General features: G+C 55.9%; 51 protein-coding genes and 1 pseudogene (1 of these 52 running past the window's edge). 23 read left to right on the top strand and 29 right to left on the bottom strand.

All coding sequences use genetic code 11. The features are described 5' to 3' along the window. Both PHC90_04925 and PHC90_04920 read right to left on the bottom strand, forming a co-directional pair. A protein-coding gene (locus PHC90_04925) for a M15 family metallopeptidase (GenBank protein ID MDD3845686.1) crosses the window boundary here: on the bottom strand, nt 1–310 show its start. 470 nt of this gene lie to the left of the window's left edge; 310 of the gene's 780 nt are visible here — the first part of the coding sequence; it begins with the start codon at nt 308–310; its stop codon lies beyond the left edge, outside the window. 237 nt (nt 311–547) lie between these two features. Then, the gene (locus tag PHC90_04920; GenBank protein ID MDD3845685.1) at nt 548–1666 is read right to left on the bottom strand and encodes a nitronate monooxygenase; all 1119 of its coding nucleotides are present in this window, start codon (nt 1664–1666) and stop codon (nt 548–550) included. Nucleotides 1667–1849: 183 nt separating this feature from the next. Between PHC90_04920 and PHC90_04915 the strand changes: the two genes are divergently transcribed. The 3 genes from PHC90_04915 (at nt 1850) to gdhA (ending at nt 5882) form a co-directional block, all read left to right on the top strand. After that, nucleotides 1850–3406 carry an ATP-binding protein gene (locus tag PHC90_04915; protein ID MDD3845684.1) on the top strand — a complete coding sequence of 519 codons (1557 nt, stop codon included), beginning with the start codon at nt 1850–1852 and terminating at the stop codon, nt 3404–3406. A 41-nt stretch (nt 3407–3447) separates the two neighbouring features. Then, nucleotides 3448–4101 (top strand): response regulator transcription factor, encoded by a 654-nt coding sequence (locus PHC90_04910; GenBank protein MDD3845683.1) that lies wholly within the window; start codon nt 3448–3450, stop codon nt 4099–4101. Nucleotides 4102–4523: 422 nt separating this feature from the next. Beyond that, nucleotides 4524–5882: an NADP-specific glutamate dehydrogenase gene (gdhA, locus tag PHC90_04905; GenBank protein ID MDD3845682.1), complete on the top strand. Its 1359-nt coding sequence runs from the start codon at nt 4524–4526 to the stop codon at nt 5880–5882. A 164-nt stretch (nt 5883–6046) separates the two neighbouring features. On the opposite strand, the gene PHC90_04900 is transcribed toward gdhA, so the two are convergent. Next, complete coding sequence (locus PHC90_04900) at nt 6047–6487, bottom strand: carboxymuconolactone decarboxylase family protein (GenBank protein ID MDD3845681.1); 441 nt, start codon at nt 6485–6487, stop codon at nt 6047–6049. A gap of 93 nt (nt 6488–6580) precedes the next feature. On the opposite strand from PHC90_04900, the gene PHC90_04895 reads away from it, so the two are divergent. Genes PHC90_04895 through PHC90_04880 form a run of 4 tightly spaced genes read left to right on the top strand, consistent with a single transcriptional unit; the run spans nt 6581 to nt 9478 of the window. Further along, nucleotides 6581–7165 carry a LemA family protein gene (locus PHC90_04895; protein ID MDD3845680.1) on the top strand — a complete coding sequence of 195 codons (585 nt, stop codon included), beginning with the start codon at nt 6581–6583 and terminating at the stop codon, nt 7163–7165. 14 nt (nt 7166–7179) lie between these two features. Further along, nucleotides 7180–8106 (top strand): TPM domain-containing protein, encoded by a 927-nt coding sequence (locus PHC90_04890; GenBank protein MDD3845679.1) that lies wholly within the window; start codon nt 7180–7182, stop codon nt 8104–8106. Beyond that, the gene (locus PHC90_04885; protein ID MDD3845678.1) at nt 8106–8750 is read left to right on the top strand and encodes a TPM domain-containing protein; all 645 of its coding nucleotides are present in this window, start codon (nt 8106–8108) and stop codon (nt 8748–8750) included. The genes PHC90_04890 and PHC90_04885 overlap by 1 nt, the downstream gene beginning before the upstream one ends. A 47-nt stretch (nt 8751–8797) precedes the next feature. After that, nucleotides 8798–9478 (top strand): transglutaminase family protein, encoded by a 681-nt coding sequence (locus PHC90_04880; protein ID MDD3845677.1) that lies wholly within the window; start codon nt 8798–8800, stop codon nt 9476–9478. Nucleotides 9479–9743: 265 nt separating this feature from the next. Here PHC90_04880 and PHC90_04875 read toward each other — a convergent pair whose 3' ends face one another. From PHC90_04875 to PHC90_04845, 7 genes are all read right to left on the bottom strand, one after another. Next, complete coding sequence (locus tag PHC90_04875) at nt 9744–12080, bottom strand: PAS domain-containing protein (GenBank protein MDD3845676.1); 2337 nt, start codon at nt 12078–12080, stop codon at nt 9744–9746. A 148-nt stretch (nt 12081–12228) separates the two neighbouring features. Then, the gene (locus tag PHC90_04870) at nt 12229–13212 is read right to left on the bottom strand and encodes a DUF4922 domain-containing protein (protein MDD3845675.1); all 984 of its coding nucleotides are present in this window, start codon (nt 13210–13212) and stop codon (nt 12229–12231) included. Then, the gene (locus PHC90_04865; GenBank protein ID MDD3845674.1) at nt 13209–14690 is read right to left on the bottom strand and encodes a glycosyltransferase family A protein; all 1482 of its coding nucleotides are present in this window, start codon (nt 14688–14690) and stop codon (nt 13209–13211) included. Before PHC90_04865 ends, PHC90_04870 begins: the two co-directional genes overlap by 4 nt. A 197-nt stretch (nt 14691–14887) precedes the next feature. Continuing rightward, nucleotides 14888–15886: a phosphotransferase gene (locus tag PHC90_04860; protein MDD3845673.1), complete on the bottom strand. Its 999-nt coding sequence runs from the start codon at nt 15884–15886 to the stop codon at nt 14888–14890. A 2-nt stretch (nt 15887–15888) separates the two neighbouring features. Then, complete coding sequence (locus PHC90_04855; GenBank protein ID MDD3845672.1) at nt 15889–16620, bottom strand: sugar phosphate nucleotidyltransferase; 732 nt, start codon at nt 16618–16620, stop codon at nt 15889–15891. Nucleotides 16621–16648: 28 nt separating this feature from the next. Further along, entirely contained in the window at nt 16649–17980 is a 1332-nt protein-coding gene (locus PHC90_04850) for a SpoIID/LytB domain-containing protein (protein ID MDD3845671.1), read from the bottom strand. A 35-nt stretch (nt 17981–18015) separates the two neighbouring features. After that, nucleotides 18016–18681, bottom strand: coding sequence for a hypothetical protein (locus tag PHC90_04845; protein MDD3845670.1), 666 nt, complete (start codon nt 18679–18681; stop codon nt 18016–18018). A 307-nt stretch (nt 18682–18988) separates the two neighbouring features. Between PHC90_04845 and PHC90_04840 the strand changes: the two genes are divergently transcribed. The 3 genes from PHC90_04840 (at nt 18989) to PHC90_04830 (ending at nt 22462) form a co-directional block, all read left to right on the top strand. Continuing rightward, a complete protein-coding gene (locus PHC90_04840; GenBank protein ID MDD3845669.1) occupies nt 18989–21139 on the top strand; it encodes a LytS/YhcK type 5TM receptor domain-containing protein in 2151 nt (716 codons plus the stop codon). Between the two features lie 370 nt (nt 21140–21509). Beyond that, entirely contained in the window at nt 21510–21812 is a 303-nt protein-coding gene (locus tag PHC90_04835; protein MDD3845668.1) for a hypothetical protein, read from the top strand. 191 nt (nt 21813–22003) lie between these two features. After that, nucleotides 22004–22462 (top strand): SH3 domain-containing protein, encoded by a 459-nt coding sequence (locus PHC90_04830; GenBank protein MDD3845667.1) that lies wholly within the window; start codon nt 22004–22006, stop codon nt 22460–22462. Between the two features lie 158 nt (nt 22463–22620). On the opposite strand, the gene PHC90_04825 is transcribed toward PHC90_04830, so the two are convergent. After that, nucleotides 22621–23898: an ammonia-forming cytochrome c nitrite reductase subunit c552 gene (locus PHC90_04825; GenBank protein MDD3845666.1), complete on the bottom strand. Its 1278-nt coding sequence runs from the start codon at nt 23896–23898 to the stop codon at nt 22621–22623. After that, nucleotides 23891–24391, bottom strand: coding sequence for a NapC/NirT family cytochrome c (locus tag PHC90_04820; GenBank protein MDD3845665.1), 501 nt, complete (start codon nt 24389–24391; stop codon nt 23891–23893). Before PHC90_04820 ends, PHC90_04825 begins: the two co-directional genes overlap by 8 nt. A gap of 297 nt (nt 24392–24688) precedes the next feature. Here PHC90_04820 and PHC90_04815 point away from each other — a divergent pair, with 297 nt between their 5' ends. From PHC90_04815 to PHC90_04805, 3 genes are all read left to right on the top strand, one after another. Further along, nucleotides 24689–24982, top strand: a complete 294-nt coding sequence (locus PHC90_04815) for a hypothetical protein (GenBank protein ID MDD3845664.1) — start codon at nt 24689–24691, stop codon at nt 24980–24982. A gap of 282 nt (nt 24983–25264) precedes the next feature. Continuing rightward, nucleotides 25265–25882, top strand: a complete 618-nt coding sequence (locus PHC90_04810; protein MDD3845663.1) for a CoA pyrophosphatase — start codon at nt 25265–25267, stop codon at nt 25880–25882. Then, on the top strand, nt 25879–26310 hold the full coding sequence (locus PHC90_04805; protein MDD3845662.1) for a metallopeptidase family protein: 432 nt from the start codon (nt 25879–25881) through the stop codon (nt 26308–26310). The genes PHC90_04810 and PHC90_04805 overlap by 4 nt, the downstream gene beginning before the upstream one ends. Before the next feature lie 77 nt (nt 26311–26387). Here PHC90_04805 and PHC90_04800 read toward each other — a convergent pair whose 3' ends face one another. Both PHC90_04800 and PHC90_04795 read right to left on the bottom strand, forming a co-directional pair. After that, nucleotides 26388–26945: a nitroreductase family protein gene (locus PHC90_04800; protein MDD3845661.1), complete on the bottom strand. Its 558-nt coding sequence runs from the start codon at nt 26943–26945 to the stop codon at nt 26388–26390. Between the two features lie 177 nt (nt 26946–27122). Next, nucleotides 27123–28064, bottom strand: coding sequence for a ketoacyl-ACP synthase III (locus PHC90_04795; protein MDD3845660.1), 942 nt, complete (start codon nt 28062–28064; stop codon nt 27123–27125). A 161-nt stretch (nt 28065–28225) separates the two neighbouring features. Between PHC90_04795 and PHC90_04790 the strand changes: the two genes are divergently transcribed. From PHC90_04790 to PHC90_04775, 4 genes are all read left to right on the top strand, one after another. After that, on the top strand, nt 28226–28963 hold the full coding sequence (locus PHC90_04790) for an acyltransferase (GenBank protein MDD3845659.1): 738 nt from the start codon (nt 28226–28228) through the stop codon (nt 28961–28963). Between the two features lie 116 nt (nt 28964–29079). Further along, nucleotides 29080–30720, top strand: a complete 1641-nt coding sequence (locus PHC90_04785; protein MDD3845658.1) for a peptide-binding protein — start codon at nt 29080–29082, stop codon at nt 30718–30720. Further along, on the top strand, nt 30701–31675 hold the full coding sequence (locus PHC90_04780) for an ABC transporter permease (protein ID MDD3845657.1): 975 nt from the start codon (nt 30701–30703) through the stop codon (nt 31673–31675). Before PHC90_04785 ends, PHC90_04780 begins: the two co-directional genes overlap by 20 nt. Before the next feature lie 130 nt (nt 31676–31805). After that, complete coding sequence (locus PHC90_04775) at nt 31806–32705, top strand: YihY/virulence factor BrkB family protein (GenBank protein ID MDD3845656.1); 900 nt, start codon at nt 31806–31808, stop codon at nt 32703–32705. Here the strand turns inward: PHC90_04775 and polA are convergent. The 4 genes from polA to PHC90_04755 are packed head-to-tail and all read right to left on the bottom strand — an operon-like array spanning nt 32659 to nt 36505. Continuing rightward, nucleotides 32659–35205 (bottom strand): DNA polymerase I, encoded by a 2547-nt coding sequence (gene polA / locus PHC90_04770; GenBank protein ID MDD3845655.1) that lies wholly within the window; start codon nt 35203–35205, stop codon nt 32659–32661. The genes PHC90_04775 and polA overlap by 47 nt on opposite strands. 21 nt (nt 35206–35226) lie before the next feature. After that, nucleotides 35227–35706 (bottom strand): Lrp/AsnC family transcriptional regulator, encoded by a 480-nt coding sequence (locus PHC90_04765; GenBank protein MDD3845654.1) that lies wholly within the window; start codon nt 35704–35706, stop codon nt 35227–35229. Nucleotides 35707–35720: 14 nt separating this feature from the next. Continuing rightward, nucleotides 35721–36227 (bottom strand): ferredoxin-thioredoxin reductase catalytic domain-containing protein, encoded by a 507-nt coding sequence (locus PHC90_04760; protein ID MDD3845653.1) that lies wholly within the window; start codon nt 36225–36227, stop codon nt 35721–35723. Next, nucleotides 36224–36505 carry a glutaredoxin family protein gene (locus tag PHC90_04755; GenBank protein MDD3845652.1) on the bottom strand — a complete coding sequence of 94 codons (282 nt, stop codon included), beginning with the start codon at nt 36503–36505 and terminating at the stop codon, nt 36224–36226. Before PHC90_04755 ends, PHC90_04760 begins: the two co-directional genes overlap by 4 nt. A 233-nt stretch (nt 36506–36738) precedes the next feature. On the opposite strand from PHC90_04755, the gene PHC90_04750 reads away from it, so the two are divergent. Next, nucleotides 36739–37071 carry a hypothetical protein gene (locus PHC90_04750; GenBank protein MDD3845651.1) on the top strand — a complete coding sequence of 111 codons (333 nt, stop codon included), beginning with the start codon at nt 36739–36741 and terminating at the stop codon, nt 37069–37071. An 82-nt stretch (nt 37072–37153) separates the two neighbouring features. Here the strand turns inward: PHC90_04750 and PHC90_04745 are convergent, their stop codons facing one another. The 4 genes from PHC90_04745 to PHC90_04730 all read right to left on the bottom strand — a co-directional run bounded on the left by PHC90_04745 (nt 37154) and on the right by PHC90_04730 (nt 44066). Continuing rightward, on the bottom strand, nt 37154–38161 hold the full coding sequence (locus PHC90_04745; protein ID MDD3845650.1) for a hypothetical protein: 1008 nt from the start codon (nt 38159–38161) through the stop codon (nt 37154–37156). Between the two features lie 25 nt (nt 38162–38186). Then, on the bottom strand, nt 38187–40883 hold the full coding sequence (locus PHC90_04740; GenBank protein ID MDD3845649.1) for a cation-translocating P-type ATPase: 2697 nt from the start codon (nt 40881–40883) through the stop codon (nt 38187–38189). Between the two features lie 198 nt (nt 40884–41081). Next, on the bottom strand, nt 41082–43640 hold the full coding sequence (locus PHC90_04735; GenBank protein MDD3845648.1) for an ATP-binding protein: 2559 nt from the start codon (nt 43638–43640) through the stop codon (nt 41082–41084). A 99-nt stretch (nt 43641–43739) separates the two neighbouring features. After that, nucleotides 43740–44066 carry a hypothetical protein gene (locus PHC90_04730; protein MDD3845647.1) on the bottom strand — a complete coding sequence of 109 codons (327 nt, stop codon included), beginning with the start codon at nt 44064–44066 and terminating at the stop codon, nt 43740–43742. A gap of 160 nt (nt 44067–44226) precedes the next feature. On the opposite strand from PHC90_04730, the gene PHC90_04725 reads away from it, so the two are divergent. Next, nucleotides 44227–44964 carry an SDR family NAD(P)-dependent oxidoreductase gene (locus PHC90_04725; protein MDD3845646.1) on the top strand — a complete coding sequence of 246 codons (738 nt, stop codon included), beginning with the start codon at nt 44227–44229 and terminating at the stop codon, nt 44962–44964. A 20-nt stretch (nt 44965–44984) separates the two neighbouring features. Here the strand turns inward: PHC90_04725 and PHC90_04720 are convergent. The 5 genes and pseudogenes from PHC90_04720 to PHC90_04700 form a co-directional block, all read right to left on the bottom strand. Continuing rightward, nucleotides 44985–45350, bottom strand: a pseudogene (locus tag PHC90_04720) (hydrogenase iron-sulfur subunit). A 141-nt stretch (nt 45351–45491) separates the two neighbouring features. Beyond that, the gene (locus PHC90_04715; GenBank protein MDD3845645.1) at nt 45492–49901 is read right to left on the bottom strand and encodes an FAD-dependent oxidoreductase; all 4410 of its coding nucleotides are present in this window, start codon (nt 49899–49901) and stop codon (nt 45492–45494) included. A gap of 42 nt (nt 49902–49943) precedes the next feature. Then, entirely contained in the window at nt 49944–50327 is a 384-nt protein-coding gene (locus PHC90_04710) for a hypothetical protein (protein MDD3845644.1), read from the bottom strand. Continuing rightward, the gene (locus PHC90_04705) at nt 50324–51196 is read right to left on the bottom strand and encodes a heterodisulfide reductase-related iron-sulfur binding cluster (GenBank protein ID MDD3845643.1); all 873 of its coding nucleotides are present in this window, start codon (nt 51194–51196) and stop codon (nt 50324–50326) included. The genes PHC90_04710 and PHC90_04705 overlap by 4 nt, the downstream gene beginning before the upstream one ends. Beyond that, complete coding sequence (locus PHC90_04700) at nt 51193–51684, bottom strand: 4Fe-4S dicluster domain-containing protein (GenBank protein ID MDD3845642.1); 492 nt, start codon at nt 51682–51684, stop codon at nt 51193–51195. Before PHC90_04700 ends, PHC90_04705 begins: the two co-directional genes overlap by 4 nt. A 154-nt stretch (nt 51685–51838) precedes the next feature. Here PHC90_04700 and amrB point away from each other — a divergent pair, with 154 nt between their 5' ends. Continuing rightward, entirely contained in the window at nt 51839–53038 is a 1200-nt protein-coding gene (gene amrB / locus PHC90_04695; GenBank protein MDD3845641.1) for an AmmeMemoRadiSam system protein B, read from the top strand. Nucleotides 53039–53064: 26 nt separating this feature from the next. Continuing rightward, nucleotides 53065–53520 carry an ATP-binding protein gene (locus PHC90_04690; protein ID MDD3845640.1) on the top strand — a complete coding sequence of 152 codons (456 nt, stop codon included), beginning with the start codon at nt 53065–53067 and terminating at the stop codon, nt 53518–53520. A 32-nt stretch (nt 53521–53552) separates the two neighbouring features. On the opposite strand, the gene PHC90_04685 is transcribed toward PHC90_04690, so the two are convergent. Beyond that, on the bottom strand, nt 53553–54074 hold the full coding sequence (locus tag PHC90_04685) for a hypothetical protein (GenBank protein MDD3845639.1): 522 nt from the start codon (nt 54072–54074) through the stop codon (nt 53553–53555). 12 nt (nt 54075–54086) lie between these two features. Continuing rightward, the gene (locus PHC90_04680; protein MDD3845638.1) at nt 54087–54506 is read right to left on the bottom strand and encodes a secondary thiamine-phosphate synthase enzyme YjbQ; all 420 of its coding nucleotides are present in this window, start codon (nt 54504–54506) and stop codon (nt 54087–54089) included. A 274-nt stretch (nt 54507–54780) separates the two neighbouring features. On the opposite strand from PHC90_04680, the gene PHC90_04675 reads away from it, so the two are divergent. Both PHC90_04675 and PHC90_04670 read left to right on the top strand, forming a co-directional pair. Beyond that, nucleotides 54781–55929 (top strand): AAA family ATPase, encoded by a 1149-nt coding sequence (locus PHC90_04675; protein ID MDD3845637.1) that lies wholly within the window; start codon nt 54781–54783, stop codon nt 55927–55929. Nucleotides 55930–56081: 152 nt separating this feature from the next. Continuing rightward, nucleotides 56082–57437 (top strand): hemolysin family protein, encoded by a 1356-nt coding sequence (locus PHC90_04670; protein MDD3845636.1) that lies wholly within the window; start codon nt 56082–56084, stop codon nt 57435–57437. Nucleotides 57438–57671: the final 234 nt, after the last annotated feature.

Genomic DNA, 57671 nt, shown 5'->3' with positions numbered 1-57671 from the left:
TGTAGCAATCATATATCTTCAGGGAGAAGGAAAAACCTTTCAGGTGCGATTGGACTCGTTTCAGCGCCTCGGCGGTCTCGACGGTGAGAAGGCACCTGGGGGCGCCGTAACCGTCGATCCGCTCCCCGACAAAGTTGTGGGGGCCGAAATAGCGCATGTCTGTGACGATGGAGGGAATATGTTTCTTGATATCGACGAAGCGGTTGCGCACATCTTCGCCTGCTCCCGCGTGAAAAGGAAGAAAGAGGAACAGCAGCAACAAACCTGCGCAAACGACAGGGTAAATCCCGGCAGCGATTTGTTTATTCATGCAGGCGGCACCTCCGGCGTTTTGTACACATTATCAAAACCCGGCCCTGTTTTCAACAGGCGATGAGGAGTATTCAAGAACCGTAAGGAGTAAGAGATAAGGGGTGAGGATACCTGACGGGGACGCATGAGCCAGCCTCTTCCCGGACGATCCAAAGGTTTTCCGTCATTCCGGCCTTCGCCGGAATGACGACTCATAGGGTGTTCGGCAAGAGGTTGACTTTTACGGGGAATTCCCTCAGGCTGCTTCTGTTGATCTGATCTGTGTGGCGGGGATGACACCCCTGAGCTCATCCATGACATCCCGCACGGTACTGATGCGGTCGACACGGCAGCCGTTGACACCAACGGTGTAGAGAGGCTCTTCGGCATCCATGTTATAGCCGCCGGAACTCAGAAGGCCGTTGCAGATGCAGAAAAAACCTCCCCTATCTTCCTGGGCCTTGCAGACCGCGTAGCGGCCCTCTCTATTTTTCATCATGATGTAGCCCTTGTCGCAGCGAGGCTTTCTTCGATTGTTGAGTGCCGAGACAAACATGGGTGATTCCTTTATCACCATGAAGGGCATCCCGCAGGGCGAACCGGGCGACGAGGCAACAAGGATATCCTCCGGGCCCGCGTTGACGACGGCATGCTTGTATGCTTCGGTGGCGCTGCTTTCGACGGTCGCGAGAAAGCGCGTTCCCATCTGCACCCCATCAGCACCCATCGCGAGGAATCTTGCAATATCATCGCGGTCGTATATACCGCCGGCGACGATCACGGGAATATCGCCGTGACGTGAGGCGAAATCCTTTATGGGCGGGAAAAGGTTCTCCAGTTTGTTGGACTCGAGACCGAGGTCACCCACCTTGAAGCCAAGGTGACCGCCCGCAAGGGGTCCTTCCAGCACAACGGCGTCGGGCCGGTAACCAAGGCGTTCCCATTTCTTGTAGATGACCTCGAGAGCTCTCACCGAAGAGACGATGGGAACGAGGGCGGTTTCGCCCGGGTTTGTGATCCCCGGGAGGGTCAACGGGAGCCCGCCTCCGGAAATGATGACATCCACCTTCGCGTCGATGGCTGCTTTTACGGTGACATCGTAGTCCCTGGCGATGGCGACCATGATATTGATGCCCGAGACGCCTCCTTTCTCCCGTGACAGGCAAACCTCTTCATAGACGGCGTCATAGGTGCTGTATACCTTGTTATTGCGTTTTCCGAGGAGTCTGTCGAGGCATGCGCTGGAGACGATGCCGATGCCGCCTTCGGCAGCTACGGCACTCGCGAGGGGTGAGAGGGAAACACCGATGCCCATACCTCCTTGGATAATGGGCAGTTTTACGCTTTTTCCTTTGATGGTAAGTTCTGGCAGCATCATCCCTTTATGCCGTGAATCACTTTTATACCGGATGCTGAAGAATGAGAAGAGAAGGATAAAATGAAAACACGACCGGTTCAGTATATCACTTTTTGCAGTTATTTACAAAATAATCGTGAGAATCAGGCCATGCACTTCTGCCCATAACCTTTCTTCAAATTATGATATAATGACGCCACAATGCGTGCCAGGACCCCAGGAGATCAAAAGAAGTCCCCCATCGGCGAGGATAAAGCCCAAAGAAACCTCGCCACCGCCCTGAAGCGGGCCGAAGACAGGGTGCGGCGTCTTACCGAACTCGACAGGCGGCATGAGCTGTCGAAGAAAGAGCTCGAAAAAAGGACCCACGAACTCAACGAAAGGATCAAGGAACTCAACTGTCTCTATACCATATCGGGTATTGTCGAGAAGGAAGGGGCGACCCTGGACGAGATCCTGCAGAGGACCGTCGATATCGTCCCCGATGCATGGCAGTATCCCGATATCACCGCGAGCCGCATTACGCTGGGGGAGCGCTCCTACGTCAGCCGCGGCTTCGCGCGGACGCGGTGGAAACAATCACAGCGTATTGTCGTTCATGGGAAGGACGCCGGCTCGCTGGAGGTTTATTACCTGGAAAAAAGAACGACATCCGATGAGGGGCCTTTCCTCAAGGAGGAGAGGAGTCTTATCAATGTCATAGCCAAGCGCATAGGCGAGATCGTCGAGCGCAAGTTCGGCGAGGAGGCGCTCAAAGAGAGCGAATCGAAGAACCGTGCGCTTCTTGAGGCCATTCCCGACCTCATGTTCCAGATAGATGGTTCCGGGACGCTCCTGGGCTTGCATGTCGGTAATTTTACCGCCCTCAAGAGCATAGCCGGGAAGGTCATCGGGGGAAGCGTCTACTGTATATCAGACCAGGAGAGGTTCCTCCCCCGCAGGCTTCTGGACCAGGTCATGGTGTGCGTAAGACAGTCCATATCGACCCAGAAAGCGCAGATCTTTGAGCAGCACCTGTCTCTTGGCGGGGAAAAACGGGATTTCGAGGTCCGCATCGTCATGTCCGGTCCGAACAAAGCGCTGGGTATCGTGCGGGATACGACGAGGCGAAAACGCCTCGAGAGGGAGATTCTCGAGATAAGCGGCAGGGAGCAGCGAAGAATAGGCCAGGACCTTCATGACAGCCTCTGCCAGCACCTGGCGGGCATCGGTTTCATGGGGAAGGTGCTCGAGAAGAAGACCGCCACACAGCAGCCCATCAAGCCCGGGGATGTTCTCGAGATCGTCGGTCTTATCGACCAGGCCATAACGCTGACGCGGGGTTTCGCGCGCGGCCTTAACCCTGTGAGGATTGAGGTGGACGGGCTCATGATGGCCCTCATAGAACTGGCATCCAATGTGGAGCGTCTTTTTGGTATCACCTGCAGCTTCGTTTACGACAACCCCGTCCTCCTGAGCGACAACGCCGCGGCTACGCATCTTTACCGAATCGTCCAGGAGGCATTGAATAATGCCATAAAACATGGTAAGGCAGATAAGGTGACGATCGCCTTAAGGCAGGACGGCGAGGCCTGCATCCTGACCGTTGAGGACAACGGTGTGGGAATAGGCAGCGTCCCGGCCCATGGGAAGGGAATGGGGCTCAATATCATGCAGTACAGGGCTTCGGTGATCGGGGCCGTTCTGGAAATAAAGGGCCGCACCGAGGGCGGTACGCTGATACGCTGCACCTTTTTGAACAGGCACGGGGCTGAATAAGGGCGGCGGACCCGTATCTCGCGTTGCATGGGAGGATGTCCGTGACTAAAAGAAAGATCCTGATCGTTGATGACCACCCCATTCTGCGGAAGGGATTGACCCTGCTGATCAACCAGGAGTCCGACCTTGTCGTATGCGCCGAGGCGGAGAATGCCCAGATGGCCCTGGAGTCCATCGAGAAGGTCGTCCCCGACATGGCGATAGTGGACATCTCGCTGCCCGGCATCGATGGGATCGAACTCATCAAGGAAATCAGGCTTCGCCACAAGGACATGGCGGTCCTCGTGGTTTCCATGCATGACGAGACACTTTACGCGGAACGGTCGCTGCGGGCCGGAGCGCGGGGTTACATCATGAAACAGGAAGCGCTTGAAAAGGTGCTGGTCGCCATCAGAAAGGTCCTCGACGGCGAGATCTTCGTCAGTGACCGCATTACGACCAAAATGCTCGAGAAATTCGTGTCCGTCGAGGGGGTCAGTCAGGGCGCCTCGCCGATCGATCTCCTGAGCAACCGTGAACTGACCGTTTTCCGGCTCATCGGGCAGGGGAACAAGACCCGTGAGATAGCCGAACGACTCCACCTCAGCATCAAGACCGTCGAATCCTATCGGGCCCATATCAAGGAAAAACTGAAGCTCGCCGACGGAACAGACCTCCTCAAGTATGCGATCCAATGGGTCCAGAGCGCTTCCTGAAATAGGGGGTGACAACCTGAAAACCTCGGGTTTTTGCCTGACCCTGAGCTATCCCATTATTTTTCACAAATCCCCTCATACCGACAGGTTCGATGGTGATACCTTGCAAACCACTTGCAGTAAAGGAGATGCGTTTCCTACCGGGGATACCACTATGGGTATGATAGGGTTAACCCTGATGGCAAAAACATCTTCTCCCCGATTGTAAAACCTGCTTTTATCGGGTTTTATATACCAGTTTTTTCTCATACCGGCAGAAGGAGAAAACCGAAAGATATGAAAAAGGGAGTCGTCTTCCTGCAACGAGGGAATGCGGAGGGTGTAAAGGCCCCGACATTTGTCTGCCGGCCTTTTGGAGGCATAGATCTGTTGAATGCCAGGAAGAGGATCCAAAAAAACACGAGAGCGCGGAGGATTGTTTTATGTCAGTGACCAGCGAAATACTAGAAAAAATAAAGAAACAGGATCCTTATGAATTTGAGTTCCACCAGGCCGCCGAGGAAGTTCTGGAGTGCCTTGAGCCCACGGCGAAGAGACACCCGGAGTTTGTCAAGGCAAAGATATACGAAAGGATCGTCGAGCCCGACCGGGTGGTGATGTTTCGCGTGCCCTGGGTGGATGACAGGGGAGACCTGCAGATAAACAGGGGTTACCGCATCCAGTATAACAACGCCATCGGTCCCTACAAGGGCGGTACGCGCTTCCATCCCTCGGTCAATCTGGGCATTCTCAAATTTCTCGGGTTCGAGCAGATATTCAAGAACTCCCTTACGACGCTTGCCATGGGGGGCGCCAAGGGCGGCAGTGATTTCGACCCCAAGGGGAAATCGGACAATGAAGTGATGCGATTCTGCCACGCGTACATGCTTGAGCTCTTCAGGCATATCGGTCCCGACTGTGACGTGCCCGCGGGTGATATCGGTGTAGGCGGCCGGGAGATCGGCTATATGTACGGGATGTACAAGAAGATCATGAACGACCATACGGGCGTTCTCACGGGCAAGGGCCTGTCCTTCGGCGGGAGCCTCGTCAGGCCTGAGGCGACGGGATACGGCTGCGTATATTTCGCCGCAGAGATGCTTGCCACGAAAGGCCTCGACTTCAAGGGCAAGACGGTGGCAGTCAGCGGCTCCGGTAACGTAGCCCAGTTCGCCATCGAAAAGGTGAGCCAGCTTGGCGGGAAGGTCATTACCTTATGCGATTCCAGTTCGACGATCGTAGACGATCAGGGCATATCGGGCGACAAGTGCGGTTACATCATGGATCTTAAGAACGTCCAGAGGGGCAGGATAAGCGAATACGCCGATCGGTATGACGGCGCCGTCTGCTACATTGGCGAGAGCGTCTGGGATGTCATCAAGAGCCAGGGTATCAAGGTCGATATAGCACTGCCCTGCGCGACGCAGAACGAGATAGACGCGGGTCATGCCGAGGCGCTGGTGAAAAACGGCTGCATCTGCGTGGCGGAAGGCTCCAACATGCCAACAACGCCCGAGGCGGTCCGTATCTTCCAGGAGAAGGGCCTCCTGTTTGGCCCCGGGAAGGCCGCGAACGCCGGCGGCGTTGCCACGTCGGGTCTCGAGATGTCCCAGAACAGCATGAGGCTTGCATGGACACGCGAAGAGGTTGATGCCAGACTCCTGGGCATCATGAAGAGCATCCACAGGTCCTGTCTTGATGCGGCCGAGATGTACGGCAAGAAGGGCGACTACGTCTTCGGCGCCAATGTGGCCGGTTTCCTCAAGGTCGCAAATTCAATGCTGGCCTACGGTTATGTATGATAGAGTGTAGAAGCTTCAACATATGAAGCTTTGCTGGTCAAAGATTTCGACGGAGGGGATGGATGAACGGGACAGCGTTCTTCATTCCCTCCGTTCTTGATAAGTCAGGCGCCCCCGCGGTTCTTCCGGCGTCGTTTCCCGTTTCGGCCGTCAGAGGACGGGTCTTACTTGCCGCCCCCGGTAAAAGTCTCCCATTCACCGCGGCCCTTGAGAACATCCCTGAAAACTTCGAGGGCCTTGTTCACGAGCGGCATCCCTCCATAGGGTGCGAGCTGGAAGAAGACCTCGGCCAGTTTCCTGGGGTCGCATCCCACATTGAGGGCGGCATTGACATGGAGCTTCAGTTCATCGGCCGCACCGAGTGCGGCGAGCATGGCGCAGGCGGCCATCTGTCGCTCCGGCAGGGTAAGGACCGTTCGTGAATAAAGATTCCCCGTGATGAACATGGAGAGGTCGTTGGCCAGATCCTTGTCGAACTCCTTCCATGTCAGGTAGGGAGGATCCATTTTGATCCCTCCGGTCCACAGTTTTTTTGCGGTCTCCTGGGTCCTTTTCTTTATCTCGTCGTTCACTGTCTTCCTCCATTCATCACGTTTTTGTATCACGCATGTTTCCCCTGCGTCAAGGGTTGGACGTCTTTATTTTATAGCGCGAAAATGCTACTATAGGTGCGTTGATCATAGCAAAAGGAGGACTTAATGAGAAGAGCCTTTTTATACGGGGTCATTGCTCTGGCGATGATGATGTTCACAGGCTGCGGCTACAATACGATCCAGCGAAACGATGAAGCCGTGAAGGCGGCATGGGGAGACGTGGAGGCTACATACCAGAGGCGCAACGACCTGGTACCCAACCTCGTGGAGACGGTGAAGGCCTATGCCAAGCATGAGAGCGAGACCCTTCAGGCCGTAACGGAGGCCCGGGCAAAGGTGGGATCCGCCCAGGTCTCGAAGGACATGATCGGCAATCCTCAGGCGATGGCACAATTCCAGCAGGCGCAGGCATCGATGGGGGGAGCCCTGTCGCGGCTCCTTCTTGTCGTCGAGCGATATCCCGACCTCAAGGCCAGTCAGAACTTCCGGGACCTTCAGAACCAGCTCGAGGGTACCGAGAACAGGATAAACGTGGCGCGTACCCGGTACAACAAGGCGGTTCAGGAGTTCAACACATCCATCCGGACCTTCCCAAACAATCTGACAAATATGTTCATCCTCAAACTTCCGCAGAAGGAGGCGTTCAAAGCTGAGGCTGGGGCTGAAAAAGCGCCAAAAGTGAAGTTCTGACAGGTGGACCATTGTTGAAAGAAGCCTACGGGAACAACAGGGACAAAAGACATCGGGACAGGGGTAGCGCGGGATACGCGGTCTTCCTCTTCGCCGTGTGGATGATATTCCTGACCGGAACCGGCGCCCACGCGCTTGACGTCCCGCCTTTGAAAGGACGGGTCAACGACTATGCAAACATAATATCCCCGGTTGTTCGCGCCCAACTCGAGAAGGAACTCAAGAACTTTGAAGAGTCGGATTCCACGCAGATGGTCATTCTTACCATGGCGTCTCTCGAGGGCGAACCTATCGAAGAGTTTTCCATGAAGGTTGCCGAGACGTGGAAGATCGGTCAGAAGGGAAAGGATAATGGCGCTATCCTTCTGGTCGCCAAGAATGATCGTAAGACGCGCATCGAGGTCGGCCGGGGCCTCGAAGGGAAGCTGACGGACCTGACGGCCGGGCGGATCGTGCAGCTCGTCATCAATCCGCAGTTCAAGCGCGGCGATTTTGACGGAGGTTTTTCCTCAGGGGTCCGCGCAATGATAGATGCAACCCGGGGTGAATTCAAAGCCGATAGTGCAAGGCCGCGGGGTGCCCGGAAGAGGGGTCTTTCATCGGTCTTTCCTCTTCTCATCTTTGGAGCCACATTTCTGTTGGTTCTCGGAAGGATCTCCCGCATTCTTGGCGGCGGCGCCGGCCTGATAGGCTTTTCGGCGATAGGGGCCCTGGTGGGTCTATCCCTGCTGACATCGGTTCTCCTTGGCATTTTCGGTCTCGTCCTTGGTGTTTTCCTTCCCTTCTTTTTCGGGGGGAGCTCCCGAGGCGGCGGCGGTTTCGGCCCCGGTGGATTTTGGACGGGCGGCGGGTTTTCCGGCGGAGGAGGATTTGACAGTGGCGGCGGTTTCGGCGGCGGCGGCGGCGGTTTCGGCGGCGGCGGGGCATCGGGGGACTGGTGATGAAGGCCTTACATTTTTTTTCTGACGCTGAAAAGGAGAGGATCAGGGAGGCAACCTCCTCGGCTGAATTGAGGACCATCGGCGAGATCGCCGTTATGGTCGTTGATGCGAGCAGCCGCTACCGGGAAGCGGAGGTCCTGGGGGCGATCACCCTTGGGAACGTTGCCGCATTTCTGATTGCCACTTTCTTTCTCCATGAATCGCTCCTGTGGTATATTCCCCTGACCTTCGTTTTCTTTCTTTTGTCCTGGCCGCTCTTCAGAAAGGTGCCTTTACTCAAGGTCCATTTCACCGGTGTCAAGCGCCGCCAGAGGGCGGTGCGGGACAGGGCTGTCAGGGCATTTTACGAAAAGGGTCTTTACAGGACGAGGGCGAACACGGGCGTTCTTTTTTTCATTTCACTCTTCGAAAGGAAAGTATGGGTCCTTGCCGATAAAGGGATCCACGAAAAGATCACCCAGGCCAGGCTCGACACATTGGCGAAGATGGTGTCTCGGGGAGTCAGGGAGAGAAATGCGGCAAATGCACTCGTTGAGGCGATAGGCGAGGCAGGACAGCTCCTTGAGGAACACTTCCCGATCGGGCGGGAGGGTGACACCAACGAACTGGCGGACGAGGTCATTATCGGCGCAAAACCGGATTGAGAGCGCGAGTCGCTTGAACGTCCGCGCCTTTTGAGGGATGGAAGGGAATGGGAGAGAATGTGCAGATATATCTCGCGCCGACGGAAACGATAGACAGCGAAAACGATCGTATCCGCCAAACGTCGCTGGGGCTTGCAGGGGGGCTTGCCGGCGATGTGCGCAAGGCGCAGGCGCTCTTCTATTTTGTTCGCGACGAGATCCATTACAATGTCTACATGCTTTCCACATTCCTGGAGGATTTCAGGGCGAGCGCCGTTCTTGAGAGAGGCAAGGGATATTGCGTCCAGAAGGCTGTTCTCCTTGCCGCCCTGGCGCGTGCGGCTGGTATTCCCTCCCGGCTTGCCTTCGCGAGGATCCGCAACCACAAGATGCCCGGGGAGCTTAAGGCCCAGACGGGTATCGAAGAATTCCCGAGCCACGGATACACCCAGCTTTTTGTCAACGGAAGATGGATGAGCGTCACCCCGGCGTTCGACAAGGGTCTTTGCGAAAAGCTTGGCGTGCCCGCCTGCGAGTTTGACGGGGAGAATGATGCTGTACTTGGCCCGGTGGACCTTTGCGGGAGTCCCTATGTGGAGTATATTGAAAAGTACGAACCCCATGCCGACCTGCCCTTTGACTGGCTCTACGGCAGGATCTCTCCCATCTGGGGCGAAAAACGCTCGTGGATAGATGAGAGCGCTTCCCGGGGCCATGTTATGCCGCTGTCGGGATACCGGTTCCCGTAAAGGAGGCTCACATCAAGCCGAAGAGCGGCTACTGCATAGGATGCGACAACAAGCACGGCTGTAAGTCGAGGACACCTCCCTGTGTCGACGAGATGACATCCCGCAACATTAATTCGGATTCGGGCAAACAATACCTCATTGAGCAGCACAGGACGGAGCTTTGCAAGGACTGTCCCTTTCTGCGCTCCTGCTGGACCATGGAAGACTACAAGAAAGTGGCAGGCTGGCGAGGGACGTGAGATTTGAGCCTGAAAGCTGAAACCCTCTATCTTTCCAACACCTCCCGGACCTTCCGGGATAACACGGCGATATTATATGGTTTCTGAATGAATCCGGTGCATCCTTTACCCATGATCAGCCGCGCTTCGTTGTCCATGCTGTAGCCGCTTGAGAGCAGCACCTTTGCCGAGGGGTCTAAGCTCCTGATGCGATCGAAGGTCTGGCTCCCCGATAATTTCGGCATGATCATGTCGACCATGATGAGATCGATACCGTTCATCCTGTCTTTGAAAAAAGAGACGGCATCCGACCCGCTGTCCATTGCGTGCACGGTGTAGCCGAGAGACTCAAGCATCCTCTTGGTGACGACAAGAACCGTCTGTTCATCATCGACAAGGAGGATCGTTTCTGAACCCCCTACGGCCTTCGGCATCGCCCGTTTTCCCCGAAGGACCTTTTTCCCGGATGTCGGAAAATAGAGAGTGAATGTCGTGCCCTGACCGGGTTTGCTCCTGACATCGACAAGGCCCTTATGGCCTTTCATGATCCCATAGACCATCGCGAGCCCCAGGCCCGTGCCCCTCCCCATCTCTTTCGTTGTGAAGAAGGGGTCGAATACCCGTTTCATCGTCTCCTCCTCCATCCCCATTCCCGTATCTGCAATGCTGACCCTCACGTATTCACCGGGAGGGATGCCATGAAGGGCCCCATAATTGCCGTCGATGACCGCGTTGGCGGTTTCCAGGTGTATCTCTCCCCCGGCAGGCATGGCGTGCCACGCATTCATGTAGAGATTGAGAAGGACCTGTTCTATTTGGCCCCGGTCGACGTTGGCGGACCACAGGTCCCTTTCATATTTTGCGCGTATGGTCAGTTCCTTTCTTGTCCTGTGGAACATGGAGGAGCTCTCGCGAACGATCTCGTTCATGTCAACGGGTCTGATCTCGTATCCGCCCGCCCGGGCGAATCCCAGAAGCTGCCGCGTAAGGTTGGATGCGCTCTTGACCTGTTCCTCGATGGACCTGAGACGTTCGTAGTCGGGATGGCTCGGACTCTCTGCTTTTTCCGCCATCATTATCGAAGCATATCCCTGGATCCCCATGAGAATGTTGTTGAAGTCGTGGGCAATGCCGCCGGCGAGAGTACCGATGGCCTCAAGCTTCTTGGCCTGAAGGAGCTGGGATTCAAGATGCTTGCGGTCCGTGATATCCTGGATGATCCCAAAGACCACTTTTCTATCGCGGTCATACTCCGCCACGGAGTGGATGTCCGCTATCTGGCCGGTGTCGGGACGTTTTATCCTGAACTCCACGTCGTAGGGGCGCCCCTCCCCGATAAGGCCGTTCAGGGCTTCGTCGAGCATCTGCCGATATTTGGGAAGGGGTATTCTCTTTATATCGGGGATGGCTAATGCCCTCTTGCCGACTCCGAAGATCCTTCGGGCCCCGATTGACATGAAGACGGCCTCTGTCTCCATATGGAATTCCCAGTTGCCTGAGCGCGAAATGATCTCGGCCCGGGACAGACGGTCCCTGCTGATGGCAAGTTGTTCCTCCATTGATTTGCGTGCAGTGATCTCCGTGATCATGGCGCACATGCCGGTCACAGCGCCATTCTGGTCGCGCAATGGGAATTTGATGGAAATAAAAAATCTTTGTCCGCGGTCATCCTCGAGGATCTCCTCTTTTTCCACCACCGATCCCGATCCCATGACCTCCAGGTCGTTCAGGCGAAAGTGTTTCCCCGTCGGTCCGGGGAAAAGCTCTTCGTCTGTCCTGCCGATGGTGTTGTGACGGGTGAGCCCCGTCACTTCCTCCCATTTGCGGTTCACCATTTCGTAGCGCCCGTCACGGTCCTTAACGCAGATGAGTGCGCCGCTGTTCTCGATCATATCCGACAGCAGGGCGCGGCTCTTGCGCAGTTCCTCTTCGGCGAGTCTGCGCTCGGTGATGTCGCGGACTATGCCGGCCACGCCGGCGACCGCGCCTTTGATGAGGAAGGGAAATTTGTAGGTCTCGTAGAACTTGTCTTCGACGGGTTCGGTGGCTATCACGGTCCTTTTTTCGCTGATAGCCAGGCGATCGCTTTGCTGGCAGACGGCGGCGGCGTCCTCGGGCATGAGATCGAAATCGCTCTTTCCGATGATGTCGGCCTCGGTAAGCCCGAAGAACTGTGCGTTTGCCAGGTTGACGAGCTGGTATCTTAGATCGAGGTTCTTGAGGAAGAAAAAATCGGGCCCTGCGTCGATAAGCAGGCGCAACTGCTCCAGGGAGGATCTCAGTTCTTCCCCGGCCCCTCTGTGTTGGGCCTCAGACCGCTCCAGTTCACGTATCCTGCTCTTCAGGAGAGATATCTCCCGGGTCAATTCCTGTATCGTCTTCAATGGGTTCCTCATCCCCCTTCCAATACTAATAGATATGTCGCCACTATATCAATACACAATCCGCAGGAACCACACCGAAATTATGACGCCGATGGAAAGGTCTTCAATGTATTGTCCCGGTACCGATCTCGGGGTTCAAAGTGTTCTTTCAGGCATGATGGAAGGAGACCTCGCGATACATGGACTCGATGGCGGCGGCGTCGAGGCGGTAGAAATCGCGCTCCATGGGTGTGACTATGATGCCCGCCATTTCCATGACGGCCGGGCTTACGAGGACCCGTTCCTCATCTTCCCTGTAAAAGGCCGCCGGGCGATGGGCGCGGCGCGGGAAGACAAGAAGGCGCCACCCTTTTCCGTCAAAAGAGGCGGCTGCGTTCAGCATAGGTTCCTCGTCGGCTCTCTCTGTGGAGGTCGAGGCATTCTTCAGGCTTTGCATGTAGTCCCTGAAGGCGGCTGCGACAAGGGGGGTTTCATCCCCTTCGATAAGTACGACCTCACGGCCGAAACCAGACGCCCTGAGGACAGGGACGCGGGAGGCCCGGACCCGGGGACTTATGGAGATGAGGTCCCTCTTCGCGTCGAGTTCCTGCTCGATGGGCATCTTTCCCGAGGGCACTGCCTGAAAGTGGAGATGGTCGGGGGCTGACGCCCCGCAGCGGGGGCCGTTGTAGAGGGTTGTGAAGCCGCGTCCGAGGTCCGCCGCTATCTGCAGGAACATTTCAATATGGTCGCTGATAGCCTGAGGGCGATGGCTCAGGTGCGCTATGGTGAGGTGAAAGGGCAATGCGGGTCTGGGGTTTCCCAGGATCAGGAACTGACCCCGGTAGATGATGCCTTTCTGTTCGGCAGGCAGGTTGGCGAGGCACAGGAAACAGGGCCGTTGACTGATCTCCGGGGGGCTTACAGCGGCCATCGTGTTAACGGCCCTGCCGGGATTGAATACGAGGCGGACCGAGAACCCGTCGCACCTGATGTCCCGCGACCTGACGCTGCCGAGGGAATCGTAAGCATGTTTCAACTCCGGCCAGGATGCTTGCTGTTCGGAAAGAAGTCCCCGGCAGAGATCCTCGAGACGTTGAGGACCGTTCCCGTCGAAGCTCGCATAGACGCGGTCCTTTATCTCACCCGTCACGGATGGGGGTCTCCCCCGGCCAGTTCCTGCCGCTTGAGGATCTCCTCGGTGCGGAGCGAGTCCTTGAAAGTGTCGTTCCTGTTGGAAGCCTCCACGTCAAGCGCCGCGTCCGTGTTGCCCTGCCAGCGCCGGCACAGGTAAAGGCTTTCATAGATCCTGCCGATCCTGTATTCCCGGGATATTCTCAGCGCCGCGGCGTAGTCCTCCCCATAACTTACATTGAGAAAGCCTGTACGGCGAATGGCTGTCGTGGAGAAGGCCCGGGGAGCCCCGAGGCCATTGACCCTGAGGGCATTGTTGTGGCCGTTCTCGCTCGTCCATTCGCGGTGGTCGATCAATCCGGGAGGTATCTGTTCCAAGCGCTCGTTAACGATGGTATAGGAGCCGACGACCATCGCGTAGCTCCCGTCGCGGATCGCATCCACGATGGTCTCGAGGACAAGGTGATTCTCGTAGAGGTCATCGGAATCGAGTTGGACCGCATAGCGGCCGCAGGCATGGTCCATGATGCCCATATTCCAGCATCCGCCTATCCCCAGGTCTTTCCGGGAGGGGATGATGTGCCGTATCGCCGGGTTCTTGCCGGCTATGTCGGCGACTATCTCCGTGGTCCCGTCCGTCGAATGATTGTCGATGACGAGAATGTTGAATGTGAAGTCCGTTTCCTGTGAGAGGGCGCTGTTGAGGGCATCGGCTATGGTTTTCCTTCGGTTTTTTACGGGGATTATTACGGAGGCCCTGACGGGAAAAGGCTCTGCCGGTTCTTCCATTTCTTTGAGCCTCTCCGGAGGCAGGTATGCACCGATCCTTTTGAGGTGGTCGGTGAAGACTGCCTCCATTTCCTTCTGAAGGGGTTGATTGCGGGGATCGACGTAGGCAAAGTGCACCTCGCCGGGAGGACCCCCCGTATGAGTTACGACGCTGTAAAGCGGTTCTGCGACGTGATGGATGCCGTGGTCCATGGAAATCTTCAGCCTGACGTCGTACAGGGCGGCATGCCGAAGCGGCGGGGTGCGGCCGTATCTCCGAAGTGCGTCGCGGATGATGGAGGTGTTCAGGAGCGCAAGGGCACCAAAGTTGAAGTCATCGCGGACGCTGCCCGGCTGGTAGTCGATGAGGGGATGAAGCGTCTTCCCCCTCCCCGTATCATCGTAGAAGTCAGAATAGGTGGTTCCCGCGCCTGATGATCGTGCGGCCCCGATCAATCTCTCCAGCGCTCCTGTCCCGGCGAGCATGGGGATCGAACTGGGGATGAAGAGAAGGTATTCCGTTGCAGCCTTTGCCAGGATTCTTTCAAAGGTCTCCCGGGACGCAAAGGGGCCCGTATCGATAACGGTGCATCGGGGAAGGATGTCCGGTATGGGTTCGCGGGACACGATCAGGACCTCTTCGATGAGATCCGAACCGGCCAGACTCCTCAAGGCCGGCAGGAAAAGGGGCCCCGCGGTGCGGGTGCAGACAGCGGTGATCGGTTTCATGCGTGCCATATCCTACCACGGAAAAGACGGTAAAGAAAACAGGAAAGGCGGTGCAGAATGCACGATGCGGGATGAGAAGAAAGGGAGAAGATCCTGTCCTGCTTATGTGTGGTAATACGGTCTATATAAGCTGTATATGGCATACAACGGTGTTAATACAACCTATACAATATGGGAACACCATATTGTATAGGTTGTCAGCCAAGGGCCAGTTTGCATTCCGCCGTCAGGACGCCAAGGGTGGGGAGGGAGGGGATGCGGGAGGCCGCCATATCGAGATTGTGAAGGCCGGCGGGGATGTGATCGAGAAAGCTTGCAAGACCTTTCGTCCTGCCCAGGAAACCGTAGGCGCCCAGCGCCTGCATGAGGCGCTCCACCGATGCCTCCCAGAAGGCCTTCTGAAAGGCATCCCAGTCGAGTTCCTGGGATGAGAGGACGTAATAGAATGACAGGAGGTCCTCCCTTTCCTCCGGGGTCAGTGATACATAGGGATCGCACAGGAGGGAACCCAGATCATAAAAGGGATTTCCCAACCGCATGCCCTGGAAGTCAATAAAGTACGGCTCCGAATCGCGGATCATGACGTTTTGCGACTGGAGGTCGCGATGGATGAGGCAGCGCTCCATGGAGCCCAGTTCGTCTGTCAGTCCTGCAAGCTCCGATCTCAGCTTTGATTCGAAGGCGGGTTCAAGGACTATATCGCAGCAGTCCTTCACGAAATGCTCGAGGAAATAATTCTGTTCAAAGAGATAGAGGTGAGGTCCGAAACCCTCCATGAGGCTTACGTCCTGGGAGGGGAAGTGTTTCTCCGATATGGCGTGGAGCCTTTTCGCCGCACCGAGGGTCTTCTGGTAAAGCGTGCGCCTCGTGGGCCAGTCGTGCCCGGCGAAGGCATGGAGGTCCTCGTTGCCCAGATCTTCCATTGCCATGAGGTGACTCGCGCGGTCATGAAAGATCATTGCCGGAACGGGGATGCGAATGCCCTTGAGATAAAGGGCTATATCGGCATAAAAGGTGTTTTCCGTTCTCTTTGCATCGTAATCGATGATGATGACCGATCTGCCGTCCCCCCAGGAGAAACGGTAGAACACCCGGTCGGAGCCCCGGGCGGTAAGAGGCGCAATGGTCGCCGGGCTCGACGGGCCGAGGCCGGTAGCTTTGCGGGCAAAGGCCATTATATTGTCAAAATCGTTCATTCTCATGTCCTCGCTGGTCCCTGTTTCATGTGAGTGTCCATTCTTTGATAGACCTCGGCGGATCCTATGTCGTGCCACTGACCTTCGTCGATGATGAGGCCCCTTATGGAACCCGGCAGCGCGGTGATCCGTCGTAGAAAGACGTCAACCACGGATTCTATTCTTCCCGGTTCCATGTGGGAAAGGAGTGACGTCTCCACAGCATAGATGCCCGTGAAAAGACATTGTGCGACCCCCTGCTTTGCCAGCGTATGCCGCATGTCGCATATCGCGCCGGAGCCATCGATATCTACATTGAGCAAAGGCCCTTCGCTTCGCAGGAGAAGGGTTGCGTCGGGACGGTCTGCCTCGTGGGTCGCGATGAGTCCGCCGAGAGGTATGTCGGCGAGGACGTCACCGTTGTAGCAGAGGATCGCCTCATCCCCGCTGAGAAGGCCCTCGATATTCTTGAGCCCCCCGGCGGTATCCAAAAGGACGGGTTCGTGGCTGAAGACGATGGGGATGTCCCTCCAGTGACCGTCGGGAAAGGTCTGGGCATAAACCTGGGGTTGATGATGAGTGTTCACTATGAACCGTTCTATTCCGGCCCTGATGAGGTGGTCCATTGCATATGTGATGATGGGGCGGCCGTTCAAGTGAAGAAGCGGTTTTGGGCGGTGTTCTGTAAGCGGCCGCAGTCGCGTCCCCAGTCCCGCACCGAGTATGAAGGCTGTTTTGAACCGTCTTTTTACCATGGTGTGTAGAAATCTCTCATCATGCTCTTCAGTATATCTTCTTTATCTCTGCGCCGGTAAAATAGTGTTTCAGTATCTGCGGCGCCGTAAATCCTTTGCTTGCCATGACCGCGGCGCCGATCTGGCAAAGGCCCACGCCGTGGCCCCACCCGGCCCCGTCGAGGATGAACCCGTCGGGCGGGCCATCGGACGGACCCTTCACGGAGACGACAAAGGCGCTGCTGTAAAGGTGGCTCGGCGAGAGCCATCTGCGTATCTCCAGTTCCTTTCCTATGACGACACTTTCTTTCGTTCCGGTGATCCTGAGTCGGCGGATGCGCCCCGACGGTCCTCTTTCGAGGGGTATTATATCGAGGAGTGTGCCGGGGTCGATTCCCGATTTTTGCCTGATGATATCTTCCAGTTCCCTGCGGGAATACTCCACCTTCCAACGGAAGAAGTTCGTTGTCTCCTGGTCGAAACCAGGGAGTATCTCGGAAAGGAGCGCGGTGTCTTTCGTGTTGCAGTAGGCATTGGGGGACGAGAACACCCAGCGGGTCGCCGCTTCCTCGGACATGGCGGGGCTCAAGGCGTTCGGAGAGTCGGCGATGCTGACGAGGTAAGGGACGCGTATATCCTCCCATGCCGTTTCGTAATTTTCCGTGAGACCCCCGCAGGCCTTGTAGTATCGGGCATCGCAAACCCTGTTTTCGTAGGACAGGATGAGCCCCCTCGTTTCCTTCACCGCCCGCGCAGCCTCACCGGAGATGATCTTTGTGATTCCCTGGTACCGCTGGCAATGGTCGTCGGCGCAGACGTCGAAGATGTCGTGGTCTTCCCTGTTGTACCAGCGTATGAGCTCTCCCGGGCCGGAGACGTTCCTTGCCGGGGCCCCGGAAGCGTCCTTTCCGTCGAGTGACGCCATAAGCCAGCTCCGGGACATAATGGCATGGGCTTTCAGAAACTCACCCGGCGCCCGCCCGCTCATCTCCGAGGAGATGACGCTTACAAGATAGTTTTCGAGGGGGATCTCGTTGATGACGGCCATACTGCCGTCCTCGCGGGCCGTGAGGATGAGATCGCCTTCAAAGACCTGGTCCTCCTTGCGCTCCCAATGAAAGCGAATCCCGATGGTAACACCGAAGATCGTGAAGGTCGAGTTCCTGTGTGCTGTAAGCCTGATGGAGGGAGAACTGGTGATAAGACGCTGCCCTTCATCAAAAAGCGCTATTCCCGACGCGGCTGCCCTCGCGTGAAAGGGCCCCGACAGCAAGCCCGTTCCTTCGATGAAAAAGTCGCCATTAAGCCGGCCTGCCGCCTCCGGCTGTCTGTCCGCGATGCCAACGGTGATTCTCGGTTCTTGTACGCCGACGGTAACCATATCCCCCCGAAATGTGTTGATGTTTGTTTACATTATTACGTTTTCAGGGGGGTTGTCAATGAGTGCGGCCATTCTGTGGCGCCATGTTGTAATTGAAGCGCGACCATTGTTATAAGTGGCCTCCTGAAACCGCTTGATAGCCTCAAGAATTGTTTGATTATACCGACGACCATAAGGAAATGTCTGCTCCTCTTGCTGCCAAATGATCTCGCCTGAATGAAAGACTTGAGGATTGCCGGATAAAAGAGGGGGGTAACGACTGGGTTCACTCTCGCTGTGAATAGCGACATAGAGTGCAACCCCTGGTTCGACCGGTTCTTCGGTCCGTCCCTTCGGCCCTGCACCCAGGACTTTGCTGCTGGACTGCTCTTGAAAAAGCTTGCTTTCGCCCAGCCCCAGTTGAGAATCACGTGCAGTATGGCGACGACAGCAAAGGCAGGCCCGCCCCGCTCATGCATAATCTCGAACGCTTCGTCTGGGAGGAAATCACGAAAAATACCTGTCGCGATCTGGTTCACCAACAAGATACCGAGAATTGGATTCATGATCTTCAGTATGGTATTGCGTTTCATGGAGTTTCTCCTTCTTGTTCGGCTCATCCTCTTCCAGTAGGTCTTCCCTTCGATGAAGGTCTGGTGGGCGTTGTGGGCCAGCCTATCAAGGAGAGGGTTGGCCAGGAGCGGATCATCAAAGAGTCCCATCTATTCATCCAGGGGTCTTGAGCTCGTAATCACGGTTGAGGCCAGCTGGCACCGTTCAATAATTGCCTCGTACAGGTCTGGGGACGGAGCCGCTGATCAGAAACTGCTCCTGGATACCGTTGGGGCAGTCCCCGGGTTCTTCCTGAAAGCAACAGGTTTGATAAAACAGGAAGCATGCTCGCTTTCAAGCGGTAAATGACTCCTAACTTAATAAGCTCGTTGACATTTATCGAGTACCATAGCAGAATGGAACAAACATCCTGTACGAAGAGTTGGAAGCCAGAGGAGGTTATTGCAAAGATATAATATGAATGATTCATCCTTCCTCGGACTGGTTCAAAATGCCGCGCTGTTGCTGGCAGTGGCTTTCATCTTTGATGCGGCCGCGACCAAGTGGCACGCAGGCCAAACGTTGTTTAAGCAGGTGATTGTCGGTCTCGCTCTCGGTGCCATAGGCATCATCATCATGCTAACACCCTGGACATTCAAGCCTGGAATCGTGTTTGATACACGTTCGGTGCTGATCGGTATATCCGGACTTTTCTTCGGGTCATTTCCCGCCGTGATAACGATGGCGATGACAGCAGCTTTTCGTTTCTATCTTGGAGGGACAGGTATATGGACGGGTGTTGCCGTGATCCTTGTGTCAGGATTGACTGGAATCGCCTGGCGGTACTTTCGCCGCCGGTCCCTGGCCGAGATTTCCTGGGGCGAACTCTACCTTTTTGGCATGGTGATTCATTTGGCTATGTTGGCCACAATGTTCACGCTGCCCATGGATACAGCTCTGCGGGTGCTTTCAAACATCAGCCTGCCGGTCCTGGTGATCTATCCACTGGGAACCGCTTTGCTGGGAACATTGATGGCCAACCGGCTGCGCCGCGAACAGGCGGAGGATGAACGCAATAAATTGCTATCGTGGCAGCAGGGTGTCAACCTTCTCCAACAATCGCTTCTTGCGCCGGCTGCGCTTGAAGAAAAGCTCAGGGCTGTAACTGACAGCATTGTCAGTCTCTTCGGCGCCGATTTCAGTAGAATCTGGCTGATTCAGCCAGGTGATCTGTGCGAAAAGGGCTGCGTCCATGCGGACGTGCATGAGGGGCCGCATATCTGTCGTTATCGTGACCGGTGTCTGCATTTGCTGGCGAGTTCGGGCCGTTACACACATACAGACGGCAAGATTCACCGCCGCGTTCCCTTCGGTTGCTACAAGATCGGACGCGTCGCATCGGACGATGATCATAAGTTCCTCACAAACGACGTGCAGAATGATCCTCGGGTTCACGACCGCGAATGGGCACGGGAACTCGGACTCGTGTCCTTCGTGGGATACCAGCTGCGTGTTCCCGGCGGAAGGACGCTCGGGGTTCTGTCCCTCTTCGCTAAACACCCGATATCTTCCCCGGAAGACGCAATACTGGATGGGCTCAGCAGCACCGTCGCCCTGGTTATCCAGAGAGACATCGTTGAGAGGTCGCTTCTGAATAGCGAGGAAAAGCACCGACTCTTGTTTGACAGTGCCGGTGACGCGATCTTCATACACGACACACGAGCACGGATACTGGCAGTCAACCCGCTGGCCTGTGAACAGCTTGGCTACACCTATGAGGAGCTGATGTCCATGACGGTCGATCAGGTGGACTCACCGGGGGAAGCTTCGCACGCGCCGGACCGGATAGCCCGGTTGATGGATCAGGGTCACCTCACGTTTGAAACCGTGCATCAGCGCAAAGACGGTTCGCTCATTCAGATCGATGTGAGCGCGCAACGGATCACCTGGGATGGCCAGCCGGCGATGATGAGCATTTGTCGCGACATCACCTCCCGCAAACTCGCCGAAGAAGAGCTGAAACGGACCATGGAGAAGTTAAGAAAGAGCCTGGTGGGGACCATTCACGCAATGTCCTTAACGGTCGAGGCACGGGACCCCTATACTTCGGGCCACCAGATAAGGGTATCAAACCTTGCGCGAGTGATCGCCCAGGAGATGGGACTTCCGAATGATACCGTCGATACCATCCGTATGGCAGGCATCATCCATGACATAGGCAAGATATCGATACCCGCCGAGATCTTAAGCAAACCCGGTAAATTAACAGACATAGAATTCAGCCTCATCAAGGCCCATCCCCAATCGGGATACGACATAATCAAAAATACGGAATTACCGCATCCCATAGCCGAGATCGTTCTTCAGCACCATGAAAGGATGGACGGTTCAGGCTACCCCCGGGGATTAAAGGGTGGGCAGATCCTTCTCGAATCCCGGATCATCAGCGTGACCGATGTTGTTGAGGCCATGGCATCCCACCGTCCCTACAGGCCCGGCCTTGGTATCGATGCAGGTCTCGAAGAGATAGAGAAGAGCAAGGGCATCCTCTATGATGCCGATGCGGTTGACGCATGCCTTAGACTGTTCAGAGAGAAGGGGTTTAGTTTTAAAGCAACAAGGTTATAATTTGCTTTGTTTCTACCCGTAGTGATCAGTTCTCCAATTTATAGATTCTATCCGGGGGTAGGTGGAGCAAATATTTCCTTATGGTGGTCGGTATAATCAAATAGGTCTTGATATTATCAAGCACTTTCGGGAACCGATTCATAGCAGTGATCGCGCTTCAGCTATAACCTGCGCCTGAACCATTCGACGCTATTGTCGGGTCTTCCGCCCAATATCGACATATCTTGCCCTCCGAATTCTCCATCTTCATTGATGACAAGGTAGAAAGTCCTGTGATGCCGGATAGTTGATGAACGGCTTCGCGGCGGTATTGTTCTTGCTACGTAACCAATAACCAAAAGCTTTACGAATATGGACCGTCGGAGGGGTTATGAAAAAAACATTCTTGATCGTTCTTGCTTTTGCAGTTCTCATGGTGACCCTCGTGCCTGTCATCAGTGATGCCCGTGGCAGGTATCATCGCAGGCCCCATCATCATTATTCCCGCGGCTATCATTACGGCGCCGGATACGGCCTCATGGGAATGGCCGGCGGATTCATCGCCGGAACCATTGTGGGAAGCGCATTGTCCAGGCCCGGCCCGGTTTACGTGGTGCCTCCTCCTCCCCCCCCGCCGCCACGGGTATATTATTACTATCCCCCCCCTCACCAGGTATACGTCTATCCGTACTAGGACGCTGAAGGGCGGGCAAAACGGCGAGTTTGAAGAACACGCGTCTATCGGGGTAAGGCTCCTGCCCGATTCCCGCAGGTCATCGATCGCCTCAAAATCTCATTTGCTGTAAACTGCTTTACCGACGTACCCTTCCCGGAGAGGTAGCATAAGGAAGCCGCAAAGCCGAAAAACACCGGGAGGGTTTGCTTATGAAGACAAGATCCATCATGGTGCCCGGCGCCATCATTCTGGTATTTCTTCTTTTCGCATCGTCCGCGACGGCGCTGTGTGTGAAGGTATCGAAAGCCAACCTGAGGTCGGGCCCCGGAAAGAACCATGAAGTGGCGTGGCAGGTCTATATGTACATGCCGCTCGATAAGGTCGGGCAGTCTACGAACAAACTGTGGTATGCCGTCAGGGATAGCGACGGGGACACGTACTGGATTCATAAGAGCCTGGTAACCGGCAAGTACCGGTGCGCCGTCGTGAGTGTGGAGAGCGCACGGGTACGCAGGGGACCGGGAACGCGCTTCTCGACCGTCAAGGAAAGCCCGGCCCGCAAGTACTATACCTACAGGGTCATTTCCTCAAAAAAAGGGTGGCTGAAACTCCGGGACGAATGGGGCGATACAGGATGGATAAGAAAAGACCTCGTCTGGATAAGGTGATCATTAATTTCTTCCGGAAATGGGCAGGATCTGGCCGACATTTATGTGGGTGCAGCGCATGAACCAGCGCGGACGAGAAAGGTCACGTGGACGTAAGAGGTAAGGGCAAGGAGCAGATCGGTACGGTCGGTGTACAGGTTACGATCTTCGTGCAAGGATCATGGGGCAGTCCCGGTTGCTCGGACGGCAGATTCCCTGGCCTTGTGGGCAAGGTCGATGGATTGACCGAGGATGTTGAGGCAGAGGGCGGGGTTGTGAAAACCCATGCTGTTTTCGGCGGCGACAAAATCCCAGTACCACTGAGCTTTTCTCAGATCTTCTTTTGCCTTGTCCAGGTCCCCCTTGTTCACTTCTTTGGAGGCAATGGCCCTTGCGAGGGCCTCGTGGGTCTTTGAGATCGCCGTGCCCGCCGTGTGCTGCAGTTCCCATACGCTCTTCTGTGTTGCCTTCACCCGGTCAAGAAGCCATTTTGTCTCCTGGGGATGGCATCGCTGGCAGGACGCATCGGCGTGTTGCATAGGACTTGTCACCCAATGGGAGCTGTATTTTCTTCCTTTCTCCCGCATGTAGGGCATGTGGCAATCAGCGCAGGATATGCCGGCCCTGGCATGAGTGCCGCCGGAGAATATCTCGAACTCGGGATGCTGGGCCTTCAGCATCGTCGTCTGTGAATCGGGATGGACCCAGTCGCCTTCAAAGCCGCCCGGCTTTCCGCTGTAGAACGCATAGACCTGCTCTGGATGAAGCCCTTTGCCCCAGGGGAAGATCACGCGAGATGTTTCGGGTTCGAAATAATATTCGCTGTGGCACTGGCCGCAGACGTAGCTGCGCATCTCTTCTCTGGGTGCCTTCGTGACGTCGATGCCCTTTCTCTGCATGGCCTCGATAAAAGCCGGATTGACAACGCGCAGTTCCATGGTGGCTGGATTATGGCAATTCGCACAGGTGATGGCGTGTTTCATCTTCGCGAACAACTCTCCCAGGGGTTTCTTCGCGTAGGCCTGTCCCGAGTTCTTATAGATATCGATGATATGGGCCGATTTGCAGGTCATGCAGGCTCCCGGACTCTGGAGGGTGATCCGTTTGGACTCCTTGAGGTCGGTGAGGGCATAGGGATGTCCGCGGTCTTCCGTGTAATCCTTGCCGAAGGCCATGCCTTTGAAGTTCATGAGTATCTCGGGCTGCCTGAGGGAGTGCTGGAATTTCACGGAACCGCCGAAATCAGTGGGAGATGCGGACATCTCCAGGTTCCTCTGAAAACTCCCAAACTGGAGGGGGTAATGACGGCCCCAGACGGCAGGATCGTATTCCCCTTCGGGGATGGCTCTTACCTCTGACGTGTCCGAGGGTTTCAGAAAGAAGGAACGTACCGTTGCCACTCCCACAAGGATGAGGACGGCGGCGATCACAATAGCTGCAATCGATCCCCTATTCAAATCCAACTCCTCCCTGTTCCATGGGCCGTCCGTGGACGAGAAACCTGTGACACTTCATGCAGTCGACCGCGCCCTTTGCCATGGGCGTGCTCTCGACGGTGGAAAAATGACACCTCAGGCAGTTGGCGTTTGCTATCGTTCGTGCGTGACCCGTGAGCTTGATGGTGAAAGGGTATGTTCTCATGGTTTCTCCCGCCACGTCACGGATGCCCGCATAAGCCTTGTAGGCCACGGAGTAGGCGAGGCTGCCGCGGGGTACGTGGCACTCTATGCAGGCGAACTGCTTGTGTCTGGAAGCCTTCCAGGCGAAGTAATTGTTTTCCATGCTGTGGCATGAGCCGCAAAAGTAGGAGATCCCTCCAAAATGATAACCCGAAAAGATGGCGACCATAATGACGGCCCCGAGACAGGTCCCTATGCCGATGAGTCTCCAGACATGTCTCTTTATGACGGCATCAAAGTCGGCCCTCTCGCTGTCTTTTCGGGGAGGCATCTGTTTTCCTTGATCTGCTATGTCCAATAAAAACAGTTTAGTATGGAGGGGTATCCCCGTCAATCAAAAAGACCGTTTCAGGTTCCAGGGGAAACACAAAAAGCACCCGCGAATTTTTATTGTTTGTCTGAAACCTGAAACACGGAACCTGAAACCTTTCTTGTCCTTGACGAACCGAGTATTAGCAATATAATTGAGATATGGACTGTCTTCTGGATTGTGAGCGGGTAACGGTGCGTAAGCGCGCGGTCCTTTTGTTGAGGTGATTAGACGTCTAATTTACCCAGGAGGTGTTGTATGGCAGCAGTAAAACCGAAGGGGAAAAGCAAGGTCACCCGTAAGAAGACGCCAAGGGCCAGGAGTTCTGCTGTGGATAAGAGCTTCATGATGGCCTTGCAGGCGCTTGAAGAGATGGCGACAAGACAGATCGGCTCAGCCAAGGACCCATTTAAGACGGGGATCAGGATCGTCGGTGAAATAAAGAAGATGACACTGCGCCTCGAGAACGAGATAGAAGACGACTCAAGGTCGATGACCGAGGCCTACGATTCCGGACCCGGCGTGGTCGGCATGGGCATCGGGGTCTTATAGACCTGGACCCGATGCGTCGGGTCGGAAAGGCCGAAAGGTGACAGGTGAAACACGATGCCTGTCACGGTTCATTCAAACCTGGCAAAAGAGAGAAATGTTCTTCACGGATGCGCAGGGGGTTCCGTCTGAATGCCGTGAATATGCGGAAGGCTCCTCGGACAGATGGGTGGCTCTTGTGGACAAGCTTTTCCGGGAGAACTATACTATGGTCAATTTCCGCAGTTTTGAGAGGGCATCATCAGGGATAGATTCACACCGGACGAAATAGAAAAGGCGTTGGGAATGACCCTGCCGGGGTATGAAGCCCAGCGGCGCATGTCGCCGTCGCATCGGGAGTTCGTGCCGCCCGCCGGCAAAGGTCCGCCTTTCACGGGAGCCGTTCTCCTGCTGCTCTATCCCGGGAATCAGGGTGAGCTTCTAATCCCCCTTACGGTCCGTACAGAGAATGTGGCGGTTCACAAGGGACAGGTCAGTTTCCCCGGAGGGGCCTGCGAGCCCCAGGACGCCTCACTGACCCACACCGCTCTTCGCGAGGCCTGTGAGGAACTGGGGGTTTGCAGTGACGATGTGCGTATCATGGGGGCGTTGACACCACTGTACATAGAACCGAGTAATTTTCATGTTCATCCCTTTGTGGGCTATCAGGCCCAGCGGCCGTTCTTTGTTCCTCAGGCCATCGAGGTCTTCGAGGTCCTTGAGACGCCCATCTCCCATTTCTTTGACGAAAAGAACATCGGGTCCGAGGACTGGTTGATAGGAGGGACTATGAGGCACATCCCCTATTTCGATGTCTATGGACACAAGGTGTGGGGGGCGACGGCGATCATCCTGAGCGAGTTCGTCGCAATTCTCGAAGGCCTTCGAACCAGACCGGATCCGGGCGTTCAGGGGACAAGGTGACCGCGGGTGAGGATGTCGTGCCGGATCTCTCGCAGGGGAAGCAGCAGATGCCCGTTAGACTGAGTGAAGACGAATTTGACCGTATTGTCGCGCACGCCGTGAACAGGATACCCCATGAGATCCGTAAGTACCTGGACAACATTGTCGTCACCGTAAAAAAACGCCCGTCACGGCAAATGATGCAGGAGATGGAGATATACCCCGATGACGCTCCCCTGGGGTTTTTTCAGGGTGTCCCCCTCATCGCACGTTCGGCGACGACGCCTCCCCTCTACCCCGACATGATCTACCTCTTTCAGGAGCCCCTCGAGGACATCTGCGAAACCCGCGAAGAACTGGAAGAAGAGATCGAGGTGACTGTAGTTCACGAGGTAGCCCACTACATTGGCATGACGGAAGAACGCCTGGCGGAATTGGGATACGGGTAGGGACGGTTTCGGGTTTCAGGGGAAAGACGATCTCGAGTCCCGTTGGGTGTTTGCCTGAAACTTGAAACCTGGAAGGGTTACCTGAAGTAGGGTTCGCCGAAGGTGTTAAGGAAGACTATCTCCGCAAGAGGTTTACGCGGCGTTTCACGGGGAGTCTCATCGAAATAGCCCATGGGAGCCATCTCGGCGATGCAGTATCCTTCGGGGATCTTGAGGACGGCTTCAGCTTGTTTCGCATCGAAGCTGCCCACATGGACGGTGCCGAGGCCGAAATTCCATGCGGCGAGAACGATGTGCTCCATTGCGATGCCAGCGTCGAACATGAACCAATCCCCTTTGTTCGTCGTGGGCGTCCCCCTGTAACAGCCTGAAACACCTTTTTTCGCAGCAACACAGATGACGACGGGCGCCTGGATAATGGCGGCCCGGGCAGGGTTTGTCGGCCCAAGGCAATCCTGAAGCCCTTCCTTGACTGCGCTGTCGCTCACGACGATGAAGCGGCATACCTGCGTGTTTGCCCAGGAAGGCGACCGCCGTGCGGCCTCCAGGATCTCTCCCAGTATCTCATCGGGCACCGGGTCGGTCCTGTATTTTCTGACACTCCGTCTTTCCTGTATAGCCTTCAAAAGATCCATATTATCCATTATGCGACGAGAGTCGCCGCGGTGTCAATACAGAAAAGGTTCCAGAGCTCAGGTTTCAGGTCTCATGCAAAGATCGTGGGGCAGCCGTTATCTCTCGTCTGCATGATCGGACCCAAAGAGGTCTTATCATAATCTTTTGAACCTGAAACGTGAAGCCTGGAACCGCTTCTATTTCCTGAGCAGCATCGCGCCGCTTGAGTAGCCTCCGCCGAAGACCGTTATCACGATGAGGTCGTTCTTTATGAATCTTTCCCAGTTCTGCGAAAGACAGATGACGGTGCTCGCACAGCCTGTATTGCCTGTGTCCTCTATATTCGAGATCACCCTGGAATTGTCCAGCCCGAGGGCCTTTGCAACGTGGCCCATGATCCTGGCATTTGCCTGATGAGGGATGAGGTAGTCGATGTCCCCGAGAGAATACGCGTTCTTTTCCGTTATGTCCCGCGCTTCTGCCGCCATAAAGTTGCAGGCGTGGACAAAGACGTCCCGCCCATGGGGCATGGTAAGGCCTCCGTTGGAGGGTCTCAGGTTTACCGCCCCGATTCCTTTGCCGATGTGGCCGAGACCCGAGGTGTGAACGTCGACGACCTCGATGTCATCGGGGGAGCATCGCCCGGCGGAAATGAAGGCACAGCCGGCGCCGTCCCCCCAGAGGTGGCCCGACCGGTCGTCGTCCTCTATGTATGCGAAATTGTGTTCCGAAGCGATGACGAGGGCCTTCGTCGCTTTTCCTGTGGCGAAATATCCCTCGACGATCTCGATGGCATTCACAAAAGAGGAGCATGCCGAGGTGATCGTAACGGCCACGGCCCGTGGTATATTGAAATGTCCCTGCATGGCATGAGCAAGGGTACCCACCGTATCGTAGGGCGTATATGTCGCTCCCACGATAAGATCGACATCTGCGATCTGATAGGGAAGCTTGCCGACAAGGGGCGTTATGGCATCAATGGCCATGGTGTGGGCGTTCTCGGCGTCTGTGGCCCTTGTCCTTTGCCGGATACCCGACCTTTTGAATATCCACTCGTCGGTGAGCCCGTTAAGCTCGGTGTAGTGTTCGTTGCCGACTGTCGTGCTCGGCAAATAATGTGAAATTGCATTTATATACATATGAACTAAGCTCCAATCTTCATTTGTACGGGGCGTTCACAGCAGATTTTACGTGTTAGGTGCGCGGTCGGGGCACGAATATCACTTTCCCGTTGACAGCCCTTCTGATGTTATATAGGATTCTCTGAATGTTTTCAAGTAATTCAGGAGACGGTCGGTCCATGGGTAGTGCGGAAAGGCTCGAAAGGGCAGCGAAAATAGTCGCCGGAGGGCTTGATGAAAAAGGCGCCGGGGAGATTCTCGGGCTCATGGGGGTCACCGGTTTTCCCCTTGAGACCCTAAGCGAATTGAGGCTTTACAGCGAATTTCTTCCTGCGGTCGATGATTACGGTTATACGCAAAGTCAGCGTTTCCTCCATTTTCTCTGGGATGCCCTCGATAAAAGCCCCGTTTGTCTCAATGCCGGGTTTTCAATTCCCTTGAGACGCATTATCGCAAAGGCCCTCTTCAGGAAATGCGGGAAGAATTTCATCGCTGAGGAAAATGTGCGTTTTAATTACGGCCAGGGCATCGAGGTGGGTGACGACGTGTTTTTCAATCGCGGCGTTTATCTCGATTCGAAGGGCGGCATCACCATCGGGAACAGTTCGGGGCTTGCCGAGAACGTACACATCTTTACCCATTCCCACAGCGAGTCGGACCACAGACAACGCTCCTACAAAAAGGTTGCCATAGGCAATTATGTGGTCGTATATACTGCATCCATCATCCTTCCCGGGGTTCTCATAGGAGATGAGGCCATAGTGGGGGCCGGGTCCACAGTCACCCGGGACGTGGGGACCTCCATGATGGTGGGAGGGAGGCCGGCGCAACCCCTGCGAAAACGCCGGAGCGAAGATCGTCATGGCAGGGACCTCTGCCACCTGTGGCTCAAGGACGGTGTCTTCCAGGACGAATAGACTCCGCCCCCGGTTGCCCGGATGCTCGCTATTTCGTTATCCGCCCGAGGTCGTGATGACCTCCGCTCCCTTTACTTTGAAGGGGGTCTCTGTTAGAATTAGCTTCGATCGTGCCCATGGTGAACAAGAAGACCCTGATCCTCATCTGCTTCGTCTGCCTCTGTCTCTTTCTTTCCTGCGGAAGAAAAAAGGACGCGACGCTCTACGACGCCCAGGGGAAACCCGCCTGCGGGGACATGATAATAACAGGCTCGATAGGGGAACCCTCGAACCTGATTCCCATCCTGGCCAGCGATTCATCGTCTCACGAGATCGCTTCCTATGTCTACAACGGTCTCGTCAAGTATGACAAGGGTCTGAACATCGTTGGGGACCTCGCCGAATCCTGGGACATCTCGAAAGACAACCTGTCCATAACCTTCAGGCTGCGAAAGGGCGTCAAATGGCACGATGGCAGCCAATTTTCGGCCCGCGATGTCATGTATACATACCAGGTGACGGTCGATCCCAAAACCCCCACAGCCTATTCCGGTGATTTCAAACTCGTCAGGAAGGCCGAGGTCCTCGATGACCATACCTTCAGGGTCACCTATGACAAACCCTTTGCTCCTGCCCTCATCAGCTGGTCCGTGGCGATGCTGCCCAGGCATCTCCTGGAAGGGAAGGATATCACCACCTCGCCTCTCAGGCGAAAGCCCGTAGGTACCGGGCCTTTCGTCTTCACCGAGTGGGTTCCCGGCGACCGCGTAATCCTTACCGCCAACCCGGACTACTTCGAGGGAAGGCCCTTTATCGGACGGTACATGATGAAGATCATCCCCGACAGCGCTACCATGTTCCTTGAACTCAAGAACAACTCCATCGACCTCATGGGCCTGACGCCCCTGCAATATGTCAAGCAGACCGATTACCCCGCGTTCAAAAGGGAATTCAACAGGTATAAATACCTCGCTTTTGCCTATACGTACATTGGCTATAATCTTCGCCACGGCCTGTTCAGGGACAAAAGGGTCCGCCAGGCCCTGGCCCACGCGATAGACAAACAGGAGATCATCGACGGGATCCTCCTCGGCCAGGGAATTGAAGCGACCGGCCCTTTCAAGCCCGACATGTGGGCATACAACGGTGCCGTGAAGAGATACGAGTACAGTCCGGAAAAGGCCATTGCGCTCCTCAAGGAGGCCGGATTCGAGCGCGATGACGGCGGAGTCCTCCGGAAGAACGGAAGACCCTTCGAGTTTACCATTCTCGTCAATCAGGGGAACGTGGTGCGTATCCAGAGTGCGGAGCTCATCCAGCGCAGGTTGTCCGCCATAGGCATTACGATGAAGATCCGTGTCCTCGAGTGGGCGACGCTCATCAACGATTTTATTGACAAGAGGAACTATGAGGCGGTCCTCCTGGGCTGGACGATACCCAATGACCCCGATCTTTTCGATATCTGGCATTCGTCAAAACAGGGACCGAAGGAATTGAACTTCATTGGTTTCGAGAACAAGGAGGTCGACGATCTGCTCGTCAGCGCGCGCCACGTCCTTGACCGCGGGGAGAGGAAGAAATATCTCGACCGTTTTCAGGAGGTCCTCTCCGAAGAGCAGCCCTACACGTTCCTTTTTGTCCCATACAGCACGGTGGCGCTCCACCGGCGTTTCAAGGCAGTGGAGCCGGCTCCGGCGGGCATCATGTATAATTTCATCAAGTGGTATGTTCCGGAAGATCAGATGAGGTACAGGTCGAATGCTGCGGTATCTCCTTAAACGCCTTTTTTTCATGGTGCCCATGGTCTTCGGGATCACCCTTATCTCCTTTGCCGTGATCCATCTCGTGCCGGGGGAGCCGGGGATGCTTGAGGCAGAGATGAACCCAAAGGTCACCAAGGAGGCTCGTGAGCGTATCCGTGCATTCTACGGTCTCGATAAGCCAGTCTATGTCCAATACTGGACGTGGTTTAAAAGGATCGTACGTCTCGACTTCGGCACATCCTTTGCCACCGACAGGCGTCCTGTCATCGATAAGATCAAGGAAAGATTGCCCGTAACCATCCTCATTAATCTCCTGTCCATGGGGCTTATCTTCATTTTCGGTATACCTATCGGCATCTATTGCGCCCGCTACAAGGATACGATCATGGACAAGCTCCTGACCTCCTTCGTGTTCGCGGGATACGCCGCGCCAACTTTCTGGGTGGCCCTCCTTGCGATGATCTTCTTCGGTGTCTACCTGGAGGTTTTTCCCGTGTCGGGTATCAAGTCCTACGATTTCGGGGAGATGAATATCTTCGAGAAGATCTTTGATGTTGGCTGGCACCTGGTGCTTCCCGTGGGCATCTCGGCGGTGGGCAGTCTCGCAGGTATCTCACGGTACATGAAAAGCAGTCTCCTCGAGGTCCTGAGGCAGGAATATATCACCACGGCATACGCCAAGGGACTTCCCGGGAGCATGGTCATCAGAAAGCACGCTCTCCGCAACGCGCTCCTGCCCGTCATCACCATCCTCGGTCTTTCCGTTCCAGGCCTCATTGGCGGCAGTGTCATATTCGAAAGCATCTTTTCCATTCCCGGCATGGGTCAGCTTTTCTATTTCAGCGTCATGGCCCGCGATTACCCCACCATCATGGGAATCCTCGTTATTGGCGCTTTCCTGACGCTCGTCGGCAACCTGATAGCCGATGTCTCGTATGCGGTGGCAGACCCGAGGATAAGGATAGGATAGAGAAGGCGGTTTCAGAGTTTCAAAGTTGCAGGGTTTCAGAGCTGATGATGAGATCTCTTCCAGAGTGTTCTTTCAGATGTCCTATATGTTCTATAGGTCCTATCGTTTCCCATCCTCTCTCCGGTGCGCCATGAAGAAGCGCCTCAGGAGCCTGACTCTCGTGGCAAAAAAGCTTGCCCACACGGTGAAGAACGTTTTCAAGAAATACCAGGCGGACCATGCCAACATCATGGTGTCCTCCATATCGTTCTATGTCCTGCTCACCTTCATACCCTTTACGCTCTTTTCTCTTTTTATCCTCGGTTATGTGATCGATGTGAGCCATCCTGCCATCGAGATGGAAAAATATATCGCCCGGGCCATACCGGCGCCCTATAATGCGATCATCGTCAAGAAGGTGCTCAGGGAGATAAACGTCATATCCCTGTCGAAAAGGCTTTCCGGTCCATTGGGGCTCCTTTTTCTCCTCTTTTTCACATCCCGGCTTTTTGCCGTGCTGCGCCCGTCCTTCCAGCTGATCTTCGACAAGACTCGCAAGGGGTTCATCAAGGGCAAACAGGAGGAATTCCTCCTTACCCTCGCCTTTGCCTTCATCCAGACCCTCATCTTTTTCAGCTACGTTTTTTCCGTGATCATTCAGGTGAAGGTGGTGGAGGCCTTCGGCGGAGCGGTCACGCGGGCTTCCGTCGTGCAGGTCTTCTCAGTCCTCGACCTGCTCCTCGTTGCCGGGATGTTCTGCTTTCTCTACTACTTCCTGACCCCTGTGAGGGACAAGAAGAAACTGATCCTCACATCTTTTCTGGGGGCTGTCCTGTGGCATGGGGGCAAGTATTTCTTCCAGTATTTCGTCCTCTATATAGGACGGTTCACGACCTTTTTCGGCACCTACGGTGTCTTCATCGCCTTTCTCTTCTGGGTTTATTTTTCCGTCTTTGTTTTTGTGACGTGTGCGGAGCTGCTGGCGGTTTCTCTGGAACCTCCCGTCAATGAGCCTCGGCCCAACTATGCCCGATTCCGATGGAGACAGTGAGGGGAACACTGAGTTCTATCACCTTTTCCATTTCCTCCCTGACGAGTTCCTCCATTGCGCCGGCCTCATCGCCGGTCACTTCGCAGAGCAGTTCATCATGTATCTGCAGGATGAGCCGTGAAGACAGCCCTCTGCGCCGTATGGCCCCGTGGATGTTGATCATGGCCATCTTGATGATGTCCGCGGCTGAGCCCTGGATGGGGGTGTTCATTGCCACCCGCTCACCGAGCTGACGAACGATGGGATCTGAGTTTCCCAGCTCCGGTATGAACCGCATCCTTCCCAGGAGCGTCCTGACGAACCCCTTCGTCCGGGCCTCTTCGATCACGCTGTCCATGAAGGCCCTCACGGCCTTGTGACGCTCAAAATAACTGTTGATGTACTGCTGGGCCTCCCTCTGATTGACGCCGAGTTCCTTGGCGAGGCCGAAAGCGCTCATGCCGTAGATGATGCCGAAATTGATGACTTTTGCGGCGCGGCGCATGTCGGGCGTGACCAGACCGGCTCCCACCCGGAAAACGCCCTGGGCAACAGTGGAATGGATGTCCTCATTCCTGTGGAAGGTCTCTATGAGTTCCTCATCCCGTGACAGGTGCGCCAGGACGCGAAGCTCGATCTGGGAATAGTCCGAAGAGAGAAGAAGGCATCCGTCTTCGGGCACGAAGGATTCACGGATCCTGGGACCCTCCTGGCCCCGAATGGGGATGTTCTGGAGATTGGGATCGCTGCTGGAGAGTCTTCCTGTTGCCGCAACCATCTGGTTGAAGGTCGTGTGTATCCTCCCCGTGTGGGGGTTGATGAGCGTGGGCAGCACGTCGATGTAGGTGTTCTTCAGTTTTGTCAGCATGCGGTACTCGAGGATCATCGCGGGAAGGGGATGGTTCTCGGAGAGTATCTCCAGGACGGCGGTATCCGTTGAGAACCCGGTCTTTGTTTTCCTGACGGGGGGCAACCCCAGGGTATCGAAGAGCACCCGGGAAAGCTGCTGCGGGGAATTGATGTTGAAAGGTCCATCGGAATGAACGTATATCTCCCTGACGATTCCCGTGAGACGCCGGTCGAAATCGCGGGACAATTCTCCGAGCTTGCGCCTGTCCACCCTGACGCCGGCCCTCTCCATGTCGGCAAGCACCCCGACGAGGGGCAATTCCGTCCCGAAAAAAAGATCCGAGAGCACAAGTTCGTTGAGCTGTGCGCGGAGGGCATCGGCAAGGTCCGGAAGATATGTGGCAAGGCCGCGAAGGGAGGATGCCGTATCCATCGCGGAAATGTCGGCATCGAGATATTCTTCCAGGATCGGTCCGGGAGTGAAGTCCTTGCGCAGGGGGTTTACGAGGTATGCGGCGAGCATGGTGTCGAAGACCTTCTTTTCGTTCAGGAGATCGCCTGCCACCACGAAGAAAGGTTTGAGATTGTGGGCGATGATCTCCTTCGCGTTTCCGATGACCGCGGCCAGATCGGCTTTGTCCGCGGAAAAGAAGACCCCTTCGCCGTCGAAAGCGGCGAAGGCTTCGAGTTCCATGGTGCCGGCGTTCTTTCCCTGAAAGGCGGCGGCGATGGACACCCGGTCCGCTGTTAATTCGGCGAGGGTCTTTTCCCCCACCTTCTTTTTCTCTTTTCCCTCAATGCGGATCTCGCGGTACAGAGAGGTGAGCTCCAATTCCCTGTAGAGCCTGCGGAGTGTCTCAAGGTCCTGCGGCCTTTCGGAAAGGTCTTCCACGCCGGTTTCGATGGGTACGTCATACCGAAGGGTGGCAAGCTTCTTGCTCATTTCCGCCTTTTCCCTGCCCGAGACAAGCCTTTCTCTGACGGCCTTTTTCCTTATTTCAGCGAGTCTGTCGTAGATGTTCTCCACGGATCCGAGAGAGGCGACGAGTTCACGGGCCGTCTTTTCGCCGATGCCGGGAACGCCGGGGATATTGTCGGAGGCGTCGCCGCACAGCGAAAGGTAGTCGACGACATTCCGGGGAGGCACGCCGAACTTTTCCATTACCTCGCCCTCGCCGATGAGGAGGTTCTTCATTGAATCCAGAATGCGGACCTTTTCTCCCACGAGCTGCATCATGTCCTTGTCGCCCGTAACGATGAAGGTCATCACATCATCGCGTGCCTTTAAATGCTCCGTGATGGTGGCTATGATATCGTCCGCTTCGAAGCCTTCCTTCTCGATGACGGGCAATCCCATGGCATCGATGATCTTCTTTACGAATGGCACCTGGAGGGAGAGATTGTCAGGCATAGCGGGGCGCTGGGCCTTGTATTCCCTGGAGATCTCCTCCCTGAAGGAAGGTCCCGGGGAGTCAAAAACAACGATGAGGGTGTCGGGGTTCTCACTGTTGCGGAGCTTTCTCAACATGCTTACGAAGGCATAGACGGCGTTTGTCGGGACTCCCCGTGAATTGGAGAGGTGAGGGGTGGCATAGAATGCGCGATAAAGATAAGAATGTCCATCAACGAGAAAGACGCGTTTATGCGTCCCGGGGGTCGTGTTCTCAGTCATGTATCCTTCCTGGTCTTAATATTATTCCGGTACCGGTATGGTAAAGCGGGTCTTTATCTTGAAGGTCCGTCTTTCGGGGAACCGGTATATGGTGACCGAAAAGGTCTCCTCGAGGGTCGAGAGGAACCTTTCGATGTCTTCCTTGTTCTTCATTGTGACGGTGAACCAGAGATCCAGTTCTCCCGTGCGTTCGTAGTTGTGGGTGACTGCCGGCTGCGCGCTCACGGCCCGGGCGAGTTCCTCGAGGCGCCCGTGAGGGGCGGCGACACCGCACAGAAGGCTTACGTACCCCATCCGTTTGGGATCGAGCACCGGGCCGATCCGTCGTATGTAGCCCCGGAGCTTGAGGCTCGCCACCCGCTGCCTTATCTCCTCACCGCCAAGGCCGATCTCTGCCCCTATGTCGTCAAAAGGCTTTTCCGTGAGAGGGAACTCTTCCTGAAGCATGTTGAGTATCCGCCTGTCGATAACATCCATTCCGTTCAGGGAATCCTTGTCCATTCGGGCATACCCCTTCAGAGAAAACGCTCGAAGCGTTCGGCGGCGGCCTTGCAGATGGGACATATTTCAGGCGGTCTTTCCCTGGCGCAAAGGTAACCGCACACCCTGCATCTCCATACGGGGAGAGACGGCCGGGCCCACTGCGCGGCGGACTCATTGCCGCGGGCACGGGTGCCTTCCGCAGGCCTTCTTTCGGGAATGGATGAAAGCCGGAGGTCTCCCCGGAGAATGTCCTGCGAGACGTAGAGGGCGCAGAAACATGAGCCATGTTCGCCGAGATCGGCATCCCGGTAATCGCAGGGACAGACGATATCAAGATCGTCTTCTTTTTCCCCCGAGGCAAGCCTGCAGGGACACGCCGGGTAGCCGTACCGTTCGAGGTTAGTCACAAGCCCATGAACAAGGGCCTTCACAAAGACGGTGTCGGGATTAAGATGGTATCCCGATGCCCTTGTCCGGGCCAGGAGGTCTTCGTAATAGAGATCGACCTCTCTTGAATTTTCCGCCGGACCTTTGTTCATAGCCCGAGGGCCTTCCTCGCGGTGTCTTCATTGAATCCGATGATGCACGTTTCACCGTTCACGACGAGCGAAGGAAAGGAACATTTCGGATTCCAGCGCTTGAGGTCATCGATGACCCGCGCCTTCTCTTCATCTTCCAGCGTATCGACATCGACGTAGTCATAGCCGACATCCATTTTGGCAAGGAAGCTCTTCATCATTCTGCACCAGACACAGGTGCTCAGGGTGTAAAGGACGAGAGATCCCTTGTCCTTGCCGTCCACATGGGTCATTGCCATATCCGGTCCCCCTTTCGTACATCACGATTCCATATGCTGTTATGGTACCACAGCGCCCCCGCCGAAAAATAGATTTTTCTTTTCCCGCTTTCTTCAAAGATGTATCCTTACAGTACCTGTTCCCGCCGAATTCCACGCCCTCAAGAAGGACAACTTCTCACTGAAGGACGGCAAGGCGAAAGGGAAATTGGTATGATATACTATCATCAGTCAGAGAAAAAGGGAGGAGTTCCATGAAAAGGGTTTTTGTTCTGTCGATCATGTTTTTTGTCTGTTTCGTTGCTGTCTCCTCATTTGCCGCCGAACCCGCGAAGCCGGGCGAACCCTATGCGTGTCCCCGGGCCGTCAATGTGGAAGTCGGCATCAGGACAGGCGGTTCGGTGAGCGGCTGGGACGCGGTTCCCGCCAGGAGCACTTTCACGCTGGCGATCAAGGAGAACGCGGTGCGGGGCAATACCATGATCTGTCATTATACCAACGGCACGGTGGACTACAATCTCACAAAGGTCTTCCCCCGGGGAAAGGCCTGCCATCTGGCCCCGAACCAGTCGTTCATGTGCCAATAGAAGACGGTTTCAGGCAAAGGCAAAAAGAACCTTGCTGGCAGAGTATTTTGTTTTCCCCTGAAATCTGGAACTGACTTCCTGATCAGTGGAATCCCGACCAGTCGGCCCGCAGCCTGTTGATATCTTTGTAGACCGTGGAGTGGCGTTTCTTGTCGTACTCGAGGACGTAGTCCACGAAAGTGGGGAGGTAGCCCTGGGCCTTTAAGCTGCCGAGTATGTTCCCTACGTGGGTTTCAAGCCTTTCGCGGGGATTGCCTGCAATGTCGTCGAACAGACCCGATCTGAACCGCCTGATAAGGCCTTCGATAACAGCCACGAAGATGATGATCACCTTGCTTGGTATGAGCACATGGCCGCCGTGCATTTCAAGCTCCTTGAGCAGGCTGTCGAGGAATTTGACGACCGTTGCGTGATCAGCCGTCCTCAGGAGCGTTTCGATGAAAAAGATGAAGGTGTTGATGTACTTGTCGATATCGTTGATGTGTGATTTCAGCATCTCTTCGAAATACATGGTGTCCACTATCTGCCTGAGCGATCCCTCCTCGGGCAGGAGCAGGAGCTTGCGGTCCTCATACCCGCGCTTGGGCAGATACTCCTCGTATTCCACGTAATCGATCTCTCTCTTCAACGCCGCGCATTCTTTTCCTGGCTCGAAAAAGATGTCATCGAGGGCGATGCCCGATATATTCAGTGTCGATTCGAGCTTGTATGCTTTGAGATAGCCTTCGCCAAGGAAGGGAAGGATGACCCTGTTCCCGTGAACAAAGGTTGAGAAGTCGAGCCGTGTCAGGCCTCCGTGGGCGATGGCCCCCCGAAGCCAGAAATCGTTCAGGACACCCCAGGTGTAAATGGAGCGCGCCGTTTCCCTGACCTTGGCGAAGGACTTCGAGATGACGACAATGCTGTCGGAAAAAAGGAAATAGGTTACGTCCTTGTCACCCCGTTCATCGAGTGCCGTTATGAGCTTTTCATACCGGTTCTTGAGCTCGCCGGACAGGAACCGGGAGGTGAATCCCAGCACATCAAAGTAGGAAACATAGGCGCTCTCTGTAGTGGGTTGCTGCATGGTCTCCATCGCGTTCCGGTTCACATTATAAAATGCGACCTCCCGAAAATCAACCCTGTGATGCCTGACGGCGCGTCATGAAGCGGCGAACCGTTTTTTCTATCTCGACGGCGATGAACACGACGGACGACAGCACGAGGGTAAACATCAGCTCAGTGAAGCTCAGAGGTTCGGTCTTGAATATGGGGTTCAGAAAGGGTATGTAGATCGTTGCCATCTGCAGGACAAAGGTCAGCAGGATAGCGCCCAGGAGCGGTTTATTTGAGAGAAGCCCCTGCCTGAAGAGGGATTCCGTTTCCGACCTTATGGCAAGGACGTGGCCCATCTGGCTGAGGCAAAGGACCGTAAAGACCATGGTCTGCCAGTGAGCATGGCCTGTCGTGATGGACCATGCCTGTGTGAAGATCGAGGCGAACCCCATGAGAAGTCCTACCCAGATGATATGCGCAGTCATGCCATGGGCGAAAACACTCTCCTTCGGGTGTCGCGGCGGTCTTTGCATGATCCCCTCTTCGGCCGGTTCCGCCGCCAGGGCAAGGCCGGGGAGCCCGTCCGTGACAAGGTTGATCCAGAGGATATGAATCGGCAGGAGCGGAATAGGGAGCCCCAGAAAGGGTGCGAGAAAGATGGTCCATATCTCGCCCGAATTGCTGGTCATGGTGTACTTTATGAACTTCCGGATATTATCGAAGACCTTCCTTCCCGCCTTGACGGCCTTTACGATGGTGGCAAAGTTGTCATCGAGAAGTATCATGTGGGCCGCTTCCTTCGAGACGTCGGTTCCGGTGATTCCCATGGCAACACCGATGTCGGCGGCTTTTAGGGCAGGTGCGTCATTGACCCCGTCTCCCGTCATGGCAACGAACTGTCCCCGGTCCTGAAGGGCCTTGACGATCTTCAGCTTTTGTTCGGGGGCTACCCTGGCGTATACCTTGATGTGTTCGACCTTTTCCTCGAATTCCTCCAACGGCAGCTGTTCCAGTTCTCTCCCGGTTATTACGACGGTCCCGGGGCCATCTTCAAGTATGCCCAGCCGCCTGGCTATGGACCGGGCCGTCAGGGGGTGGTCACCGGTTATCATTACCGGTTTGATCCCTGCCGCCTTGCACATTGAGACCGCCTCTCTGGCCTCTTCCCTTGGAGGGTCCATCAATCCCGTGAGACCTATGATGGTAAGGCCCGTTTCCACATTCTCGGGGGTGATCTGCTCCGGCAGTGTCTCCCATTTTCTCATGCAAAGACACAATATTCTCATGCCATCGGAGGCCATGGCCTCGTTGACCCTGTTGATCTCATTGACGTCGATCGCTTCCAACCCACGTGATGTGAGAACATTGACAGCCCTGTCGATGAGAACGTCCAGGGCCCCTTTGGTAAAGGATATGATCTTGCCGTCAATCCCGGGCCTGCCATCGCCGGTCTGCAATGTGTGGAAAGTGGTCATGCATTTTCTGTCCGAATCGAAGGGGATCTCGGCAATGCGCGGAAAAATGTTCTGGAGGTTTTCCTTGTCAAAACCGGAATCTCTCGCAATATCATACAAGGCGGTCTCGGTGGGGTCACCGATCAGCCTGCCTTCCGTATCGGTCCTGGCATCATTGGACAGGGCGAGGCCCGTCATAAGATGGTAAAGAACCGAAGGCGGGGAGGCTCCGGCATCCTCCTCGCGTTTTTCACCTCGTGCCTCACTGCCTTTTCTCAGCTCTCCGTCAATGTATATCTCTTCAACGCTCATCCTGTTCTGGGTGAGTGTCCCTGTTTTGTCGGAGCAGATATAGGTTACGGACCCCAGGGTTTCGACGGCAGGGAGCTTTCGAATGAGGGCATTCTGCCTGACGAGCTTTTTCGCTCCCAGCGCAAGAGAAATGGTTATGACCGCGGGAAGGGCTTCGGGGATGGCGGCAACGGCAAGTGAGATGGCGGTTAGGAACATCAGCAGCGTCGGCTCTCCCCGCACGATACCGGTTACGAACACGATGGCGCATATGGCGAGAACCGCAAAGCCAAGCTTCTGTCCGAAGGCCGCAAGCCTTTTCTGAAGGGGAGTCTTTGAGTCCTTCTCTCCCTGCAGCATTGCGGCTATCTTGCCCAGCTCCGTGTCCATGCCCGTTGCCGTAACGACACCTGAACCCCGTCCGTAGGTGGTGAAGGTGCCCTTGTATGCCATGTTCTTTCGTTCCCCAAGGGCGAGATCCCTGTCGTGCAGCGCCTCGATGCCCTTGTCTACGGGGACCGACTCGCCGGTGAGGGCCGCCTCCTCGACCTTGAGATTCACGGCCTCCACGATTCTCATATCGGCAGGCACGATCCTCCCCGCCTCGAGAATGACCATGTCACCGGGAACGATATCGGGAACGGGAACGGAGGATACAGTTCCATCCCTGATAACGGTTGCCTCGGTCCCCGCCATTTTTTTCAGTGCCTCCATCGCCTTCTCCGCCCGGTACTCCTGCACGAAGCCGATAATGGCATTGATGACGACAATGACGATGATGGCGATGGTGTCCGACAGTTCGCCAATACACCCGGAAACCACGGCGGCTGCCATCAGGACAATGATCATGAAGTCCTTGAACTGGTCGAGAAACATTTGAAGGGCTGTTTTTTTCTTCTTTTCCTTCAGTTCGTTGGGACCGTACTGCGTGAGCCTTTTTGCGGCCTCTGCGGCGCCCAGGCCGCCTATTCCGGTTCCCAGGTGTTCGCAGGTTGACCCTATCTCTTCCTGGTGATAATGCACCTTGCTCATCGTTTCCCCTCTTCTTGACGAAATGGGTCGGCAATCCCGAGATCACACCTGCCGGGTATCGCCGCGGCAGAAACCTGGATTCGGGATCGCCGGACCGGCACAAGGACCTGCGTCAGACCGAAGCACCGACATGGTCCCGATACGGGTCATTCCCTCACAATCGCAGTTATTATAAAGCAAGAAGTGTAAAAATTCTATTCAAGATCCGGACAGGACCTCTTCGATGACCTTCCTGAAGTGCTCGATGGAATACGGCTTGGCGATTACGCCCGAAAAGCCGTACTTTCTATATTCCCGTACGATCGTGTCATTGACATACCCGCTTGATACGATCGCCTTTACCGCAGGGTTAATGGCAAGGATGTTCTCCATTGCCTCGCGTCCTCCCATGCCGCCGGCCACGGTAAGGTCGAGTACGACAAGGTCATAGGGCGAGCCCGACAGGGTGCTTTTCCTGAAGAGATCTATGGCCTCGGACCCGTCCCGGGCGAATTCGACATCGTATCCCATGTGCTTCAATATTTGCCCCGCCAGGTTCCGGACCTGTTCTTCGTCATCCATGCAGAGGACCTTTCTTCCCTTCCCATCCTCTACCGCATTGCCGGCAGGCCATGGTTCCACCTTCGCATCCCGGGCCTCTATATGGACGTGCACCGTGGTTCCCGCGCCGGGTTGGGATGTGACGGAGATATAACCGTTATGGTTTTTGATGATAGAATAGCAGATTGCCAATCCCAGGCCCATTCCCTTTTCACTGCCCATTTCCTTGGTCGTGAAGTAGGGATCGAAGACACGCTCGAGGTTTTCCGGTGAAATGCCGCACCCCGTATCCTGTACGGCAAGCCGGATATATTTGCCGGGAGAAAGAGGTCCCTCAGAATGGATGAGATCGACGTTCTGCGCGGTTATCGTTATCGTGCCTCCGTCGGGCATGGATTCGCGGGCGTTCGTGACGAGGTTGTGGATGACCTGTCGTATCTGTCCTTCATCGATCTGCGCCCTGTAGAGATCGTCGGGAAGCTCGTAGACACACTTCGAATTGGAGCCGCTTACCGTGAGTTCCGCCGTGTCACGGATAAGGTCATCGAGCATGGTAAGCCTTTTCACCGGTGCGCCGCCTTTGGCAAAGGTGAGAAGCCGGTAGGAAAGGTCCTTGCCCCGGATCGTTGCCTTCTCCGCTTCATCGAGTCTTTTCAGTGCTTTCTGGTCGGCGCTGAGGAGCATCCTGGCGAAGGATATGTTCCCGAGGATAACGGCAAGAAGGTTGTTGAAATCATGGGCGATGCCGCCGGCGAGGGTACCGATGGATTCGAGCTTCCGTGCTTTGAGGAGCTCGCCCTCCATCCTGTGCTGCTCGGTAACGTCGCGAAACACAATTACGGCGCCGATGAGTGTTGCATCTTCCCTTCGGATGAGGGACGCCGTGGCGGCGACGAGGTGTTCCGTTCCGTCGCGTCCCACCAGCGTGGAAGGGGTTGAAAGTGAGGCAGGTTCGGTGGTTCTCAGGATGGCCCCGACGGGATCATCGTTTGCCTGTGCACATTGTCCCCTGACAGGGAAGATCTCGGTGAATGACCGGCCTTCGGCCTCCTTCTGTGAGTATCCGGTGAGGGCTTCGGCGGCCCTGTTGATGAGTATGACCTTGCCCCCCGTATCGACGGTGATCACGCCGTCGCCTATGGACCAGAGCGTAACGGCAAGACGCTCCTTCTCTGCGGCCAGGGCATTTTCGGCAAGGGAGCGAACGCCGATCTCACGCCGGAGGTCGATATTTGCCTCGAGGAGCCTTTCTTCACTCTCTTCGAGGAGTTCCTTGGAAACCGTTGTCTCTTTGAGACGGGTCACCATGCGGTTGAAATCTTCCATCAATGTCCTGATCTCGCCAGACAGGACGGGTCGCACCGACACCCCGAAGTCTCCGTCATTGACCTTCCGTGTCGCCTCGCTGAGGTGTGAGATGCCGCGTGAGAAATACATGCCGATGACGAGGGCCGCAAGGGAGACGAGAAGGATACCCATACCCATGAAGAGAAGTCCCTTATCGCGAAAGGACCCGAGGAGAACCACCGTGGTGTCGAGAAGGTTCCTCGCCGTTTTTTGCTGAATTGCCCGGGCTTCCCTCAGGGGTTTCGTGAATTCGTCCAGGTAGGCGGTGACGAAGACACTGAGCCGCCTGCCATCGGCAGTGGACTGGGACAGAGGCACGATATACATGTATTTCTGCGCGGTGCTCCCATCGGGTTCTATCCAGTCAAAATAACCGCCCGACGGTTTGCCGCTGCGGTTCGCGTTGATGATCCGCCAGTATGCGGGAAGCGTTTTTTGGAAGGCCCGGGTACTGGTGTTTTCGACCTTGCGGTCCCGGTGAAAGCGGATGATGCCGGTGTTCGTTTCATGAAGGCCCGTAAATCCGCGTTCCCCGATGCCCTGCACGGCCACGCTGCGGAAGTTTGCATCGCGTCTCAGATCGCCGAGCGTCATATACGGATGGGATTGAATGGTGAGGTCGAGCTGTGCCGCGATGTCGTGGGCTTTCTGGCGGATCGATGTTTCACCGATCTTCGTGAGGAGGGAGGAGCTCTGGGTCCACTCCTCTTTATATCCTTCGTCGATGGCGCGCTGGATGCTTGATTCGAAACTGTCTGAGAAGGTATGGATGAGGATGCTGAAGATCGCGATGGGGATGAACCCGGCTATGATCGTCATGATGAAAAGACGGGACCCGAAACGTTTCGGAAAGAAGCCCGACAATTTCATTGGTTAGCAGTCTCCCCCTGTGCTAAGACCTAGGATAAATGGTGCCTTCAAGAAAGTCGATGATATTTGTCACATGGGTGCCGGAGCCGCGTTCTGTTTCTAAGCGATGATCTCCCTGTCTTCGGGAGAATCGATGATGAATCGTATGATGAGTCCTTTCTTGCCGACCGCGTCGTATGCCAGGTTGCTGTCTGAATAAATGCCGTCGAATACATGGGTATCATAGAAATGATCGTAGGTGTGTGCTGCCCAGACCGTGCCTGAAGCTCCGGTTTCTCCGATAATGGAGCAGGCCTTCACCTCGCTGCGAAAGCGGGTATTCAGGTAAAGGTCCTCGCTGAATGACTGTGCTTTTTCAGGACTGGAAAAGACGGCGAAGACGCCCCGGCCCAGTATCGATTTGTCCATCACTACAAAAAGTTCCATGTATCCTCGTTTCCTTCTCAAGGGAGATCTGTACATAGGAAATAAAGGAAACCAGCGAAGAAATCAAGTATTTTGACATTTTGCTGTAACCATTCCTTCCGTTGCGGTAAAATAATGACGTTTCAGTCAAGAATTTGTGAATATGTCAATGGGAGCCGTCATGAACCTGAAAGACAAAACTGCACTGATCACAGGGGCCGGACAGGGTATCGGCAAGGCATGCGCCGAGGTCTTCGCCCGTCGGGGGGCACGCCTTATTCTTCTGGACAAGAACAGGAAAACTCTTCCCCGTGTTGCCCGCGATCTTAACGGGAAAGGTGCAGACGTCGTTTTCCGGATCATTGACCTTACCCGCACGCAGGCTCTTGTGAAGGTCATCGATGAGCTTCTTGCGGACCGCCGGGTCGATATTCTTGTTAACAATGCCGGGTTTGACAGGCCCGGTGTTACGGCGAAGATCGACAAGACCGATTACAATGCCGTTCTTTCCATTCATCTCGGTGTGCCCTTTCTCCTTTCCAAGCTGCTCCTTCCGCAGATGCGCTCCAACAAGTGGGGCCGCATCGTCAACGTAAGCTCCATATACGGTCTCATGGGGGCCAAGGGTGAGGTGGCCTACGCCGCCGCCAAGGCAGGGATTCTGGGCTTGACGAAGACTCTTGCGCGGGAGGGGGGAAGGGACGGCGTAACGACAAACGCCGTTGTGCCGGGCATGATACGCACGCCGCCCATCATGCGGATGCCTGAAAAATACAGGGATCCCATCATAGTGGAGAGCATCCTCGGCAGGATAGGCGAACCGGAAGAAGTTGCCCGAGCAGTCGCTTTTTTGGCCTCCGACGACGCATCCTACATAACCGGCACGGAGATAAAGGTGTCAGGAGGATGGGGAGTCTGAGAGGACGGCTTCAGGTTTTCTCAAAACCTGGGCTCTGAAGCTTTCTTAACCGGACTTGGTCCCAATTCATGGATCCTTTCCGCTATTGCCCTTGTTATCTGGGCGAACTTACGGCCATCCGATGACGACAGGTTATACATCTCCAGGCGGCCGCCGCCGATGCCCGCTTCGTCGAGGAGTCGCCTTGCGTATTCCACACGCTTTCGCGCCCGTATGTTTCCCGTCATGTAATGGCAATCCCCTTCAAGACACCCCACGAGGCATACGCCGTCGGCGCCGTTTTCGAAGGCCTGGAGAATATGGATGGCATCCACCCTTCCGGTGCATGGCACCTTGACGATCTTCACAGATGGGGGATAGGAAAGCCTCATCGAACCTGCCAGGTCCGCCGCGGTATATCCTCAATACTCGCAGCAAAAGGCTATGATCTGAGGATCGAAGTTCTGCATGAGCCTCCTTTTGAAAGGACAATGACACAACCCCGTCCCTTTCCTTGTTTGGTCAATTGGCCATTGGTCATTATCTTCTCACCTGGTCATCTGTCTGATTCCCGCTTTTACCTTCTCGATTATCTGCCTGTCCCGGGAGTGCATGAGGTCTATTGCTTTTGCAGGGCATTCGGCGGCGCAGGTGCCGCAGCCTTTGCATTTGGTGGTATCGATGACGACTTTACCCTCGTCGCCTATCGCGGGTATTCCGAAAGGACACACACGAACGCAGGTCAGGCAGGCGGCGCATTTTTCGGCCTCGACCCTTGCCACAACCGCGCCGACCGTGATGGTATCCTTCGCGAGGGTGGTGGCGGCCCGGGCCGCTGCGCCCGTCGCCTCGGCTATGCTCTCCCGGATGTTCTTCGGCGAGTGGCAGGCACCGGCCATATAGAAACCATCCGCGGCGAAATCTATGGGCTTCAGTTTCATGTGGGCCTCATGAAAGAAACCTTCCCGGGTGCGGGGCAGTTTGAATATGCCCGCCAGGGCGCTCGTGTCGTTGGGAATGACGGCGGCCGAAAGTACCACTATGTCCGCACGGTGATCGGTCGTCTCGCCCAGGGAGGTATCGGCGCAGCGCACATGTAATCGGCCGTCCTTCTTTTCCACCACGGGGGGGTTCTCCGGCGCGAAGCGGATGAACCTTATCCTGAGCCGCCGCGCGGCCTTGTAATGTTTTTCCAGAAAACCGTAGGTCATCATGTCGCGGAACATGATAGTGATCTCCGTATCGGGCCACGCTCTTTTCATGGCCATGGCATTCTTCAGGGCGGTCAGGCAGCACGTCCTGCTGCAGTATGGCCTCTGCTCATTTCGGGAGCCGACGCACTGGATCATGACGCAGTGCTCCGGCGGCGGCAGGGACATGTCGCTCAGGGCCGCTTCGAGGTCAAGCTGGGTCATGACCCGTTCGTCCTCACCAAAGAGGTAAAGTCCTTCGGGCCTGTACTCCGAGGCGCCCGTTGCCAGTATGGTGACGGCATGCTTGATCTCCTCAGGTGCCTTTTGCCCCGCCGTCATGATCTCGGTGAGGAGGCTACCCCTGAATCCCTCGGAGCCAACGACCTCGGAGTCGGTATGGAGCTTGATATGATCGTGCCCCGCGACCCGTTCGATCATGTCACCGAGGAATTCCTGCACATCGATGCCATCGATGGTATGGAAGATGTTGACGAGGTTGCCGCCGAGTCGCGGCCTTTTCTCGACGAGGTGTACCTCGAAACCCTGGTCGGCAAGGGAAAGCGCCGATGTCATGCCTGCTATTCCCGCGCCAACGACAAGGGCGCATTTCTCCACGGGAAGCGTCGTTTCTTCAAGGGGTTCGATATGACGGGCGTTCGCCACGGCCATCCTTACAAGGTCCTTCGCCTTTTCCGTGGCCTTTTCCTTTTCGTGCATATGGACCCAGGAGCATTGGTCCCGGATATTGGCCATCTCGAAGAGGTATTTATTGAGCCCGGCATCACGGATGAGAGACCGGAAGATGGGTTCGTGGGTCCTCGTGGAACAGGAGGCCACGATGACCCGGTTGAGCTTCTCCTCGTGGATGATCTTTTTCATCTTTTCCTGGGTATCCTGGGAGCAGGTGAAGAGGTATTGATCGGCGAGAACAACGTCGGGAAGGCCTTCGGCGTATCGCTTGACCTCCGGGACGTCTACGACGCCTCCTATGTTGACGCCGCAGTTGCATATGAAGACGCCGATCCTCGGTGCCTGCCCCGCCACGTCTCGTTCATCGGGCAGCCGGGGGACCTCGATGTCGTGCCACCGCATAGGCGCGAGCGACGAGGCGACGGCGCAGGCAGTGGCCGAACCCTCGATGACGGTTTCCGATATATCCCTGGGCGAGGAAGACCCCCCGCAGACGTAGATGCCTTCCCGGGATGTGCAAAGCGGTGAAAGGGATCCAGTTTCGATGAACCCATATTCATTGGATGCCACATCCATGACACGGGCGAGACCGGCAAGCTGTTTGGAGGGGCGAAGGCCCACGGCGAGGACGACGAGGTCGAAGGTTTCCGTGACCACTAAACCTTTTTCATCGGTGTACGTGATATCGAGGTCTTTTGTGCCGGGGTCCTCATAGACCTTCGAAATCAGCGACCTTACGTATCGGACGCCGTACTCGTTCCTGGCCCGCTGATAGTGTTCTTCATATCCCTTTCCGAAGGTGCGGGTGTCCATGTAGAAGATCGTCGGTTCAATATCGCGGTGGTGCTCCTTTGAGATGATGGCCTCTTCCATGGCAAACATGCAGCATATGGAGGAACAGTATGGGTTCTCCTTGTTCCTGCTGCCGATGCACTGGATAAAGGCGAGCTTCTTCGGTATCCTGCCGTCGGAGGGCCGCATAACGATGGCGCCCGTGGGTCCCGTCGCGGAAAGGATCCGTTCGTAATCGACGCTTGAAAGCACGTTTTCGCAGGAAAGATATCCAAGTTCCTTCATGGTGGAAGCATCGAACTCGTCGAAACCGCAGGCGATTATGATGCTTCCCACATCGAGGACATGCTCCACCGGCCCCTCGCGGTAGTCGATCGCCTCGGGTCTGCAGGATTCCTCACAGACCCCGCAGCCAAGGCAGCGTCGGCAGCTCAGGCATCGCTTCGCCTCCTCGACGGCGCTCCTTTCGTCGAGGGTTCCCACCGTTTCCACGAAACCTTCGCGCTCGGGTATGGCCACCCTGGGAATGGAGACCCGCGGCCTGTGTTGCACGGGGAAGGGAACCTCGTCGAGTATCTTATCGTCCTCGGCAAGACGGCCTTCGAGCAGGTCACGGCCCTCGAGGTGCCTGACGATCGATTCGGCGGCCCGTTTTCCCTGGGCGATGGCATCAATAGCACTGCGGGGTCCCGTCACGGCGTTTCCGCCCGCGAAGACGCCCTTGCGTGTCGTCTCCAGGGAAACCGGGTCGACCCTGACCTTGCCGTCGGCGTGCCGTTCTATGGTGTCGGAGGCCGCGAGATATGCCGTATCGATAGTCTCGTAGATGACGAGGACGAGCGTGTCCATCCCGAAAGTGATCGTTGCCGAGGTATCGTAGAGGGGATCGAAAAGGCCTTGCTCGTTGAAGACACGCACACAGCGGGCGAGTTCCATGCCGGTGAGCCTGCCGTTCTCAGCGAGGATCCTCCGGGGCCCCCAGGCGTTGTGAAAGACGATGTCTTCCTCCATGGCCTGGTCTATCTCCCAGCGGTGGGCAGGCATATCGTCCCATTTTTCCAGGGCGACGATATGCACTTCCTGTGCTCCCAGCCGCCGCGCGGTGATGGCTGTGTCCATGGCGACATTTCCGCCGCCGACGACGAAGACCGTTTTTCCCGGCGAGACCTCTTTCCCGGTGTTCACATCCTTCAAAAGGTCGAGGGCGCTCAGCACGCCCAGGGCATCCTCGTTCTCAAGCCCCAGTTTGCGCCGTCCATGTGCCCCGGAGGCGATGAATGTCGCATCGTGGGATGTAAGGACGTCCTCGAGGGGGATATCCGCGCCGACCCTGGTGCTCATGCGAAGTTCAACGCCCATCCTCCCGGCGATGGAGAATTCTCGGGTGAGGACATCTCTGGGAAGCCTGTAGGCGGGCACGCCCGCGTAGAGCATCCCGCCCGGCTTTTCATTGGCGTCGAAGACGGTCACGGCGTAGCCCGCCTTGCGAAGTTCGACAGCGCAGGTGAAGCCGGCGGGTCCGGCGCCGATGACGGCGACCTTACCCTTCCTTTCAGCGCTCGTCACGGGAAGGGGCGGGTCGCGCCTCAGTGCTTCGTAGTCGGCCACAAAGCGTTTGAGTGCACAGATGGCCAGCGGCTGGTCCACTTCCTTACCTCTGAGGCAGGCATTCTCACAGGGGTGGGCGCAGATCCTTCCGATGATTCCCGGGAAGGGCAGCTTTTCCCGTATAAGGTCAAGGGCCTCAAGAAACCTTCCTTCGGCGATGAGGCCGATGTAGTCGCGGGCGTTGAGGTTGATGGGGCAGGTGAAGATGCAGGGGGAGAGCTGCCGGTCGATCATGTATGTGGAGGGTATGGCCTGGGGAAAGTTGACGAAGGCGGCGCTGCGAAGCGACATCTCCTCGTTGTAGACATTGCCGACCTCCAGGGGGCACGCCTCCGAACAGGAGGCGCAGGACGTGCACCGGTCGGGGAGGACGCGTCTTGGCCGTGTGCGAAGGGTGACCCTGAAATGTCCGGGACCCCCTTCCAGACGGAAGACCTCGGAGTTCATGAGAAGCTCGATGTTGGGATTCTTCCCCACCTCTACAAGCTTCGGCGCCATGACGCACATGGAACAGTCGTTGGTGGGGAATATCTTGTCGAGCTGGGCCATATTCCCGCCGATGTTCGGCTTCCGGTCGGCGAGATAGACCTTGAATCCGGCCTCGACGAGATTGAGGGATGCCTCCATTCCTGCGATGCCTCCCCCTATGACGAGGACCTTTCCCGTTCTATCCATTCGGGCCGTTCCCTTCCGTGGGTGATCTTCTCCGATTCGGTTTCATTTTCTCCTGTACAGTGCGTCGCGGTCTTCGTAGCCCGCGATCTCGACAAGGTCCCTCCGCGCCAGTTCCTTCAGGTGATCGAAGACGACCCTCGCCGCCATTCCCAGTTTCCCGGCAAGGTCCGGCACGGACGCCTCCCCGGCTCCGAGACTTTCCAGTATCTGAGAACGCTCCACGGCGCGGGCGAGCAAGGGATCGAAAACAAGAGAGAATTGCCGCTCCGTCAGGCGCTCGCCGTAGGAGTTCCCTGTCATGAGAACGTCTTTTCTCTTAAGGAGCTTTTCGAGCCTTTCGGCTCCGTCGGGATCGTGGCTCCTTACATAGGCGAGCATCCCGTCGCGCCCGTTGTCGAGGCAGCAGACATCCCCCGGCTCCCTCATGCGCTGTCGCCTCCGAGCGTTTCCACCGATCGTTCTATATCGGCCATGGATATAAGGTGTCCCCTGGTACCCCCGGTGGAGCCGAAAAGGGCGAGTTCGAAGATCTCCGTCAGGAAGAGGACGGGGATCTTCGCGAGGTCTTCTCTCAGGTGGACGGTGAGGTCGAGATTGAGCTGGCAGAGGGGGCAGGTGGTGACAATGGCGCTAGCCCCCGCACGCAGGGCCATCGTCATGATGCGCCCGGAAAGCTCCGCCGTCGTGTCGCTGTTCGTGACCGTTGACCCCGCTCCACAGCATTCGGTCTTGTATTGCCAGGGAACTACATCGACGCCGAGGGCATCGAGAAGGACATCCATGCCTGAGGGATCTTCACGATCGTCGGAAGAGGGGGCCCCCATGATACGGGTGAGAAGACACCCGTAATAGGGTACAGCGCGGATGGAACCGATGCCGTACTCTACCGAAGCGGCTATCCGCTCGATGCCTACGTACTCGAGAAAGACCTCGATGATGTTCTTGACCTCCACGGAGCCGCTGCAGTGCATGGGGGCCAGGGCCTGGTTGACCATATCCCGTGTCCGCCTGCGTCCGGCTATCTTCATGGCGCCCGCTTTTGTGCGGGCGTAGCAGGCCGAGCAGGGGGCAAGGAGATGAAGGCCGGCCCGCTCAGCGAGGGCGATGTTGCGTGCGCTCAACACGTCCGCCAGTTCTTCGTTGATGGCCGGCGCGGCGGCGGCCCCGCAGCACGACCAGTCGTCAAGTTCCTTCAGGTTCACCCCGTAAAAGGAGAGGACCTTTCGCAGGGAGCGGTCATAGAAGGCGCTCGAGGATCTCAGGGAGCAGCCGGGGTAGTAGGAGAGGGTGATCATGTGCCGGTCCTCTCCCGTATTTCCCGTATGATCGCTCCCAGCGTTTTCCTGCCGCGGACATTGTGCGATGTCAGGCCGATCCTTCCCCTCTTCAGCATGTCAATTCCCATGGCGGCATCTTTCAGGAACTCCCTGTTCGACAGGCGATAGCGCGTGACCGCTTCCAACTCGCTGAGGCGGCCGTGTCTTGCGACGCTTTTAATGATGAGGTCGTCAAAACACCAGGTGCCGCCCTTTGCGGCAAGCCCCGATTCGATGGCCAGCCGCCTCAGGATCTCGAAGACATGGGCGATGTCGATGCCGTTCGGGCAGCGGATGCTGCAGGTGGCACACTGGAGACACCTCCACGGGGAGGTCGACGACAGGACCTTTTCGCGCTCGCCTTTGAGGATGTAGCCCATAACCCTGTGGGGGACGATCTCCATGTCGGAGGCGACGGGGCATCCGTTGGTGCAGCGGCAGCACTGGTAACACTCTGAAACGGTCACCTCTGACCTTGTTTCAATTTCGTCGAGGAAAGAAGGGTGCGGCATAGTCAGACTCTTATTCTTAAATTTTATCTCCGTGATGTCAAATGGATTTTCCTCGCCGCGGCCTCCTGCCGTCTTCCATCTTTGGCGCCGTTATGGTATACCTTGTGGCATGGAAAGGCCGAAACTTCGTTTTATCGAGGCAGTCCCCTTTGAGCAGGAAGGGCAGGAGCTTATACTCCTGCGTGACGCCGCAGGCGTCGTGGAGCAGGCCCTCGCCGTGTCGAGGGACGTGGCCTTCATGGTGTCCCTCATGGACGGAACCAGAACGCTTCGGGACATTCAGGCGGAATTCATGCGCACCGTCGGAGAGATGGTGTATCTGGAGCACATAGAGGACCTTGTGCGGGTGATGGAAGAAAACTTTTTCCTCGAGGGCGACCGTTACGACACGTATGTGAAGGAACTGCGTGATGAGTACTGCAACGCGCCGGTGAGAAAGGCATACCTGGCAGGAAAGGGCTACGCATCGAACCGGATGGAACTCCTGTCTTTCCTTGATGAGATGTTCGACGGCAGTGTGGAAAATGTTGTCCCATCAGGGGAAGTTGCGGGCATTCTTGCACCCCATATCGACTACGAGAGGGGCATTAAGGTGTATCGCGAGATATATCCCTACCTGAGGCGGGGGGCCAAACCGCTCATCGTCATTTTCGGTACCTCCCATCGTTTCACCGAGGGTCTCTGGAGCATATCCCTCAAGGATTTCGAGACGCCCCTGGAAACCATATCCTGCGGGCAGGGACTGCGGGAGCTCATCGAAGGGAACGATCTTCTGAAGAGGTACATAGACGAGTGGCCGCACCGTTCCGAGCATTCCATTGAACTGCAGCTGCCTCTCATCCAGTTCATGATCCAGGAGGATTTCGAGGTTTTGCCCATCCTGACGGGATCCATGCATGAATACGTTGGTGGCATGAAGGGGACGGATGACGAAGAGGTGAGGCTTCTCACGGAAAACCTGAGGAATGTCCTTCATGCCTACGGTAAGCCTTACTGCATCCTCTCGGGGGCCGATCTCGCTCACATCGGGGCGCAGTTCGGTGACCGTTATCCCCTCGACGGCATGACCCTTGAGAGTTCGCGACAAAAGGACGCGGGTCTTCTGGAACATATCAGGAACGTAGACGGGGATGCTTTTTTCCGTGCCATACAGAACGAAGGGGACAGCCGAAGGATCTGCGGCCTTACCCCCATCTTTTTCCAGCTCAAGCTTCTTGAAGGATGCACATCCGACATAGTGAGCTATGAGCAATGGACGGACGGGCAGTCTTCGGTGAGCTTCGCCGGTGGTGTCTTCTACCGGCGATAAGATTCTGAAAAGCGATTGAGGTTACCATGACAAGAATGAAAGAGACCGATGCACCACCCGACGTGATCACAAGACCCGCCGAGGCGTCCTTCGTACCGGAGTTTGTTGGTTTCGTCCGCTCCATGGCCCTGGAGTGTTGCTACAGCGACACCACCGTGGAAGACCTCTGCCGTGCCATTGAAGAAGCCGTCAACAATATCATACGGTTTGCGTGCCGCCAGACGGCCGCCGAGATAGAGATCTCCTGTTCCGTTCATGACACCGGCGCGCTCTATATCACCATCTCCGACACGGGTGCGCCCTTCAATATGCTGCTCGCAGGCACGTTCCCCGAGGTGGATGATTTCTTCGCAGCCGGCGAGAAACCGTCAACGAAGATCATGAAAAGAGCCGCGAGAAACATCGAATACAAGCGAAGCTCCAACAGGAACATCCTCATCTTCACCGTCTCCCACGACCCGGGAGGGATGAGAAGACAATAGCCACACAGAAGATAATAAACAATAACCAATCCCTACTTCGTGGAACGTATGATGACCGTTGTCCCGGGGGCGGCGTCCAGTTTGGTGTTGTTCCATGTCAGCTTGCCATCGTCGGAGAGATACGTGACGAGGTGACGGCCCGGGGGTATATCGGCCGTGATCTGTAAGGTTTTCCCGTCGTTCGTCTCGAGGAGGATGGTGTGTTCACCGGCCTTGAGGGCGAGAGAGTCAAGGGTTCCCTCGTAGTCGTCCTCTTCCGGGATGTCCCGGTGGCCGGGGGGCAAGGTGACACTGTAGATGCCGTCGATAAAGAGCTTACCGTCGGGTTTGATGAGGGTCTGCGTCAACTTTCCCGCCTCTTTTCCGTCGATGATGACCAGCGCGCCGGAGAAAAGCTGACCCTCCACTAAAAGGATGACCCGGGCAGGTTCCGGCTTCCTGCATCCGGCAGACGAAAGCAGGAGGAGGGCGATTCCGAGACAAACGAAAATCCTTATGCAATTTCCCCCGAGGACAAAGATGCGCATGAGGAATCTCCGGTCTATGTCAAGCATGTCGTTGCCCTTTTATTCTCCTATCATCTGGATCACCACGAGCCGCTTCCGGGGCTGATTGTCGAACTCGGCGAGGACCACTTGCTGCCAGGTCCCGAGGAGGAGTCTGCCTGCATCGAATGGTACGGTCAGCGACTGACCCGTCAGAGTGGCCCTGAGGTGACTGAAGCCGTTGGCATCGCCCCAGGTTTCATCGTGGTGATAGCCGCGGTCAGAGGGGACTATCTTTTCGTAGAATTCCCTCACGTCGCCGATAAGTCCCGGCTCGTATTCGAAGGTGGTGATGCCCGCCGTGGAACCCTGCACAAAGACAGTCATGGCGCCTGCGGCGAGGCCGCTTTTAGCCAGGGCGTCGACCAGCTCCCGGGTTATATCGATAAGGTCCCCGCTGCCCTGCGTTGAAAACTCTTTGTGCTTGCTAACGATCTTCATATTACCCGCCTCTCGTGATGACGCAGCATGGGTGATAGGTAACGGGTAACAGGAAAAACGGCTTGCTTTTCCTTCCCATTACGTACTGCCTCTTACCCCTGCCCTGGTCCTCATTTTAAACTACCAGAGATTACCATGTATTTAAAGGATTTTGCGCAGGGTGGGATGGAGGAAAAATGCCGATAACCATCGAGACGAGGGAGGACGGGACAGGATGTAACTTCCATGCTCTACTTGACGTTTATTCCGAATATATGGTAACTATCTTCCCTGCATGATAGAACGATCGACGTGGATAGAGAGAATAGAAGATGCCTGGAGGGAAGCACCCATTGTTTGGCTCTCCGGCGTGAAAGGGGCGGGAAAGACAAGCCTCGTCCGGGGTCTGGGGACGGAGCGGATGCTCTATGTCGACTGTGACCCGGTCCTCTCGGCCCATATCGGAGAGGATCCGGAACTGTTCTTTCGCGCCTGCGATCGCCCCGTTGTTGCCTTTGACGACATTCACAGGTTTCCCGGCGCCATGGCCGTCCTTAAGACGGGTGCTGATCTCTTTCCCCGGTTGAAGATCATCGCCGCCTCATCTACCGTGGCCGCAGGCAAGACCACTGACATTCTGGGAGACAGGAGGCGTCTTATTCATCTTGGCCCTGTCCTGTGGGACGAACTCCCTGCATTCAATGTTTCCCTGGAAAAGCGGCTTTACCACGGAGGCCTTCCCGAGGTGCTTCTGACAGCTCCAAGGCCAGCTGGGTTTTATCGCGAATGGATGGATACCTTTTTTGAACGGGATATTCAACAGTCCTTTGCCTTCCGCGATGCCGATAAGTTCAACATGCTCTTCGAGTATCTTTTGAGGCAAAGCGGAGAACCTTTCGAGACAGCCCGGGCATCTGAAACCCTGCGTATAAGCCGTCCCACCGTTGCGGAGCATGTGAGGGCCCTGGAAGCTACCCGGGCAATAACCATCGTGCGGCCGTTCCATGGAAGAGGGCAGAAGGAGATAATAAAGATGCCCAGGGTCTATGGGTTCGATACCGGTTTCGTGAGTTTTGCAAGAGGGTGGGACCCGCTGCGCCCGGATGACCATGATCCCCTCTGGGAGCACGTCGTCCTTGAATATCTTGAAACCCATGTGCGGGACTCACAGGTTCAATACTGGCGATGGGCAGATGACCGAAAGGTCGATTTCATTGTCCCCGGCACGGAAGACGGGGTAGATGCCATCGAGTGTGAGTGGGACCCTGACGTCTTCAACCCCGCGGGGCTCAAACTGTTCCGGAACTGGTATCCCGAAGGAAACAATTATATTATTTCTCCCATTTCCATGCCGGGCTATGAAAAACACATTGCCGGTCTGGATGTCCATATCTGCAATCCGGCGGGCTGGCTGGAAAAGCAAAGAGCGGCGGACCAGGGTTAGACCCCGGGAAGAGTCTTCTTCCTGCATCTCCGGAGACAACAGATGGAGTCGTTGAGAATTCCATGGCATGATGGGATTGAGGTACATGTGCCCTCCAGCGGCAGACAATTTTGTCTTCGGTGCCCGAACTGTAGTATACTATATGCCTTATCATGAATGACGTTCCCCGATCCTTGTCCATCCAGACGGAAATTATCATTATACTTGCGCTCATCGTGGTCAACGGCATTCTTGCAATGACGGAAATGGCGATGGTGTCCTCCCGAAAGTCACGCCTTCAGCAACGGGCCGATGACGGTGACGCCGGGGCGGAAAAGGCGCTCGATGCCATCGGAGACCCCAACAGGTTCCTTTCCACGATACAGATCGGTATTTCTCTCGTGGGTATTCTGGCCGGGGTGTTCGGTGGCGCGACCATTGCGAAAAGCCTCGGCAACTGGTTAAGCGGTATTGTTTTCATCGGCAAATATGGCCAGGCCGTTGGAATTGGAGTCGTTGTTGTCGGGATCACCTACCTGTCTCTCATAATAGGAGAACTGGTTCCCAAGAGATTGGCGCTCAATAATCCGGAGAGGATCTCTTCTTTTATGGCCGCGCCAATGGGTTTCGTGACGCGGCTCGTCAAACCTTTCAGTTTTCTCTTGAGCCTGTCGACCAATGCGGTTTTGAGTATCTTTGGGGCGCGTCCAAAGGAGGACGCGTCACACACCGAAGCCGAGATAAAGATCATCATCGAGGAGAGCACGCGGGCGGGGATAATGGAAAAGGACGAACAGGATGTTGTGAACCGCGCACTGGATCTTGGGGATCTTGATGTGAATGATCTGATGACGCCGAGGCCCGATATCGTCTCTCTCAATATCGACGCCCGTCCCGAGGAGATAACGGAAAAGATCACGGCAAGCGGCCATTCCTCCTTTCCGGTGTACAGCAAGGACCCTGATAATATAGTGGGTGTTGTCTCTGTCAAAGATCTTTGGGCGCAGTCCATGGGCGCAAAGGGGGAGGGCATACACCTGGTCCTCAGGCAACCCCTCTACGTGCCGGAACGACTGCGGGCGCTCAAGGTGCTGGGACTCTTCAAGCAGTCCGCAACCCACCTGGCTCTGGTCATCGATGAGTACGGGACGGTCCAGGGCATCGTCACGCTCCACAATATACTGGAAGCCATGGTAGGCGACCTGCCGTCCTCGGAAGTGGCTGCGGACCTTGACGTTGTTCGCCGCGAAGATGGTTCCTGGCTGATCGACGGACTGTTCCCCATTGATAGGTTCAAAGAGCTCTTCGGGATCGATGCCATGCCCGAGGAAGACATGGACCATTATCATACGATCGCCGGTTTCATGCTTTTTCATTTTTCCAGTATTCCTTCCACGGGTTCCGCGTTTGAATGGTCGGATTGGCGTTTTGAGGTCGTGGACATGGATGGAAACAGGATAGACAAGATACTCGTCGTTCCGCTGAAAAGTGATGGGGAGCCTGAGAAAGCGGACACTCAAACAGAGTAGCCGATCGAGGCCGATCTGCATGCACCCATATCACGCAATGTTTTGCAGCGATTTGTTCAGACAGGATGTCACACCTGCCGGCCACAAAGATATCCCTCCCCTTATTTCCAGAGAACACATGTGTTTCATCAGGTCATGGTGTGCTTGATTTTATGCTATGCGGATAATGATGGAACGCGCAGAAGAATGGTCGGGATGACTGGATTTGAACCAGCGGCCTCTTGCTCCCGAAGC

It is taken from the genome of Syntrophorhabdaceae bacterium, assembly GCA_028698615.1.
GTDB lineage: Bacteria > Desulfobacterota > Syntrophorhabdia > Syntrophorhabdales > Syntrophorhabdaceae > Delta-02.
Note: the sequence above shows the minus strand (reverse complement) of the source record. Positions and strands in the feature narration are given on the sequence as shown.

Excerpts from the sequence above, each read along its gene's own strand:
- PHC90_04920 (MDD3845685.1), bottom strand. The coding sequence starts at position 1,666 with ATGCTGCCAGAACTTACCATCAAAGGAAAAAGCGTAAAACTGCCCATT.
- PHC90_04915 (MDD3845684.1), top strand. The coding sequence starts at position 1,850 with ATGCGTGCCAGGACCCCAGGAGATCAAAAGAAGTCCCCCATCGGCGAG.
- gdhA (MDD3845682.1), top strand. The coding sequence starts at position 4,524 with ATGTCAGTGACCAGCGAAATACTAGAAAAAATAAAGAAACAGGATCCT.
- PHC90_04895 (MDD3845680.1), top strand. The coding sequence starts at position 6,581 with ATGAGAAGAGCCTTTTTATACGGGGTCATTGCTCTGGCGATGATGATG.
- PHC90_04885 (MDD3845678.1), top strand. The coding sequence starts at position 8,106 with ATGAAGGCCTTACATTTTTTTTCTGACGCTGAAAAGGAGAGGATCAGG.
- PHC90_04880 (MDD3845677.1), top strand. The coding sequence starts at position 8,798 with ATGGGAGAGAATGTGCAGATATATCTCGCGCCGACGGAAACGATAGAC.
- PHC90_04865 (MDD3845674.1), bottom strand. The coding sequence starts at position 14,690 with ATGAAACCGATCACCGCTGTCTGCACCCGCACCGCGGGGCCCCTTTTC.
- PHC90_04860 (MDD3845673.1), bottom strand. The coding sequence starts at position 15,886 with ATGAACGATTTTGACAATATAATGGCCTTTGCCCGCAAAGCTACCGGC.
- PHC90_04855 (MDD3845672.1), bottom strand. The coding sequence starts at position 16,620 with ATGGTAAAAAGACGGTTCAAAACAGCCTTCATACTCGGTGCGGGACTG.
- PHC90_04850 (MDD3845671.1), bottom strand. The coding sequence starts at position 17,980 with ATGGTTACCGTCGGCGTACAAGAACCGAGAATCACCGTTGGCATCGCG.
- PHC90_04845 (MDD3845670.1), bottom strand. The coding sequence starts at position 18,681 with ATGGGACTCTTTGATGATCCGCTCCTGGCCAACCCTCTCCTTGATAGG.
- PHC90_04840 (MDD3845669.1), top strand. The coding sequence starts at position 18,989 with ATGAATGATTCATCCTTCCTCGGACTGGTTCAAAATGCCGCGCTGTTG.
- PHC90_04835 (MDD3845668.1), top strand. The coding sequence starts at position 21,510 with ATGAAAAAAACATTCTTGATCGTTCTTGCTTTTGCAGTTCTCATGGTG.
- PHC90_04830 (MDD3845667.1), top strand. The coding sequence starts at position 22,004 with ATGAAGACAAGATCCATCATGGTGCCCGGCGCCATCATTCTGGTATTT.
- PHC90_04820 (MDD3845665.1), bottom strand. The coding sequence starts at position 24,391 with ATGCCTCCCCGAAAAGACAGCGAGAGGGCCGACTTTGATGCCGTCATA.
- PHC90_04815 (MDD3845664.1), top strand. The coding sequence starts at position 24,689 with ATGGCAGCAGTAAAACCGAAGGGGAAAAGCAAGGTCACCCGTAAGAAG.
- PHC90_04810 (MDD3845663.1), top strand. The coding sequence starts at position 25,265 with ATGACCCTGCCGGGGTATGAAGCCCAGCGGCGCATGTCGCCGTCGCAT.
- PHC90_04800 (MDD3845661.1), bottom strand. The coding sequence starts at position 26,945 with ATGGATCTTTTGAAGGCTATACAGGAAAGACGGAGTGTCAGAAAATAC.
- PHC90_04795 (MDD3845660.1), bottom strand. The coding sequence starts at position 28,064 with ATGTATATAAATGCAATTTCACATTATTTGCCGAGCACGACAGTCGGC.
- PHC90_04790 (MDD3845659.1), top strand. The coding sequence starts at position 28,226 with ATGGGTAGTGCGGAAAGGCTCGAAAGGGCAGCGAAAATAGTCGCCGGA.
- PHC90_04785 (MDD3845658.1), top strand. The coding sequence starts at position 29,080 with ATGGTGAACAAGAAGACCCTGATCCTCATCTGCTTCGTCTGCCTCTGT.
- PHC90_04780 (MDD3845657.1), top strand. The coding sequence starts at position 30,701 with ATGCTGCGGTATCTCCTTAAACGCCTTTTTTTCATGGTGCCCATGGTC.
- PHC90_04775 (MDD3845656.1), top strand. The coding sequence starts at position 31,806 with ATGAAGAAGCGCCTCAGGAGCCTGACTCTCGTGGCAAAAAAGCTTGCC.
- polA (MDD3845655.1), bottom strand. The coding sequence starts at position 35,205 with ATGACTGAGAACACGACCCCCGGGACGCATAAACGCGTCTTTCTCGTT.
- PHC90_04765 (MDD3845654.1), bottom strand. The coding sequence starts at position 35,706 with ATGGACAAGGATTCCCTGAACGGAATGGATGTTATCGACAGGCGGATA.
- PHC90_04760 (MDD3845653.1), bottom strand. The coding sequence starts at position 36,227 with ATGAACAAAGGTCCGGCGGAAAATTCAAGAGAGGTCGATCTCTATTAC.
- PHC90_04755 (MDD3845652.1), bottom strand. The coding sequence starts at position 36,505 with ATGGCAATGACCCATGTGGACGGCAAGGACAAGGGATCTCTCGTCCTT.
- PHC90_04750 (MDD3845651.1), top strand. The coding sequence starts at position 36,739 with ATGAAAAGGGTTTTTGTTCTGTCGATCATGTTTTTTGTCTGTTTCGTT.
- PHC90_04740 (MDD3845649.1), bottom strand. The coding sequence starts at position 40,883 with ATGAGCAAGGTGCATTATCACCAGGAAGAGATAGGGTCAACCTGCGAA.
- PHC90_04735 (MDD3845648.1), bottom strand. The coding sequence starts at position 43,640 with ATGAAATTGTCGGGCTTCTTTCCGAAACGTTTCGGGTCCCGTCTTTTC.
- PHC90_04730 (MDD3845647.1), bottom strand. The coding sequence starts at position 44,066 with ATGGAACTTTTTGTAGTGATGGACAAATCGATACTGGGCCGGGGCGTC.
- PHC90_04725 (MDD3845646.1), top strand. The coding sequence starts at position 44,227 with ATGAACCTGAAAGACAAAACTGCACTGATCACAGGGGCCGGACAGGGT.
- PHC90_04715 (MDD3845645.1), bottom strand. The coding sequence starts at position 49,901 with ATGGATAGAACGGGAAAGGTCCTCGTCATAGGGGGAGGCATCGCAGGA.
- PHC90_04710 (MDD3845644.1), bottom strand. The coding sequence starts at position 50,327 with ATGAGGGAGCCGGGGGATGTCTGCTGCCTCGACAACGGGCGCGACGGG.
- PHC90_04705 (MDD3845643.1), bottom strand. The coding sequence starts at position 51,196 with ATGATCACCCTCTCCTACTACCCCGGCTGCTCCCTGAGATCCTCGAGC.
- amrB (MDD3845641.1), top strand. The coding sequence starts at position 51,839 with ATGGAAAGGCCGAAACTTCGTTTTATCGAGGCAGTCCCCTTTGAGCAG.
- PHC90_04690 (MDD3845640.1), top strand. The coding sequence starts at position 53,065 with ATGACAAGAATGAAAGAGACCGATGCACCACCCGACGTGATCACAAGA.
- PHC90_04685 (MDD3845639.1), bottom strand. The coding sequence starts at position 54,074 with ATGCTTGACATAGACCGGAGATTCCTCATGCGCATCTTTGTCCTCGGG.
- PHC90_04680 (MDD3845638.1), bottom strand. The coding sequence starts at position 54,506 with ATGAAGATCGTTAGCAAGCACAAAGAGTTTTCAACGCAGGGCAGCGGG.
- PHC90_04675 (MDD3845637.1), top strand. The coding sequence starts at position 54,781 with ATGATAGAACGATCGACGTGGATAGAGAGAATAGAAGATGCCTGGAGG.
- PHC90_04670 (MDD3845636.1), top strand. The coding sequence starts at position 56,082 with ATGAATGACGTTCCCCGATCCTTGTCCATCCAGACGGAAATTATCATT.